Below are 57,203 nucleotides of genomic sequence, written 5' to 3' on the forward strand. Positions count from 1 at the left end.
ATCCAGGTGAAAACCCCTTCCCAACCAATACCATATGCATATCGGTAGAGGAAAGAGGAATGGAACAGTTTTTTGTTGTAGGCCTGGATGGATGTGCTGTATCACACTCTACTTGAATCCAGTTTTTTTGGAATTTTCATAATCGGTTTTTATCTTTTTGCGCTGTCTCCGAAGTCTTGTAGGTATTGGTTTACAACTGAGCTCATGTAGTTTGATAGTGCTTTGGATTCTCTTTTGTTTCTATATTTTTCTAGTAGGAATTCTGTGTCGCAGTGTGGGCATCTTACGAATTCGCATCCATCGATTGCGTGTGGACAGCCTTGGCATGCGAAGGCTCTTGAATAGAATAGGTTGAATACATTAGCGCATTCCGGACATTTTAGGTTTTCGTGTTTGGACTCCATCATACTCCGGGAAATCCCTTTTCTCTGGAGATCGTCATTAAATACGTATTTCCTCATACAATATATCCTTTGTAATTCTCATCATTTAAAATTTCCTTAAAAAAATTATATGGGTCGGGGGGTTGCTCCGACTAAATGGTTTTCTTGGAATTTATTTAGTAGAGTCATAACGATTTTTTTAGTGCTTTTGCTAGCAAGGTCTAGTCCTTGTTCTGTTAGTTTGTAGCCGTTGTTTGTTGGCTGTATCAATTCAAGTGTGTGCAGAAGTTCAATTAGTTCTTTGATGTCTTTTTCCATTGGTTTTCCGAAAGTTTCTTGGTATTTTTCTTCTGTGATTTCTGTGAAATATAGGTTTCTTATGAACCAGAGTTTTCTTTGGTCTTTTCCATCGAACTGGGTTCCGACAGATATCGGTAGGCCTTCTGCAGTTGCTTTGTTGTAGTCTTTTAGGTTTGATGTGTTTAGGTAGAATGAGTTGTTGAGGTAGCTCCAGTTTCCAGGTCCGATTCCTATGAAGTCGTTTGAATGCATGTACTCGCCTCGGTATTCTTCGGGTTGTTTTGAAAAACTCCATATCGTTATCATTTCATAGCCATTGTCGGTTAGTTTGTCTCGTATAGCTTTATAGAGCTCTGTTTCGTTTTCTGGTATTTCTTCTTCACCAGTACTTACTTTGCTGTAGAGCTGTGACCTCGGTAACAACATTAAGGGAAATGTTGTGACGCTCGGTATATCGAGTTCTATTGCTGTCTCCAATGTGTTAACCATGTCATCGACTGTTTGGCTGGGTAATCCGAACATTAAATCAATGTTTACATGGTTGAAATCGTGTTCAAGCGTTTTTTCAACCGCTTCCACAGCAATGTCTCGGTCATGGTCCCGGCCGATATGCTCTAGAACATGGTTTTCGAAAGATTGAACCCCTATCTTAAGTTTATCTATACCGATTTCGTTTAGATATTTAAGTGATTCGTTGTCTAGGTCGTTGGGATGTGCTTCTGTTAAAACCTCTCCAGAAAAACCATATTCTTCTTCTAGATATTTTATTATCTCACCTAGTTTTTCTGGGATTTGGGTTGGCGTTCCAGCTATGAAGTATAATGTATTTATCTCTGGGTTACCCAACCCCTCCATATAGAGATCTATCTCTTTAATAACCGAGTCTATAAAACTGTCTAGTGTTTCTGGATTGACTCTACTGTCTCCATAAAGACAATAATCGCATTGATTGCTGCAGAACGGAATTCTAACATTAAAACTTATCTCTTTTTTTCTGGGCAACTCGAACTCGAACGACCTATCAAACTCTATATTACCAAAATTTTCTTCAATGATGTCGTCTATAAAACCCTTCATACCGAACACAAATCTATAAGTAAAACTACTAATAACTTTCGAAAAAAACTAGTCTAACAACACCTATTTGGTAGTGAATCAACTGGTTATTGTTTTTTATAGCATTTTATATTCTTTTTCCCGATAAATCTATTTAGTTTGGATAGCATCTAGTATATTGAGGGTTGTTTTTGGTGTATCATTATGCTTGAGATAGATAGTTTGACGGTTTCCGTTGATGGTGAGGTTATTTTAGAGAACTTAGATTTGCATATAGGTATGGGAGAGGTTCATGTTCTTTTTGGACCCAATGGTAGTGGTAAATCTACCTTGCTTAAAACTGTGTTGGGGTTACCTGGATATAGGGTGTTGTCTGGCTCGATAAAGTTTAAAGGTAAGGATATAACAGATTTACCTGTTAATGAAAGGGTCGAACTCGGTTTAGCCCTTGAATACCAGAACCCACCACCGATCGCTGGATTGAAACTACAAGATCTAGTAGATTTGATTTCTAAGGAATCTGGAAGTGAAGTCGACGATATGGTTGAGAAACTAAATTTAGAACAACACATGAATCGAGAGGTTAACGTTGGTTTTTCCGGCGGGGAGGTAAAAAGGTCTGAAGTCCTGCAGGTATATTCCCAAAACCCAGATTTAATTCTTTTCGATGAACCCGACAGTGGTGTCGATGTAGAAAACGTTGAGTTGTTAGGTAAAATAATAAATGAAATGCTTGATAAAAAGAAAAAACCAAGTGACCGTAGACGTTCAGGGTTAATAATAACTCACCATGGAAGCATACTAGACCTTGTAGAAGTGGATAGAGCACATGTACTTTACAATGGAGCGATTATGTGTTCCGGTAAACCAAGAGAGATACTTGAAGAAATAATAGAAAATGGATACGAGAACTGTGCAAAATGTTATCGGATAGAACAGAGTTAAGGATTAAGGATAGAGCTGAAGAATACAGAGATGTTCCAGCCAAGTACGGCCCCGATATAGACCTAAGTAAGTTCCAACTACCCAAACATAAACGAAAAAACGAATACAGCATCGAAAACGTTAAAAAAGAGTTTGGAAATGACTTAAGTTCAGTAGGAATCGACCTAGATCAAACATCCGGTTCCTATGTCCAAGTAGATGGAGACATAGTATACCAAAAAATGTACGATGACATCGAAGTACTCTCAATAGACCAAGCACTAAAAAAACACGACCTAACAGATTACTATTGGAATGCAGTCAAAATAAACGACAAATATTCAGCAAGAGTCGAAAAAGAAATGACCGGAGGATACTTCATACGTGTCCCGAAAGGCGTGAAAAAAGAAGTTCCAACACAGACATGCCTACTTCAAGAAGACGAAAAAGCAACCCAAAACGTACACAACATAATAATAGTTGAAGAAGGAGCCGAACTACACGTAATAACCGGATGTAGTAAAACAAAAGGCACCAAAGAAGGACTACACCTAGGAGTCTCAGAGTTCTATCTAGAAAAAGACGCAAAACTAACATTCACAATGATACACAACTGGGGGGAAAACCACCACGTAAGACCAAGAACAGCAGTCAAACTAAAAGACAACGCAACATTCATAAACAACTACGTACTCGTCAGCCCAGTTAAATCAATACAAAGTTATCCAACAGCATACTGCAACGGCAAAAACTCAAAAGCATCATTCCAAACAGTAGTTTACGCCAAAGAAAACTCCAACATGGACCTTGGATCACAAACAGTCTTACGGGGAAAAGGAAGCAAAAGCGACATGATCTCCAGAAGCATATCCAGAGACAAATCCAACGTAACAGTAAGAGGTAGATTAGTAGGTGAAGAAGAAGACATACAAGGCCACCTCGAATGCAAAGGAATAATACTATCAGACCAATCAAACCTACTCACAATCCCAGAACTCGAAGCCAAAAAATCAAACCTAGACCTATCACACGAAGCAGCTGTAGGAAAAATCAAAGAAGAACAACTAAACTACCTAATGTCCCGAGGACTAACAGAAGAAGAAGCAGTATCACTAATAATAAAAGGCTTCATGACAATCGACATAAAAGGACTCCCACCAGACCTAACCAAAAAAGTCGAAAAAATGATCGACATGACAGTCGAAAAAGCAATCTAAAACCCAAAACCCACTCCCATTTTTTAACATTTTTTTCTTTATTCATTTTTTTGAACGACTTTATCCAACCCCGTTTCCCATTAAGTTAAATAAATCAATTAAAAATATTATAAGTAATTAGGTATAGTATATGTAATTTAGTTAAATTTAAATATCATAGTTTTTGATTATAAATTAAGGTGTAAAAAATGAGACATGGCGATATCTCCTGCTCCGAAGACACAGTAGGAGTAGGAGTAGTTAACTACCCCCCTCTCCCAACATACCCAAAACTCGGGGAGGACGGAAAACAAAAAATAATTAAAAACTGCCACAACATCGCCGACTACATCTCTGGAATGAAAACTGGACACCCAGGGATGGACCTAATAATATTCCCAGAATACAGCACACAAGGAATACTATACAACGAAAAAGAAATGATGAACTACTCAACAACAATACCAGGACCAGAAACAGAGATCTTAGCAGATGCTTGTGTAGAAAATGATGTATGGGGAGTTTTCTCAATCACAGGAGAAAGACATGAAGATCATCCCGAAAAAAGACCATACAACACCCTCATTCTAATAGATAACGAGGGAGAAATCGTACAGAAATACCGCAAAATAATGCCATGGTGCCCAATCGAAGGCTGGACAGCAGCGAACAAAACATATGTATCAGAAGGTCCGAAAGGCCTTAAAATAAGCCTGATAATATGTGACGACGGAAACTACCCAGAGATATGGAGAGACTGCGCTTACAAAGGCGCTGAACTAATAGTAAGATGCCAAGGATACATGTATCCATCAAAAGAACAACAAAGAATCAATGCAAGAGCCGCAGCATGGCAAAACACAACCTATGTAGCTGTAGCAAACATGGCGGGACATGATGGTGTCTACTCATTCTTCGGACACTCAGCCCTAATAGGGTTTGACGGCCGAATACTAGGAGAGACCGGAACAAATGAAAACGAAAACCAATACGCAGAACTATCAGTCCAAGCAATAAGAGATGCCCGTAAAAACTGGCAAAGCCAAAACCATCTATACAAACTACTTCACAGAGGATACACAGCAGAACTCGCAGATGGTGAAGAAGAAGGCCTTAAAGAATGTCCATACGACTTCTACAAAGACTGGGCCAAAGACCCAGATAAAACCCGTGAACAAATACAAAAAGTAACAAGAAAAACCCCAGGAACCGATGAATGCCCAATAAAAGGAATAAGAAGAGATTAAAATCTATCCAAGCTCCGAAAAGAAATCCCTAAACATATAAAATAAAAACAGAGAAACCTTATGACAGATCCAAACATACTGGGATTAGGACTACTATACGTAGGAGCAGTCCTATTTGTAAACGCACTATACATCCTAGATTACGCTTCACCACGAGACACAGCAATCCTAAACCTATTCACAGGAAGCTTAACCTTCCTAAACGCCATCTACCTAGCATTCATCCTAGAATCAACATTCCCAGCAGCCCAAACACTACTATTCTCATTCACATACCTATGGCTCTTCATAGTATTCTGGTACGAATGGACAGACATGAGAGCCCTAGGATGGTACTGCCTATTCGTAGCAATAACAGCCATCCCAACCGGGATATACACATACACAATAGACAATCTAGAAATCCTGGGAATAATATGGCAAACATGGGCATACCTATGGTTCATATTCTTCCTATACATGGCGCTCGAACTCAAAATAAAAAAAATAACAGCATGGTCAACCATGGCCATAGCAATAATAACCGGCATATACGCCTACTACACACTAGCAATAACCGGAGCCCCCATCTAAAGGGCTCCAAACCAATTTTTTTATCCCTAATCAGGGCTAAGACCTCTTCCTTCAGGGAGAGGGGGATGTCACACAGAGATACAGCGCGGAAGCCCACGGCTTTAGTCGTGGGTTAGCTTATTAAGACAATAGAAAAACTTAATACACAAAAAATAAAAACTAAACCAAGTTACAAACATATCCATCAGCTAACAAAATGTTTTTAAAAAACCGTGGCATCGCTCCTGTAGTAGGGATAATACTTCTTGTTTTAATCACTGTAATCATAGCAGCCGTTTTCTGGAGTTTTGCCTCAGTGGTGCCCAATGAAGTACAAACAGAACCAAAACAAGTAGTCATGGAAGCCCAACAAACCGACGATAAAATAACAATCGTGCATACCGGTGGAGACACAATAAAATCGGATGAATTAATAATACATGGAGCAGAAGCAATCCAACTACCAACAGAGATAAAGCCCGGAGACAGAATAGAACTAAAACCGAATGAAAATACAGAAGAAATAACGGTTTCAGTTGGAGACCAAGAACACTCTACAACAGTAAAAACAATAGAAACCACGCCAACTCAACAACCAACCGAAACAGAAAAACCAATACACAACATAGAGCAAGACAACAGCTATCAAAAAATACAAGACGCAGTAAACCAAGCCGAAAAAGGCGATACAATAGAGATAGAACCAGGTATTTACAAAGAAAACATAGAAATCACAAAATCCGAAATAACCTTGAAAGGAACAGACCAAAACGATAAACCAGTCATCGAACCAGAAAACGACAACCATGTGTTAAAAATCAACGAAAAACATGATATAACACTTAAAAACCTCGAAATAACCAACTCCCAAGATAGAGGTATACACGCAGAAAAATCCGATGGAATCAAAATAGACAACATAAAAACCAATAACAACGAAAACGACGGAATCAGAGTAACAGAAACAACAAACGCCCAAATAGTAAACTCAAACTCCAGCAACAACGATGGAGATGGGATCACATTCTATGCATACGGTGAGATAAAAAACAATGAAATACACAACAACGAAGAAAGAGGAATTTTCCACGCTGGAAGTTCAGCACCAGGCCAAGGAAACATAACCATCAACGACAACAACCTATCAAACAACAACTTCGATAGTGAACGAGCAGGCGGAATAATCATATACGGCGGTCCAGACGGTAACAACACAATAACAGCAACAGTAAAAAACAACCAAGTATCAGATAATGAAGGAAACGGAATCCTAATCTATAAAGTAAATCACGAACGAGGCAATGACAAACCATTGTACTACGACTATAACTCCAACATATCTCATAACACAGTAACCAACACAACACCAAACGACGAAGAAAATAGAGGATATGGAGATGGGTTAGTTGTATACCTATCCCATAACGTAGATATAAACAACAATGAAATTACAGATAACAAACAACATGGAATACACATAACAAGCAACCTAACCGGCCAACAATATGAAAACACAACAAACATTGACATAATAGAAAATAATATATCAGATAACGATGATTGTGATATCAAAATTGGTCCAGGAATAAACGACTACACCATTGATATAGATTAAAAAAAATATGACAGTTGATATCGATAAAACCTTAAATCTCCTTTTAAACCTTAAATCAGAATTAGATTGTAAGATTTCTATTAATTTAACTTATTTGGGGTGAGAAGTCCCCTTCCTCACGGAACGAAGGTGGTGTTAGGTTGGGGATGAATCACCCGAACCAATAAAAAAAGTTGTTGAAGAAGTTAGACCCGAAAGATACCAGTAAAGAATGTTCTCAGTGCGGAGTCAAAACCGAAAAAAAACTATGGCAGAGAGAACATAGTTGCCCAAGCTGCGGGTACACAACGGATAGAGACTACAACGCAGCACAGAATATTTTAGGTAAGGGACTTACCGAAGTTACGCCTGCGGAGACTGCAACCTCTACAGACAACAAACACCAGATTCAGTTCTGTAATGTATCTGCAAGTTACGTCATCGAAACAGGAAACCCCTTCCACACCAAGGCATAACCGAGGTATGGTAGTGGGTAGTTCACATATCTATTGGTTAAAAAAAATGTGTTAAAAGGAAAGTTGAAATAAAAAAACATAGGTTTTTGCCGTGAAATGTTTTTCACGGCTGTTTTGTGTTTTTAGGTTTGTTTTTGCTTGTTGATGTTTTTTGTTAGATTTTTGATGCTACGTATTCTGCGTATTCTTGTGTTCCAGCGTTTCCTCCAAGGTCGTATGTTAGTTTTTCGCCTTCTTGTATTGCTTTGGCTACTGCGTTGTATATTTTTTCTGCGGCTTCGTTTTCGTTGAGGTGTTTGAGCATCATTGTTCCTGTTAGAATTTGTGCGGTTGGGTTGACTTTGTTTTGTCCTGCGTATTTTGGAGCGCTTCCGTGTATCGGTTCGAAAACTGCTTTGTCATGACCAAAGTTTCCGCCTGGAGCTACGCCTAATCCTCCAACCAGTCCTGCGCATAGGTCTGATAGTATGTCTCCGAATAGGTTTGTTGTGACTATTACGTCGTATAGCTCTGGTTTTTGAACCAGCTGCATGGCCATGTTGTCTACGATTCGGTCTTCGAATTCGATGTTTGGATATTCTTTTGCTACTTCTTCTGCTGTTTTTAGGAAGAGGCCGTTTGTTGTTTTCAGTATGTTTGCTTTGTGTACTGCTGTTACTTTTTGTCTTCCTTCTTTTTCTGCGTATTCGAATGCGAATCTAGCTATTCTTTCGCTTGCTTTTTTCGAGATTATGCAGTGGGATTCGGCTACGGTTTTATCTTCGTCGCAGTAGTGTTCGACACCGCTGTATAGGCCTTCTGTGTTTTCTCGGACGGTTATTATATCAGAGTCTTTTACGCCTATTCCAGGTAGGTTTTTGGTTGGCCGGACGTTTGCGAACAGCTTTAGTTTCTGTCTGATAGCGACGTTCACGCTTCTGAATCCAGATCCAACTGGAGTTGTGATGGGTCCTTTTAAACCTACTTTGTTTTTCTCTATCGATTCGATTACTTCATTTGGTAGTGGAGTTCCTTTTTCCTCCATTACTCCTGCTCCAGCTTCAATGACATCGTATTTTATGTTTACACCGGTCGCGTCTATAACGGTTTTTGTAGCTTCTATAACTTCTGGACCGATTCCGTCTCCAGGTATTAATGTTACTTTGTGGGCCATACAAAGTCACCTCTATTTTTAATGTAGTTTGGAAGCCCACCTTCTCCAAGAACGATTAACATGAAATCAGATATTTCTTCTCCCTCGTAACTCTCGTTTTTGGTGAGGTTTTCTAAAACACCGTTTTCAACGTCTACTTTGAGTTCATCGCCTTCATCGACCTTGCTTGAAATCCCTGGTATCTGTATTATAGGTAGTCCAACGTTTATTGCGTTTCTAAAGAAGATTCTGGCGAACGACTCTGCTACAACACAAGAGATGCCTGCGTGTTTAATCACCAAAGGTGCCTGTTCACGACTGCTTCCACAACCAAAATTCTCACCAGCAACAATTATATCGCCTTCATCTATTCGGTTATAGAAATCAGGGTCAATACCCTCCATAGCATGTCTAGCAAGTTTGTTCATATCCAACGTATCGAACTTGTATTTACCAGGAATAATAGCATCAGTATCTACATCATCCCCATAAGTACGTGCTGTTCCTTCAAAATTCATGTTTAATCATCCTCCGTAGTTATCACACCGTTTAAAGCAGTGTATGCTGCTGTCTCGGGAGAACCAAGATATACTTCCGCTTCAGTACTACCCATCCTACCTTTGAAATTCCTGTTAGTGGTTGCAAGAGCCTTCTCACCAGGAGCAAGAATCCCCATATGAGTACCAGGACAAGGACCACACCCAGGATTACAAACAGTAGCACCAGCATCAACAAGCGTCTGAACAACTCCCTTATCAATAGCATCCATATAAACCGATTTAGAAGCAGGGAAAACAAGGAACCTAACACCATCATCAATCTGACGACCACTAACAATCCTAGTTGCAGCCTCTAAATCTTCAAGACGTCCATTAGTACAAGACCCCAAAACAACCTGATCGATTTTGGTGCCCTCAACCTCTGTTATATCGTGGACGTTGTCGACCTGGTGGGGAACAGCTATCTGCGGCTCCAAAGAAGAAACATCAATATCTATCTCCCTAACATACTCCGCATCATCATCAGCCATAACCCAATCAGGAGCCTTAGCACCAGTAAACTCTTCAGCTTTTTTGTCTGGTTGTATTATTGCTGTTTTTGCTCCCATTTCTATTGCCATGTTGGTTAGTGTTGCTCTTGATGGGATTGTTAGGTTTTTTGTTGTTGGTCCTGTGATTTCTAGGGCTTTGTAGAGTGCTCCGTCTGCTTCTATTTTTTTGCATAGTTTTAGGATTATGTCTTTTGCGCTTACGTTTTGTTTTGTTTGTCCTGTTAGGTTTATTTTGATTGTTTGTGGTACTTTGAACCATAGTTTTCCTGTTGCGAATGCTGCTGCCATGTCTGTTGATCCTACTCCTGTTGCGAACGCTCCTACTGCACCGTAGGTGCAGGTGTGGCTGTCGGCTCCTATAACCAACTGCCCTGGCTCCACATGGTTCTCCAACATTAGTTGGTGGCAAACACCTTCACCAACATCATACAACTTAATCCCATGCTCCCTAGCAAACTCCCTCATCATTATATGAAGCTCTGAAGCGCCTTCGCTTTTACTGGGCGCAATGTGATCTATAATTAATGCAAGCCTCTCCGGATGCGCTATATCCATATCCATCTGTTTAAAAGCATTTATCGCTAGTGGTGCTGTACCATCTTGAGCCATCGCCAAATCAACATCTACAAGCACTACATCTCCAGCTCTAGCTGTTTCACCAAATTTTTCAGAAAAAATGTTTTCTACAATTGTTCCCAAACTTAAACCTCCTTATCGAAATGTTTATCTAAAATCTCTTTGAATTCCTTGTCAAGTATGCAGGAGCTTCTCTTATTTTCTTCATACAACTGTTGAATTTCATTATACATCTCCTTGATTCTTTTATCTTTTTTATCAACAGTCAGATCAATATCGTTTCTCTCCAGTATATCGTTAGTTTTTTTAGCTATTACCTCACGGCCTGATGAATCCCCAATCATAAATTTTCTTCGTGCTCCGACCATTTCTGGTGGATATGGTTCGTATGTGAATGGATTTTTAATAACCCCATCTGTGTGTATACCGCTTTCATGTGCAAACACATTGTCTCCAACAACTGCTTTATTGTATGGTACGTGGTAGTTAGCGTTTTCTTCTAGATAGTTCGCTAGATCTTTGAGTACTGTTAGGTCGTATTTGTCCACTCCAAGCCTATCGGTTAGGAACAGTAATACCTTCTCCAGCTCGGCGACTCCTGCCCTTTCACCAAGCCCCATAACAGTCATATTACCCCAGTTTGCTCCATTCCAAAACCCTGAGAGTACATTTGCTACTCCAAGCCCATAATCGTCGTGAATATGAAGCTCGATGTCCTCAACACCAAGGTCTTTTATATCTCTAACCAACCGGGGAATAGAATAAGGTAAATCTCCTTCAAAAGGAATCCCATAATTAACTGTATCACAGATTCTAATCACAGCATCCGAATCTATCTCAATAATCTCTTCAATAAAAGGATAGACAAAATCCTCAATCTCAGCTCTCGTTACATCCTCAACATGGCATCTAGGAGTTATACCATGATCCACCACTTCCTGCACAACATCAAGATAACTCTCTTTAGCTTCCTCCCGACTCTCAAAACCAATTTTATCGAATAAATGACAATCAGACACAGAGGTAAGAATACCCGTCTCCTCAATACCACCCATACTCGTAACAAGCTCTATATCACTTTTAGAAGCCCTAATCCAACCGGTCACCTCAGGCTTATCATAACCCAAATCAAGCATCTCTCGAGTAACCTCCCGATCCCTATCACTATAAAGGAAGTTCTCAACCTTCTCAACCCCAATCTGATGCAAATACTTATATATCTGAAGCTTATCCTCACTTTTAATGACAACACCGGGCATCTGAGCACCCTCTCTTAAAGTGCCATCACTAATCTTAATCTCTTGATCAACTGGTAACTCAATATTTGGAAGATCTTCATATGACGTAATCATTTTAACCGCCTACTTTATTCAACCCATCAAACAAACTAAAAAAAACTATACTATAATTAAACAACAAGGTTCTCAACCAAACCCAATTGTTTTCCCAAAACACTTATTCTTTTATGAAGATATAACTTCTCCAGCCCAATCGACAACCCCAACAAAAACGCTCCCCAAAACCCAACATCTTCTCAAAAAACCAAAAACAACCAACCAAACTAGAAAAAAATCCAACAAACAACAAAATGCACACTCAAAAAATAACTAAAACCCTGAAATAACTAAAACCCTGAAATAACTAGAAACCTAAAAAAAGAATTTAAATAAACCAAACCTACTAAAACCGAATTAAAATATAGATTGATTTAAAATTGAATGGATGTGTTTTTATGGCCAATGAAAAGATTACCGAAGAAGAGGTTGAAAGTATATCGAGTTTTGCGAGGATTTCTTTAGATGATGATGAGATTGAAGACTTAGTTCCCCAACTAAATGAGATACTTGATTACTTTGACAAGATAGATGAAGCTGATACGGAGGGGGTGGAGCCGTTGTTTGGAGTGCATGGTAAAAAGAATGTGTTTCGTGATGACGATGTAGGTGAAAGCATGTCCCAAGAAACAGCTCTACAAAACGCTGAGAAAACTGAGGACGGATATTTCAAGTCACCGAGGGTGAGAGATTGATTGAAGCTTGGAAAACAACCCAAAGAATCAAAAATGGTGAAGACACCTCTGTAGAGGTTGTCGAGCGTGTGTTTGAAAACATTAAAAAACATGAAAAAAATGTTAATGCGTATATCACACTCGAAAAGGAAAAAGCATTGAACCAAGCTAGAAAGATCGATAAAGCAATAAAAAATGGAGAAGACCCTGGTCCTTTAGCTGGAGTTCCAATAGGGATAAAAGATTCAATATCTACCGCAGGAATGAAAACCACTTGTGGCTCTAAAACACTTCAAAACTACATACCACCCTACGACGCATACACTGTACAACAAATCAAAGAAGCAGGAGGCATTGTAATAGGGAAAACAAACTGTGATGAGTTCTGCATGGGAAGCACCACCGAAACAAGCTATTTTGGAGAAACAAGAAACCCCTTAAACCCTGACTTAGTTCCCGGAGGCTCTTCAGGAGGAAGTGCAGCAGCAGTAAGCTACGGAGGTGCTTCAATAGCTCTTGGATCAGATACAGGCGGATCTGTTAGATGTCCAGCAGCATTCTGCAGCGTAGTAGGTTTGAAACCCACATACGGCAGCGTATCTAGACATGGATTAGTCGCCTACGGAAGCTCCCTAGACCAAATAGGCCCAATAACCCAAGATGTAAAGGATGCAGCCCTCACTTACGACGTTATATCTGGCAATGACCCTCAAGACCCAACATCCAACACTACCAAACAAAACCACCTACAAAACCTAGAGCCTGACCCCGACGTTACACTCGGAATACCCAAACAACTTCAAGAAGGAGTAGACCCCGAGATAAAACAAAAAACAAACGAAAAAATAGACAAATTAAGAGATTTAGGTGCCGAAACAAAAAGAATCGATATACCTTCTCTTGAATACGCATTACCAGCATACTGCATAATAAGCATGAGTGAGGCAAGCAGCAATCTAGCAAGATATGACGGAGTTCGATATGGCCATAGATCAAAATCCAATGAAGATTGGAACACCGAATTCTCAAAAACAAGAGCAGAAAGCTTTGGAGACGAAGTAAAACGAAGAATAATATTAGGAACATACGCATTAAGCGCTGGATATTACGACCGCTACTACAACAAAGCACTCAAAATCCGAAACCTACTAACCAAAGAATTTAAACAAACATTCAAAGAAGTAGACGCATTAATATCCCCAACAATGCCATACAAACCATTCGAAATCGGCGAAAAAATAAACGACCCCCTATCCCTATACATGGGAGACGCATTAAACGTCCCAGTAAACATGGTAGGCAACCCATCAATAACAATCCCAACAAACAAAAACGAACCAATCGGAATACAGATCATTGGAGACCACCACCAAGAACAGAAAATACTGAACATAGCCAAAGCAATGGAGGAAACAAAATGACCGAAGTAGACACAACAATCGGATTAGAAGTACACATACAACTAAACACAGAAACAAAACTATTCTGCAGTTGCAGCACAAACTACCGAGAATCACCACCCAACACACATACCTGCCCAACATGCCTTGGACTACCAGGAACCCTACCAAAACTAAACAAAAAAGTAGTTAAATACGGCGTAATGGCCGGATACGCATTAAACTGCGAAATAGCCAACGAAATGCACTTCCACAGAAAAAACTATTTCTACCCAGACCTCGCAAAAGGATTCCAAATCACACAATACGACAAACCAATCGCCAAAAACGGCGAAATAAAACTAAAAAACGATAAAAAAATCCGAATAAGAAGAATACAGATAGAAGAAGACCCAGGACGACTCGTACACCCAATATCATCCAGATATACATACACAGACTACAACCGATCAGGAATGCCATTACTCGAAATCGTAACCGAACCAGACCTATCAACCCCACAAGAAGCAAGAGAACTACTAAACAAAATACGAGAAATACTCGAATACCTCCAGATATTCGATGGATCACTCGAAGGATCACTCAGATGCGACGCAAACATATCAATAGAAGGTGGAGGCCGAGCCGAAGTAAAAAACATATCCTCCTACAAAGGCGCAGAAAAAGCCCTACAATACGAACTAACCAGACAAAAAAACCTCCTAAGACGAAACAAAGAAGTCAAAAGAGAAACCAGACACTTCAACGAAGAACAAGAAATAACCCGCTCCTCAAGATCGAAAGAAGAAGAACACAACTACCGCTACTTCCCAGAACCAGACATACCAAACATCCACATAACCAAGAAACTAAAACAACAAGCCAAACAAGACCTCCCAGAACTCCCAGACGAAAAAAGAGAAAGATTCATCAAACAATATAAAATAACAACCGACCAAGCCAAATCACTAACACAAACAATAAAATGGGCCAACTACTACGAAGAAACCGCCAAACACACAAAACCAGAAACAGCAGCAACATGGATAGCAGACGTACTAAAAGGAGAACTAAACTATAGAGACAAAACAATACACCAAAACAAAATAACACCCAAACAAATGGCTGAAATAGTAAACAAACTCAACAACGACAAAATAACCGAAAAAGGCGCAACAAAAATAATACGAACCATGCTCGACAACGGGGGAACACCACAAGAAATAATCAAACAAAAAAACCTCGAAACAATAGAGAAAGACCAAGTACAACAAGCAATCAAACAAGCAATCGAAGAAAACCCAGAAGCAGTAAAAGACTACCACAACGGAAAACAAGAAGCAATAAACTACCTAGTAGGCCAAGTAATGAAAATAACAAAAGGAAAAGCAAAACCAGATGAAACAAACAAACTAATAACCAAAACATTGGAGGAAAACGCTTGAACAAACTAATAGTGGCTGAAAAAGACAAAGCAGCCAAAAGAATAGCCGAAATACTATCAGACGGCAACTACAACTCAAAGAAAGTAGGAAAAACAAACGTATACGAATACACCGAAAACGGAGACAAAAACCAAGTAATAGGACTACGCGGACACATAATGAAAATCGACTTCCCAGAAAAATACAAAGACTGGCAAGCCCAAGAACCAAAAGAACTCATCCGCGCAGAAATAGAAAAAAACCCACTACATAAAGGAATAGTAAACTCACTACAAAAACTCGCCAAACAAGCCGAACAAACCATAATAGCAACCGACTACGACAGAGAAGGAGAACTAATAGGAAAAGACGCACTCGAAGTAATAGAAAACACAAACAACAAAATAACAAACAAAAGAGCAAGATTCAGCGCACTAACACAAACCGACGTAAAAACAGCATTCCAAAACACAGGAGAGATGGACTACAAACTATCAAGCAGCGGCGAAGCCAGACAAATACTAGACCTAGTATGGGGAGCCTCACTAACAAGATACATATCACTAACCGCCCACCGATACGGAGACAACTTCCTATCAGTAGGTCGAGTCCAAACACCAACCCTCGCAATAATAGTAGACAAAGAAAAAGAAATCGAAGCATTCGAACCAACACCATACTGGGAAATAAACCTAACACTACAAACAAACAACAAGAAATTCCAAGCACAACACACCGAAGGCAGAATATGGGAAGAACAAAAAGCAGACAAAATACACCAAAACATCCAAAACACAGCCACAGTCACATCAACCAAAACCAAAACCAAAAAAGACACACCACCAACACCCTTCAACACCACCGCCTTCATGCGAGCAGCAGGCTCAGTAGGCCTAAACCCATCAAGAGCAATGAACACAGCCGAAACACTATACACCGCAGGATACATCAGCTACCCCAGAACAGACAACACAGTATACAGCGAAAGCCTAGACATAGAACAAAAACTACACATGATCGGACAACACCCAGAATTCAAAGAAAACGTACAAAAAATACAACAACAAAAAAACATCACACCAACACAAGGCGACAAAACAAGCAAAGACCACCCACCAATACACCCAACCCAACTCGCAAACAAAAAAGACCTCAACAAAACCGAATGGAAAGTATACGAACTAATAGTAAGACGATTCCTAGCAACACTATCACCACCAGCAACCAAAAAACGAATAACAATAAAACTACAAACCGGAGGAGAAACATTCCAAACCAAAGGAACACAATACACAGACCTCGGATGGAGAGAACACTACCCATACTACAAAACAAAAGAAACAATCCTACCAAAACTACAAAAAAACCAAGAAATCAACATCAAACAAAAACACAAAGAATCAAAACAAACAAACCCACCAAACAGATACAGCTCAAACAGACTCATAACAAAAATGGACAAAAAAGGACTCGGAACCAAAGCAACAAGACACAACATAATCTCCAAACTATACAACAGAAACTACATATACGGAAACCCACCAAAACCAACAAAAACAGCCGAAGCAGTAATCGAAACACTAGAAGAATACGCAGAAAGAATCACACAACCAGACATGACCGCAACACTAGAAAAAGAAATGGACCAAATCGTAGACGGAAAACTAGAAAAACAAGACGTAATAGAAGAATCAAGACAAATGCTCGAACAAATATTCCAAGACCTAACACAAAACAAAGAAAAAATAGCCCAATCACTAAGAACAGGACTCCAAAAAGACAAAATACTCGGACCATGCCCAAAATGCGGAGAAAACCTACGAATAATGAGATCAAAAAGAGGAAGCCGATTCGTAGGCTGCAGCGGATACCCAGACTGCAACTACTCACTACCACTACCAAAAAGAGGAAACCTAATAAAAACCAAAAAAACCTGCCCCAACCACAACCTCAACGAACTCAAAGTAACATACAACAAAAACAAAAAACCATGGACACTAGGATGCCCACAATGCAACTACGACGAATGGCAAAAAGACAAAAACAAAGACAAAGATTGAGATTGAAAAACCCCTTTGGGGGTTATTTAATCAATATTTCTATGGTTTAAGTTAGTTTTTTAATGGATGTAGTTTCTTTTTTAGAGGTATGCTTTGAATTTGTTTTCGTTATCGACACTTACAACGGTTGGTTCTATCTGTTTTTTTGTTGAAATAAAACTCATTATGGTAATGTTTTCCCCTACGTTAATTTTGTTGGCTGCTGCTCCATTGATACAGATTTCTCCTGAGCCTGGTTCACCAGGAATTGTATATGTTTCCAGTCTCGCCCCACTTGTGTTGCTAACAACTAAAACACGTTCATTAGGCCATAGATCGGCGTGATCTAATAGTTCGCTATCGATGGTTATGCTTCCGATATACTCGACGTCTGCTTCAGTGACCGTTGCTCGATGTATTTTAGACTTTAAAACAGTTCTCATAGAAATGCCTCAGAAACAAAAAATCTTCTACCCAAAAAACAATAACATTTTCGACACCAAACAAACCGAAAATAAAAATAGAAAAAATTTTTGGTTTTACATTAAATTTATAAGGAAATTATAAGGAAATTTATTTATAACTGTTTTTCAATAATTATTGAATGTTATGTTAATGGAAGGACTAAAATATCCTATTAAGGAAGATAAAGGATTAATTAATATATTAATTGGTGGTTTACTACTTCTATTGTCGTTTTTGTTGATACCTGCATTTATAGTGGTTGGATATTTGATTAAGGTTGGTGCTGAAACCTCTAGAGGAAATGATAGATTAATTGAGTTTGGAGAATGGATTAATTTATTAGTAACTGGTTTTGTTGGATGGATAATCACCATTATCTACTCTATCATACCATTCTTGATTTGGAGTGCAGTAGCGTTTATTTTAATCGGTATATTAGGTATTGGTGGTGCCGGTGATTCCGCATTAGTAGCTGGTGTTGGCTTGTTAGGTTTCGTACTACTATGGCTGTTCGGTTTACTGGTGGGGATACTGATCTATTATACGCTTCCTGCTGCGTTGATAAACTATGGACGAGAAAGTTCATTTAAAGCAGCTTTCCGTTTATCACAACTCAAAGAAATCTGGATGACAAGAGAATACTTTACAGCAGCTTTGATACCAATCGTTTTGATGGTCATACAATACATAGTAATCACGATACTAGGATTCACAATAATCGGACTTATCTTGGTTCCATTTGTGTATTTCTACTTCCACCTAGTGATAATAAGAATCTTCGGAATAGCCTTCAGAAATGTTGTAGGAAGACCAGGGATTTAAAAAAAAAGGGTATTATTTTTTGGGGAGCTTAGTTTCCCCAATAAAACATTCTTTATTCCATTTTTCACTATTTTTTGTTTTTTTGGCTAATTGTTTTTAGGGAAAGTGATAAGTAACATAGTTGATAAAAACTTTGTTATAGGGATGGCGTTTAATGGCTATCTCTAGAGGTGGATTTGATGGTTAAAATACCTGATGAAGTTTTGGATTTGCTTGGTGACCCGGATACTCAGATTGTTTTGGCTACTGCGGATGATAGTTCTATGCCGAATGCAGTACCGATGAGAAATGTTTGGATTGTTGATGATGATAAAATGGCTTTAGGTGATGTTTTTTTCGATAAAACAAGGAGTAATATTGAGGCTAATGGTTTAGTTAGCTTGAGTTTATGGAAGGGAACTGAGGGATATCAACTTAAAGGAACTTGTAGTGAGATTAAGTCTTCTGGGGCTTTGTTCGAGGAGAAGAAGGAGATGCTTGCGGAGAAAATGGATTTGGATTTGCAGGCATTGTGCATGATCGATGTTGAAGAGGTTTTTTCAACTGCTCCAGGTCCGGATGCTGGGTCGAAAATAAGTTAAATATCGATAATTGTTGGTTAGGGATGGAGAAAATAAAAATAGAAAGGGGTTTTTCTCCATCCCTATCTTTTTTTTAGGCTGGTATTTCGTTTTCTTTTTTGGTTTGGATTAGTGATTCTGGTTGTATTGTTATCAATATGTCTTCTGCTTCGTTTACTGATTTATTGAATTCAGCTATTTCTTTTAGTTTGTTTTCTCCGATTTCTATGTCTTGTACTAGGTTTATGTGTTCGTCGTATGGGAGTTTTATTCGTAAGCCATCTAGATGTAGTACTATTGGTGTGTGTCGGGCGTCGTGTTCTTCTAGTGGTAGTTCTTTTTCGAGTTTTTCTTTTATCTCTAGTGGGTGAACTATTAATGGGTCTTCGTTGATTTTTTCTCTTTCTTTTGTTATTAGTTGGCCTAATGCTTCTGCGATTTCGTCTAGTTTTTCTTGTTCTTCTGTTTTTCTCATTCGATCTACTTTTCGGCCTACGCCGGGTATGTATTTGTCTGCGTTTTTTAGTTTGGGTATTTCTGGTGCTCCGACTGCTATGACTGGTTTGTCTATGTTTTTTAGTAGTTTGTATTTGTGGTTTACTAGGCAGTTTCCGAAGTTTCCTAGTATGAATACTGCTGCGTCGTATTCTTCTATCATTTTTTCTTCTTCTTTTGTTATTTGGGAGATTCTTCGGCCTACGCCTCTTGCGATGCTTACTATGTTTGTGAGGGCGCCTGCTCTACGTAGTCTTTCTGCGATGTCGCATACTGGGTGGGGTAGGTGGTGTCGTGATATGCTTGGTGATACGACTGCGATTTCTGTTCCTATTAGTTTTTCTTTGAATATTTTTCCTTTTAGTTCGTCTGCGAGTTTTTCTATGGTGGGTAGGTCTTCTTGTGGGATTGCGGTTAGCATTGTGATTTCTCGGGATTCTTTGTTTTTTTGTATGATGTATCCTCCGAGGTCTTCTATTCTCTCTATCATTAGGTTTGATTTGTATACTCCACCTTCGTATGTTAGGAATTCGTACATTTTTAGGCCTCTACAATTTTGTTGTGGGTTTCTTGGAGACGTTGTATCCATCTGTCTTCCATTGGGTCTTCTGTTGCTATTATTGTGAATACTTTTTTTGATTTGAGGCTTCTGCGTACTCTGAATCCTTCTGGTATTATCTGCCAACTTAGGTTTAGTAGTGTGTCTGTTATTTCTTCGCTTGGCTTTAGAACCATGTTTTCTATTTCTTCTTTTTTTATGTTTTTGCAGGTTATTTCGAGTCTTGTTGGTTGTTCTATGTTTGATTTACCGAATTCTTTCCATAGTTTTGATAGTAGGTTTGATGCGTAGCCTTCGTCTCTTATTTCCATTTTACATCCTTGTTCTTTGTCTCTTATTTGTGCGATTTTTTTTATTTTTGTTGGCTCTCTAACGCCTTTTACTTTGATTGAGATTATGAATATTGGTTCTTTGACTTCTATAACCATGTGTATGTGTTCTACTAGATTTGATATGCGGGAGTTTTTTATTATGTCTCTAGCGATGTTTTTGTATCCTGATCCTTCATTACTTGTTGGGCTTTCAACTGTTATCTTCAATTATAGGCCTCCAGTTTTTGGGAGTTATTTTTTATTCAATGTCTTGTTTTGTGTTTTTGGTTTTTTTTAGTAGGTCGGTCTCGGTTTCTATGTATTTTGCGAGGAGTCTTGATTCGTTTTCTGATAGGTTGTATTCTAATCGGAGTACGTCTCTATCTATATATCTTCCTTCTTTTGTTTTGTAGTTTTTTATGTATTTTTTGTCTTTGATTTCGTTGATTGTTGTTCCGATTTTTTTAACCTTTTCGGTTATTGTGTCTTGTTTTTCTTTCCATCTCCATCCTGTTGATTCGTAGGTATCGAAGGTGTAGTTTGTTCGGGGTATTCCTTTTATCTCTAGTTCTATCTCTTCTGGCTCTCCGTCTTTTCCGATTTCGTTGCAGAAAACTGCGTCTTTTTTTGTTATTTTTTTTATTTTATCGCTTGCTAAACGCCGTATTTCAGGGTGTACGTCTTTTCCTGTGTGTCCTATGATTATTAGGTGTGCTTTGTGTTTTCTGAATTTTTTTAGTAGTTTTGAGAAATATTTTGTTGCGTCGTAGCTGTCGGATCCGTATCCGGATACGTGGCTTGAGGCTTCGTCGAATACGAATATTTTTTCTTTTTTATTGCTTGACAACCATGTTTTTAGGGCTTGGAAGTTGTTGATGTATCTTTCTTTTTCTTTAAAGCTTTTGATGTTGCTACCTATCTCTCGGTTGTATCCACCGGATTTCCATAGTTCTGATAGGAGTAGGGCTAGATCGGTTTTCCCGGTACCCATGTTTCCAAATACATAACAGATCCATACTGGTTTATCCATTTTTCTCTCGATTTTCCGTAGTGTTTTTATTCCTGAGATATCTTTTCCACGGGTTTTACGTCCGCTAACACGCTTCATCACCGATATATTTCCATCGATAACTGCTTTGTTGAGTAGAGCTGTTGCTTCTTTCCTTATGACTGATTTTGCTATCTCGCTATCCATGAAATCGAGTGGTAGTTGTTTGTCTCTGGATGTTGCTTCTTTATGTATTTTAGGCCAGTTGTGTGAGAGGTAGTTGAGTAGTTCAAGTGTTTTTTTGTTTTTAACTAGACCCATATGTCTATGTAGGTACTGGATATCATCGTTGTCGACTTTTTCTTTAAGTTCTGATGTTGATATGGAGAGTGCTGAGGGTTTAACCAAACGTATCAACCTTCCTGAGGTCTATCTGTTTGGTTGTTGGTTTGTTTGTGTGAGTTGTTTTCGTTTTCGATTTCTTTTATTGTTCTCTCTACTATTTGGTTAACGATTTCTCCGTTGTATATGGTTTCTCGTTCTATGTGGGCTGCCATTTCCATCGTTATTTGGTTAACTGCGTCTCTCACCATTGATGGCATTCTTATTCTGGTTTTTATTCCTTTTTGCGCCATTTTTTCTAGGTGTTTTCTGATTTCTTTTATCTGTTCTTTGTTTCTTAATAGCTCTATATTGCTTACTGACCCTCTCCAAGTACCTACTGCCTCCATTGTTTTTGGATCGAATTTTTGGCATATTATTAATTCTGCTTTGGATGTTTTTTCTCGATGTAAACTTCCTTCTATTACTTTGATTTCCTGGTGTTGGTGGTTTTGTAGTTTCCATAAACCGAGGTCTCCTTTTTCCATACCTAACTGGAGTATGTATTTGTTTTGTGGTTCAATTAGCCAATCAATTAGTTTTGTGGCTGGTATAACGGTTATTAAGCTCCCGATTAATAGTGTTAGGTAGAATACTGTTATGTATTGGGGTGGCCCCAATAACTGCGTTATGAGGCCGGTTGTTGTTATTAGAATTAGTGTGGTTTTGACTGGATGTGTTTTGATTATTTTTTTATGTTTACGCCATTTGTGTATCGAACTACCTCCATGGCTATAGGTATCTGTTTATTAGTTCGATCCACCACTCGACTGATTGGTTGAATATTTCTGTTATTGAGTCGACTCCGCCCATTATTAATGGTATGCCGAGGAAGAGTATAGCTAGTAGGAAGATTATCTGCAGTATTAGTTGGTACTTGGATTTGTTTTTTTGTTTTTTGGACATTTTTTCCCACCTGTTTTGTTAGAGGATTCTTTCAGGCTGTTTGGGTGTTTTTCTGTGTTTTTTTAGTGCTATGATTGTTATGACTCCGATTCCAGTTAGGATACCTCCGAGGCCTGCGGCACGAACTTCCATCCATTCTGGGTTTTTTTCGAACAAACCTGTTTTTTCTATTAGTATTAAGGAGTGTGTTGGGGTTTGTATTCCGATTGCTGCTTCGCCTCGATGTTCGGTTACTGTGTGGTTTATTTTTTGTTTACCTGGCTCTAGTACAAATGTTTTTTCTTCGATGTAGATGATGTCGTTACTGCCTGTTCGGATGTTTGTTGCGTCGGTTAGTTTTATTGTTGTTGGGGTTTCGGTTTTTATCTCTATTTGAAAGGTATTGTCTGTAGCATCATAACTGTAGTCGGTTATCGATGTTGTATGTCCGATTTGTATTGGTGTGCAGTGTACCGTTGGGGTGATTGTTATCAATGTCAGTATTGTGAGTGTTAATATGCTTATTGTGGTTATTGGTTTCTTGTGTTTTTGTATATGTTTTTTCACTTGTTCATCTCCGTATTATTAGTATTGCTAGTAGGATGGTTGCGATGTATATCCAGTAGTTTGTTTGTGTGTTTGGTAGGTATATTCCGGAGTGGTTTGTGTCTAGTATTTCGTTGTACATTTCTTGGAGTTGTTGGAGGTCTTTGTTGAGTTTTTCTGGGTTTATTTCTTGTTGGATGTATGGTTGGAGGGTGGTTTTTTCTATTTTGTTTCCTTCGTAATCGGTTATTTTTGTTATATGGAATTTGGTGTTCTGTAGTGTTTGTATTCCTTCATTGTTTATTAGGTATATTGGGTTTGTCCAACTGGTTGTGTTGTATGTATTGTCGTTTTTGATTGTCATTGTTCCATTGAAGTCGTGGTTGGTGAATAGCATTCCTGTTAGTGTTTTGTTGGTTGGGTAGGTTGGGTGGTTTTTTATTGTTATCTCGAATCGCTCGTTTAGTGTTGTGTTTATTCCTAATAATGCTAGTTCTGAAGCGGCGTAGCCGTAATAGCCTGTTTGGTTGTATTGTGTGTTTAGGTGTCCTGCTAGTATGTATGGATCGATTATGTCGGTTTGGTTTATTTCTCCTTCTGTGTAATGGCCGTGTATTTCGGTTATGTAGGTGTTTGCGTTGTCAACCATCATGTTGTGTCTTTCGATTAGTTTTTGTTGAAGTAGGTTCCAGTTGCAGTTGTTGATTACTATTGATTTTTCATCGAAGGGTGATTTTATTTTTATTGTTGATTCTATGCATTCTGCAGCGCCATCCATGGTTGGCTGGTCGCTGTAGGTGATGTAATGGAATATTTTGGTTCCATGGTTGTTCGGGACACTTGGAACTTCTTTTTTAGCCAGGTCTGTGACGTTTATTTCTGTTCCATTTAGTAGTGTAACTGTATTGTTAATTGTTTGGAACTGGCTGTCGGTTTTGGTGTTTGTTTGTGTGCTTCCGTCCTGCCAACTACTGTATTCATATTTGAATTCAGCTGTGAATGGGTCTGTGTAAATTGTTTCTGATTTGTTGTTCAGGTTTTTTAGGTGGATCAGTGTTTTGAGTTGGCTGTTTAACTGCATGTCCATGTTTTTTTGAATTCCAGAGTAGTGGTCTGAGACTATGTTGGTTGCATTGGTTTTTGCTATTGAGAGTGGGACTCCATTCTCCAGGTCTTTGGCTGCTTGGATTTTTATTTTAGACCAAACAATGTTTTCTGTGTCTTTTAGGTGGTTTCCTATTGTTGTGTGGAATGTTTTTTCGTCTCTGTTCATGTAGCATGCATAGTCGTATATAATTGCTGAGTTGTATTCTGGGGTTTCATTAACCTCTCCGATTGAAAGGAAGTTTCTGATCCAATCCCAACCAAAACCGATCTGTAGATCTGTTCCCGGTATGTCTACCGGGTTTGTTAAAACTCTTATGCAGTCGTATACGATCTCTTTACCTATCTCTTGTATTTTTGTTTGTAGGAGGCTGTCATTTTTTTCGGTTGGTGATGCGGATACGGTTCCGGTTGATATGGATAGTAGTAGTGATATTAGGATTACCGCTGTGATTTTGGTGTGGCCGTCAGTTTTTATGGCCTTAGCCTCCCAATGTTTTTTGCGTTTTTGATTTTTATTCCCCCATTGTTGTGAAAACGTATCCTAGTATTGTTGTTAGAAATCCGGCCATTGTGAATAAGGGGTCGCTGAAAATTAGGTTTGAGATCTGTTCTATGTGTTTTATTCCGATTAGCATTATTGGGGTTGCTGCTATTGTGGCGAGTTGGTAGTTTTGTAGTTTCATTATGTCTTGTCCACCACTTTCTACGTATCCGGCCATTAATGTGATTAATGCTATGTAGTGTGCGTGTTCGTCTATTTTTATCTCCATGAACTCGATTGTTCCGAGTTCGAAGGTTATCATGCTTGCTGCGATGAACACTATCAGTAGTATTGGTCCGATGGGGTTTTCTTTAAAATTTTTTAGCCCTATATTGATCAACTCCTTTTTTTAGGCTTTCTGCCTGTTTTTATTGGTGGTGTGGGTTTGTAGATAAACCAAACGGTTTATAGACTAAATTTAACCTAAATTTTGACTAAAAAATAGTTTAGTCCAACAACAAACACAAATACCTATAAACCAACACAAATACCAGAAACAAAAAAAGTGACACCATGTCCAAAAAAATCGCCACAACCTCAGGCCTACTACTAATAATGGCAGCAATCACAAACATACTAGCCAGAATAGACATAATAATAGACCTAACAATCACAATAATATTGATAATAGGCGCAGCTGTAACAATAGAACAACACGAACACAGAAACGAATTCACAATCGGAGCATGCATACTCGGAACAGTATATCCAATAATCAAACTACTAGCATTTTACTATTGGCTACCAGCCATACTCAACATCCCACAACACACATTATTGGAAACCGGAGCCCCCATAATAATAACAACAATGATACTATCAATACTCGCCCTAACACTACAATTCAAACTACCGCCAAAAAAATATCCAAGATACTAAAAAAACTAACTAAACCTCTTTTTTTCCATATCCGCAAGCTTGTCAGCACAACGAATAGGTTCAGGCATTTTATAGCCATCCAAACAACTATTAACTAAATCAACAGCGGTTTCAGGAGAAACACGATGACCAGGACTTATATAAAGTGGATTACAACGCTTTTTAGATAAAAAACAATACCCAACAACCCTATCATCCAACAGAACTGGAGAACGGTCACCAACAACCTCAGGTTCCTCAACTACTTCACCACACAACAAACTCTTAGTAACACCAACGGTTGGTAAATCAAGTTTAACCCCGATATGAGTAGCCATACCAGCACCTCTCGGGTGAATAAGGCCAGAACCGTCAACCAAAACAACATCAGGCAGTTCTTCAAGAGATCTTAAAGCCCTAATAGCCGTTGGAGCTTCTCGAAAAGCAAGTAAACCAGGGATATATGGGAAAGACACATCATCTATACAAACACTCTTACCTATTAAATTAAACTTATAATCCATGACTACAGCAACAGATACAACAACATCTCTTCCTATAAATGCCTGGTCGACACCACCAACAACTGAAAGGTCATCAAAGTCATCAACAAACCTTGCCTTGTCAGCAATCTTCAACTGCTGGTTAACCAACTTATCACGACTAACCAATGATAAAACCCTGTCTACAAACTATATTAGATTTTATCGCTAACGAATCTCTCTATTCTATCTAAAGCTTCCTTTAAGACCTCTTTAGAGTTGGCATAAGAACAACGTATATGTCCCTCGCCAGCGCTGCCGAAAGCAGTTCCTGGAACAACAGCAACTTTTTCTTCTTCAAGCAGTTGTTTAGAGAACTCTTCAGATGAAAGTCCTGTCTTCTTTATCGAGGGAAACACATAGAAAGCACCATCCGGTTCAGAACATCTAAGACCCATCCGGTTGAACCTACCGTAAACCAAACGACGACGTCGATTATACTCTTTAACCATCTCGGTAACCTCATTCTCACAGTTCTCGATCGCTTCAACCGCTGCTTTCTGTGAAACAATAGGAGCGCACAACATCGTGTATTGATGTATTTTATTCATCGCTGAGATAACCTCCTTAGGTCCAGCAGCATAACCGATACGCCATCCAGTCATTGCGTGTGATTTAGAAAAACCATCAAGCAAAATACAGTTATCCTTCATGCCATCAAAATCAAGTGGACTATGCAACTCCCCATTGTAAACAAGTTTACTATAAATTTCATCACACAACAAGGGAACATCATATTCCTTAGAAATCATTGAAATCTCCCTAGCAGTCTCAAAATCCAAACAACTACCAGTTGGATTGTTAGGGTTGTTGATAACCATCAATGCAGTGTCCTCAGTAATATTCTCTCTAATTACATCAGGAGAGGGAACAAAACCAGAGTCAATATCCAACTCAATCCGTCTTGTTTCACCACCACTAAACTTAACACAAGGGTCATATGAAACATAAGAAGGTTCGAAAACAACAACCTCGTCCCCAGGATCAACAACCGAACGAACAGCCAAATCAAAACCCTCACTAACCCCAGTGGTAATCAAAATTTCCTCATCAGGGTCATAACTAATAGAATACCGATCATGCAACTCTCGAGCTATAAGTTCACGAAGCTCTAGCAAACCCTTATTCGAAGTATAAGACGTATAACCTGTCTCTAAAGAATAAATACCTGCCTCCCTAATCCTCCATGGCGTCACAAAATCAGGTTCACCAACCCCAAGAGATAAAACATCATCCATATTCAAAACAAGCTCAAAAAACTCCCTAATCCCAGATGGTGGAACATCCGACAATCTACTAGAAATCTTCATACAATATCCTCCAAATACAAACCAAAAACCACATCAATCAAGGAGAGATAGACAACCTTTTATTATCCTCTTTAACAAAGAAAACCTCCCCATCCTCCTTATAAGTTTTAAGCACAAAATGCGTAACAGTATCCCTAACACTTTCAAGAGTTGAAATCTTCTCAGAAACAAAAGAACTAACCATCTTCATAGATCGCTCTCTAACCAAAATCTGAAGATCATTCTCACCCGAAATCAACCTAATCGTCTCAACCTCCGGAAACCTAGCAATCCTCTCAGCAATATCATCATAACCACTCTCCCTACTCAACTCAACATTAAGCTCAATAACCGCATAAACATACTCCTCACCAACCAAATCCCAATCAACCAAAGTCATATACTTCTTGATAACACCCTCCTCCTCAAGCCTAGAAATACGTGACTCAACATCCTCCAAATCAAGATCAACCATATTAGCAATATCCTCAAAAGAACTACGAGCATCATCCTGCAAAATATTAAGAATCTCAATATCCTTCGAATCCATCAAAAACACCTACCACAACTATATGACCCAAAGCATATTTAAACCACAACAAAACCAAAAACAAAAAACCCAGAACCAAAAAAACCAAAACAAAAAACAAAAAAAAATCAATTAAACCTAAAAATAAGGGATAACAGTGGCTACAGGTATGTTATAGATAATAGTATTCTCCGTTTCTTTTTTGTTTTCTGTCGAGATGGCTGTTTTCTTTGTTTATTCTTGGTCTTTTTGTGTCTTCATCTCGTCTGAATGTTATTCCGAGGTTTTTTAGGAACATGTTCATGCCTTTTCGCATGTTGTAGGGGCCGTGTGCGTGTCCTTCAATGCCTGGTTCTCCGTCGAAAACCATTAGGCGATCGCTTAAAAGGTCGATCATGTATATGTCGTGGTCTACAACTAGAGCACTGCTTTCCATGTTTTTAACGACTCTTTTTATGGTTTTTATAGCCATGGTTCTCTGTTCTACATCTAGGTGTGCTGAGGGTTCGTCAAGTATATATATGTCTGCTTTGCGGCTGAGGCATGCTGCTATTGCAACTCTCTGAAGTTCTCCACCACTTAAGTCGTTTATTTTAGATTCAACCAGTTCATCTAGGGATAAAGGATTCATTATTCGGGTTTTGTAGTAGGAAGATCCATAATCACTGGTTATTGTTGCTAAGAAACTTCCTACATCCATATTTACATCCGCTTTGATATACTGTGGTTTATAAGAAATCTTTAAATCGAGGTTTACATCACTGTTTTTAGGTTCTGTTTTACCGGCTAGCATGCTTACGACAGTTGTTTTACCAATGGCGTTTGGACCAACGATCCCTACGGTCTCACCTTGGTACAACTGGCCTCCGTCCAACTCGACCTTAAAATCTTCATACTCTTTAACGAGGTTTGGTAGTTCAATCAGTTCTTTTCCACCGGTACGGCCTGAAGCACTTGCTTGTTTAAAATCGATAGATTCACTTCTAATTCTAATGTTTTCGTCTGGTAGAAATCCATCTAGATATTGGTTTATTCCTTTACGTACGCCTTTAGGTTTGGTTATAATACCATATGCTCCAGGGTCACCATACCCTAGATGGAGTCGATCCGTTAATAGGTCTAGTATCGCGATATCGTGTTCAATGATAAGAACGGTACTTTCTTCTGGCATGTCTCGAATAAAACTAGCAACCCTTTTACGTTGATATATATCCAGGTATGGAGTGACTTCGTCCATAAAGTATAGGTCTGCTTTGCGGCTGAGGCATGCTGCTATTGCAACTCTCTGAAGTTCTCCACCACTTAAAACATCAAGCTTTCTATCCCAAACATGTTTTAACTGGAGTCTTTCAGCCATCTCATCGAGAACACCGCGTTCATCAACTCCTTCCAGCAACTCACCAACCTGACCCGAACTTGCTTTAGGAATAGACCGGATATGCTGGGGCTTTATAGAGATCTTGATATCTTGGTCCTTTATCTTTTCAAAATGTGTTTGAAGTATGGAGCCATTGAAATGCTCTATAATATCACTCCAATCACTAGCTTCACCACCAAGGTTAGGGAGCATATCACCGGAGAGAATTTTTAAAGCAGTGGTCTTACCGATACCGTTAGGGCCTAAAATACCTGTGACATCACCTTCTGAAACAAATGGAAGACGATACAAAACAAAACCATTCTCCCCAAATCTATGAATAGCCTGTTCTTCAAGCTCTTCAGGTAAATTCACAATTGTTATAGCTTTGAATGGACATTTTCGTACACAGATATTGCAGCCAATGCAAATAGATTCATTAATCTCAGGTTTCCCATCTTCATCATTTACAACAACAGCCTCCTCTCCACTACGAACCTTAGGACAGAAATTAATACATTCCTTTGAACATTTCTTAGGTTGACAAAGCTCTCTATCAAGCACAGCTATTCTCACAGAAACCACCAAAAATTAGAGATTCAGAATCAATGACCAAGTAATATAGGCAAAAGTGATTGTCATAAAACCAACAAAAGCCCAATCCTTACCTCCAAAATCGTCTGTATCTATATCAATCAAAGGAAAAACACTCTGCTGTATCCACATGAAAAACAAAATAGCCACTAACCCAAAAACCTCTCTCTGTAATGGACCAGCTGGACCAGCCGCTATATAATAAGCAACAACTCCAGCAACTATCCCCATAACGCTCGGTAACGCCGTTTTCTTAAGAGCTTTCTTGTGATCTGCATCAAACAAAAAATTACACCTACATTAAACATAATTATTGTAATCCCTGAACATTACAAGCCAAGTACTTTACAACCCCATATACAAAAAAACTTTCTAACAATAAACCACACAACCAACAAACCAAAACAATTCAAACCAAGTTAAATCGAATCTAACTGAATATATAAACAGGGATTAGATATAGAGAAGTATAGAGAAATTAGCTTAAAAAACAGATAAATCTTTTGTGCAATGATTTTATCTATGGTTTTTACTATTGGTTTTTTGACAGGCCTAATTTTATTGTTTTATAAGTTAATTGTTATCTGTGGTTTTGGCCAAAATTTGTTGGTCATAACTCACTCATGAGAGTGATACATTTGAAGGGTCTTTTAGATGTTGTGAAGGATAATACCTTCTCAATAGCGGTTGACGATAGTAGTTCTAAGGTAAGTATGTTGAACACTAGGTGTGGGTTGAGTAAGATATCTTATGTGCTCAATGAACTTGGTGTGGATGGAAAGCCTTTTTCTTTTTTTGGTCCAGATGCAGGGATTACCAGGAATTATGAACGTTGGGCTAGTGGTTTTGGATATGGCTGTGTCATCTCTTGGCCTGATAGAGAGCTGGCTTTTCCTGAGATGAAACCCAACGGCTGTGGGATGATTGTCAGCAAGATCGGTGATGTTCCGGATATCGATGAACTTTCAAACCGGATTTTACGGTTAAGTGAAAACCCACCCACGCTTATGGGTATGGAGGTTGAGTGGGATGCTGGAGACAGTAATCACTTTATTGAGGTATTGAGGGTTGAGGACTCTAGTTACAGTGGTTTGCAGAAAGGAGATATCTGTGCATTACTACATACCTCGGCTTCAGAGATGAAGGATTTGATGTACGACTTCGATAGGTGGGTTGATTCTGGAGGTCGGTGGATAGAAACACCGGTTGGGGAAATTCTTGTTTTAATGGATAGTTTGTCGAAAGAGTATTATAAAGAATATAAAAAACTGGAAGAGTTTTCTAAAAAGAAAAGAGAGATAATATTTGACAACATCTTCGATCAACACGAGGTTATATGCAATCCGACACATCAAGGATTGTTCAAAGAAAATGAAATAAGACTGGGCCTATATGACTCGACCGATGGAATATTCCCAATATCGTTGAGACCAGACCTACCAGTATACCTGGTTGAAGGTAACAAAAACATAAAACCTGAACTAATCCCACCAAACATACCTGAATGGAAAAGAGAACAGATTGAAGGGATCAACGTACTACCACATGGTGGAGGATACCAACTCAAAATAGACACAAAAAATCTCCAGATGTCGCAGAAAAACGGTACAAGATTGTTCAAAACAAAAACAAAAGGCCGGGAATACCTATTCACAAATCCATCACAGATTCCATACAACTATCGGGGGAAAGAAGTTTTAGACAAAATTTTTGAATGGGATCTTGGACAACCAGTTGTAAAAATGGAGCAAAAATACACAGTGAAAATCTAAAACAACCGGTAATAAAAAACAATAAAATATAAATAATTTGGATATTTTGTTTTTTGATAGGTATGTTTAGAAACAAAGCTAAATCAATTTTGAGGTGTCAGGTTGCCTCCAAGCCATAGTGAACTCGAGCGTTTCGTGAAATACTCGAAATATTTTGGAAAAGAACAGATATCAACAAAAGAGATATACGGTAAACAAGACCCAAAACTCAATGATAAACTAATTAGAGAAACCGTTAGAGAACAATCTAGAGATGGCTACAACCAAATTACAAATACTGATTTTTATTTAGGATGCGTCGATTTCATGATGGAAGAGGTTGACGGTGAAAAAACCTTAAGAATAATTGAAACAAACGGCGGTAGCAGTAGAGGAATATCGTCTCTACCTGAAAAACAATGGAATGTTTGTAACAAATCATTTCTAGAGACCCTTAAACAAAAAAACGATGGAATAGTTTTGATAGGATATCCACCTGGAGACAAAATGCTATACGAAAAAGCATTTTTGGTCGAAGATTTCATCACCAAAGGATACACCCACTCGAAAATAAATGAACTAACCAAAGAAACAGACATCGTTTTAGCACCATACAACAAACTAATACCTAAAATAGAGTTAAAAGGCAATAAACCAGTTATAGATGGACATAAAGTGGACATCATAATCGGAGACGGAGTAGTAAGAAGACATCCCCAACTAACAGAAAAAACAATAAACAACAAACTAGACGCAGTCTGTGCAAACAAAATATTCCCAATAACAGACGACAAATCAGCAACCTACAAAGCCCAAGAACTCTCCAAACAAAAACTATTAGAAACAAATGTAAAACCAATCGATTTCACCAGAGCATACAACAAAAAAGAAATAATCCGAGAAGTCAGAAAAAGAATCGAAACCCATGGATCCGCTATAATAAAACCATCACGCGGTAGTGGCGGCCGAGGAATCGAGATAATACAAAACATAAACGAAATCCATGAAAAAATCAATGAAAGCCTAAATGAATATGGAGAAAACTTCAAGTTCCATGAAAACCCCTACCCCTACACAGTAAGCGAAGTAATCGACTCAAAACCAATAAAATACCAAAACAGCAATAGAAATTTCGATATGCGAGTATACGTCGCAAGACACAAAAACAAACTAAAACCAACCGGAGGACTTGTCAGAGTAGCACTAGAACCCAAAACACAAAAATTCAGAAAACCAAGCATGGTCGTAAACCTCTCAGGATACAAAGGAATCGATATGCATAGAGGCCTAGCAATAAACAAAAAAACCCTCAAAAAACTCAACACAACAAAAAAAGAATTCAAAAACATCTACAAAGCTGCAGTAATAATGTTCAAAGAAATACTAAAAAACCAAGAAAAACTAACCAAATACGCAACAACATAAAAAAACAAAAAAAGAGGAATTATACTTGAAAAGAACAAAAATCCAGAAATTCAATCCAGATACAATAAAAGGTAAAAAAAGACTCAAAATAGATACATTCAAACTCGCAGATGACTCAGTAATCTCCCTACCCTGTGGAGTAATATCAAAAGGAAACAAACCAAAAATAGCCATAACAGGAGGACAACACGGAAACGAATGGAACGGAACCTACATAACACAAAGACTATACAAAGAAATACCTCTCGAAAAAACAAACGGAACAATAATACTCCTCCCAGTACTCAACCCCCCAGCCTTCAACCAAAAAACCAGAGTATCATCAATAGACAACATAGACCTAAACAGAACATACCTCGGAAACGACCGCAAACCCACAGAAAGACTAGGAAAACTCCTATTCGAAAACATATTCTCAAAAATGGACTACATAATAGATATACACACAGGAGGGCCAGGAGAATACCTCCCTCACACAGCAATAATAGACCGAGAAAGAGTAAAAGAAGCCTCATTAATGCTACCATACCTATACATCGCAAAATCAACAGGAGGCAGCCTAATAAGCTCTGCAGAAAGAGAAACAATCAAATCATACCTAATCGAAGTCGGAAGAGGAAGAAACATAAACTACAAATTCGTAAAACAAGTAATAAACGGAATCAAAAACTTCCTCAAAGGAACAAACATCACAAAAGGCCAAGTCACAAAAAAAGAAACCGAAACATTCCTAAACAAACAAAAAATACCCTCACCACAATCCGGATTCTTCAAAGCAAACACAAAACTAGGAGAATTCATAGAAAAAGGACAAACAATCGGAAAAATAGAAAAAATGATGGGCCAAACAAAAACAATAAAATCACCAATCTCAGGCCGAATAATATACATAAGAAGAGAAAGAGTAGTAGCAGAAGGCGAAAACGTACTACACCTCCTATACTAAACCAAAACCAAGTTCCCGCAAATAAAAAAATAAAGCCATAAAACCCACCACTAAAAATGATATGCCTTCTGACCACAACCTTTAATTATTTTTTATTCAACACCTTCCATTTCAAAACAATACCTTCTCCTAGCTGATAAAAATCACTTAGCTCTAGTTTTACTGCATCATCCAAACCACTAGCTCCACCTCCATCAGCTAAAGTAGGAGATTTAGCTCCACCAAATACCATGTTGCCGACATACGTAATCAACTCATCAGCCAAACCGTTCACCAGAAACGACCAGTTGACGGTTCCACCACCTTCCACCAAAAGTCGTTCTATACCTTTTTCTCCAAGCAAATCCAATAATCTTCTAAGATCTACACGCTCCTCCCCAACCCTAACAACCTCGCAAACTTCCTTTAGTTTCTCAACCCTTTCCTCTAAAGCAGTTTCAGAAACAGCAATTAAAGTAGGACTGTCCCCAATAAACACCTCACTATCGATTGGAGTTCGCGCCTTACTGTCCAAAACAACTCTGTATGTATCTCTTTCCAAAAGTTTAGGGTCATCAGCTAAAACTGTACCGATACCTACTAAAATCCCATCCACATCCCTCCTCAACCTACCTACTCTCTCAAAATCCTGGCTGGAAGAGATAGGTATTTGGCGACGTTCAATTGTAGATAGTTTACCATCACAACTCATAGCACTATTGATAATAACATACGGCCGTGACATAACAACACCATATCAAACCGACTTGACTTCAGATGACCTTACCTCGCTAAGGTAATCCTCAAGAAACTCGATACTCATCTGCACCAAAGTTTCCTTTCGCTCCCATTTAGGAAGCCATCCTTCAAGAGTGATCTGGCCATCAAAACCCATATCCAATAAACCGTTTAGAATCGGTTTAAAATCGATGTTACCAACGCCAATCGGATAATGCATACCATCTCCACGGTTATCACTTATATGAACATGGAAAACACTGTCTCTAACCCTCTCAAGATATTGTTCAGGCTTCATGTTAGGAATACTATTAGCATGAGCTATATCGAACGTTATGCCAACATTATCCATATCGATTAAATCAACTGCTTCAACAAGTTCATCAGGTTCAACACACAAAGCCTTCGGAGAGTGCTTCAAATTCTCAAGACCAACCGAAACACCCTTATCCTGACTATACCTACCAACCTCCTTCATGCTCTCAACCATCTTCCTAAAAGTCTTCTCTCTAGAGAACTTCTTAGAAGGCAGATAACCAGGATGCACCACAACTAAATCTGAACCCAATAGAGATGCAGCATCAACAGATTTTTTCACCTGACCAACCGCAACACTCCGAACCTCATCGTTCCAAGTAGAGATATTAACATCGTAGTGAGTAGCATGAGTAACAACATCCAACCCACATTCATCTATCTTATTACCGATATCCTCAATCTCATCCTTGAAATCACCATCGTTCCAATTCTCCAAAAAAGGATACTCACAATACAGTTCAATAGCCTTAAAACCCATATCACTTAATCTCTCAATAATCCGAACAAGATTATAATCCTCCTGCCAGAAAATAGCCATTCCTACACCAAACTTCATAATAACACCATACCTAAAACTACAACCATATACATAAATAAAAAGCCAAATACCAAACCTACCAAACTAATCAACATCTACACTCAATCCACAAAAACCAATACCCCCTCTAACAACACAAATAAACTAAATTAAACTAAACCAAATCAAATTTCCATAGGATTTTATTGGTTTGTTTGTTTAAAGTATTGGGTTTTTTATCTTTTTCATGTCAAGAAGACCCTTTCTTCAAATCTTTGATTTTAGGTAGGAGGATGAATTGACTCGAACTGCAGCCCTTGTCCATATTTCACAATTTCAACCTCTTTTACTTTCCAATAATCTTCTTCTCCGTTTTTGATACGAACATATCTTCCATAACTAAAAACACCTTTTAATAACTAGACATAACCTAATAATACCAGATAAACCTACCCACCAAAAAAATTAATAAAATATAATAAAATCTGAGATTTGAATAAAGAAATATATAGCTCCAAATCCGGAGCTTTTTTCAGAGGTCTGCGTCTTCAATTAGCTTATACGTATTCTCTTTAGATACCAACTCACTTTGATTAAATGCTTCTCCAACGGCCTTAAAAGTCTTCGAAGTAATTGCTTTTCCATCCGGATCCACACCAACATGTCCTTTCCCATGGTCTTCATCGGGCATCTCACACCCACAGTTATAACACATTTCAAATCACTAAAACAGAATATCTAACCGGACAAAATAACATTTATGGAAGAATCAAAAAAAATTGAATAACTTCAATCTTAAATCTCGAATAAAAAACGAAAATACCGTGATATAAAAAAATCCATATAATAGGTTTAAAAAAACCAAAACAATAAATATAAAGATTGGTATAAACGAAACGGTGACCTAAAATGAGTTTTAGTGCCACACTACCCATAGTTTTTCAACACCATCCAATGGAAGGTTGGGGTGTATGGGGGTTTGGATGGATACCCTTACTGCTGTGGTTATTGATATTCATAGTTATTGCGGTATTAATTTATCAGGATGCTGAAAAAAGAGGGATGAACGGCCTACTTTGGTTCATCTTAATCTTGATTCCATATTTAGGTCTTCTCTTCCTAGTGATATACCTGATAACTCGTGAAGAAAAACCTACCGAAAAACAGATGGATAGAGATCCCAAAAAAATACTCGATGAAAGGCTAGCTAGAGGTGAGATCACCTCAGAAGAACATGAAGAACTCAAGGAAAAATTAGAGTAAAACCCCTTTTTTTATTTTTTTATTCTTTTTTTTGGTATGTAACAAGTTTTAGTAACCTTGTTTTTTTGTGGGTTTTTTTGTTGTGTTTAAAATATTAGGGGTGTGGTGGTTTTGGACGGCGGGTTTTGAATCCGCGTTTTGCAGTTGTTCCTTTGTTTTAGAAGGTTTGCTGCGTTTGTCCTGTTGGTCCACTTCACACGCCTGTTTTATTCTTGGTTTTCTTTGAGCCAAGGCATCATTTCTCTGAGTTCTTGCCCTACTTCTTCGATTTGGTGGTTTTTTTCTTGTTCTCTTGCTCTTTTTAGTACTGGTTGGCCTGATTTGTTTTCTAGTATCCATTCTTTTGCGAATTCTCCGTTTTGGATTTCTTTTAGAACTTCTTTCATGTTTTGTTTTGTGTTGTTGTCGATTACTCTTTTTCCTCTTGTTAGTCCGCCGTATTCTGCTGTGTTGCTTACTGAGTGCCACATTCCTTGTAGGCCTTGTTCGTGTATTAGGTCGATGATTAGTTTCATTTCGTGTAGGGATTCGAAGTATGCTACTTCTGGTTGGTATCCTGCTTCTACGAGGGTTTCGAATGTGTCTTTTATTAGTTTGGTTACTCCTCCGCAGAGGTCGACTTGTTCTCCGAATAGGTCGGTTTCTGTTTCTTCTTTGAATGTTGTTTCTAGTAGGCCTGCTCTTGTGCAGCCTATTCCTTTTGCGTAGGCTAGTGCTATTTCTTCTGCGTCTCCTGTAACGTCTTGGTTTACTGCGAATAGTCCTGGTGTGCCAGCTCCTTCTTTGTATACTCTTCTGACTAGGTGTCCTGGGCCTTTTGGTGCTACCATTACTACGTTTACGTTTTTTGGTGGTCTTATTTGGTTGTAGTGGATGTTGAATCCGTGTGCGAATAGTATTGTGTCTTGTGGGTTTAGGTTTGGTTTTATTTGTTCTTTGTATACTTTTGTTTGTACTTCGTCGGGTATTAGGATTGAGGTTAGTGTTGCGGTTTCTACTGCTTTTGGTATTTCTTTTACTTCTAATCCGTCTTCTTTGGCTTTTTTCCATGATTTTCCGTTTTTTCTTGCACCTACTACTACGTCTACTCCGCTTTCGTGTAGGTTTAGTGCGTGTGCGTGTCCTTGGCTTCCGTATCCGATTATTGCTACTTTATCTAGTTTGTTTAGTTCTATATTTTCTCCGTAATGCATTTCTGCCATTTCTTTATCCTCCTATTGATTTTCTACCTCTGCTCATTGCGACCGTTCCTGTTTGTGCGATTTCTTTTATTCCGTGTTCTTTCAGCATGTCGGTTATTGCTTCTATTTTGGTTCGGTCGCCGGTTACTTCTATTGTTAGGGCTTTTTTACCTACGTCTACTACGTTGGCTCTGAATATATCTGCGATCTGTATTATTTCAGACCTACTGTTGGGGTCGTCTGCGTTTACTTTTATTAGTGCTAGTCCTCTTTCGACGTAGTTTTCTTTTAGTTCTGTTACTTTGATTATGTCCATCTGTTTGTTTAGTTGTTTTATGACTTGTTCGAGGACGTCTTCATCGCCTTTTAGGGTTATTGTCATTCGGGAGATTTCTGGGTTTTCTGTTACGCCTACCGATATTGTTTCTATGTTGTATCCTCTTCGGCTGAATAGGTTTGCGACTCGGTTTAGTACTCCGGGTTTGTTTTCTACTAACAACCCTATTACGTGTAAATCCATTATTTAATCCCCCATTGGAGTTGGTTTTGTTTTTTTCTGTGTTTTTTCGACGTCTTTGCGGTCTATGATTTCGCTTAGTGTTGCGCCTGCTGGGACCATTGGGTATACGTTTTCTTCTCTGTCTACATGGAAATCTATCAGGACTGGTCTGTCTGTGTTGTTTGCTCTTTCTATTGCGTCTGGTACTTCTGTTTTTTTGGTTACGGTTATTCCAAGTGCACCAAATCCTTCTGCTATTCTCTGGAAATCTGGGTTGTCTCCGAGGTCTGTTTCGGAGTATCTTTCGTCATAGAAGAGTTCTTGCCATTGTCTGACCATTCCGAGGTATTTGTTGTTTAGTATTGCTATGTTGACTGGTAGTTGGTATTTGACTGCTGTTGCTAGTTCTTGTATGTTCATTTGTATGCTTCCGTCTCCGGCTATGTTCCAGACTTTTCGTTTTGGGTAGGCTACTTGAGCTCCTATTGCGGCTGGTAGGCCGTATCCCATTGTTCCGAGTCCTCCGCTTGTTATGAATGTTCTTGGTTGTTTGTATTGGTAGTATTGTGCTGCCCACATTTGGCATTGTCCGACTTCTGTTGCGATTATTGTGTTGTCGGGAGTTTGTCGGTCTATTTCTTTCACAATGTATTGGGGTTTTATTGTGTCTGTTGTTTCGTCGTATTCGAGTGGGTGTTCTTTTTTCCATCTTTTTGTTTTTTTATGCCACTCTGTTTGTTGTTTTCTTTGTTTTATTTTGTCGATTTTTTTGTTCAGGTCTTTTAGGATGTTTTTTGCGTCACCTACTATCGGTATGTGTGTTTTTATGTTTTTGCTTATCTCTGCTGCGTCTATGTCGATGTGTATGACGGTTGCGTTTGGTGCGAATCCTTCTAGTTTTCCGGTGACTCTGTCGTCGAATCTCGCTCCTACAGCTATTATTAGGTCTGATTCTGTTACTGCATAGTTTGCTGGTTTTGTTCCGTGCATTCCAACCATTCCCAGTGATAGGGGGTGGTTCTCGTTGAAGGCTCCTTTACCTGTTAGTGTTGTTACGACCGGTATCATGCATTTTTCTGCGAGTTTGGTGAGTTGTTTTGTGGCATCACTTGCTATAACTCCTCCTCCTACGTATAAGACGGGTCTTTCTGCTTCCATTATCGCTTTGCTTGCTTTCTTGATTTGTAGTGGATGTCCTTTGTATGTGGGTTTGTATCCTCTTAGGTCGATGTTTTCTGGGTAATGGAAATCGGTTTCACCCTGTTGTACGTCTTTAGGTAGGTCTAGTAATACTGGGCCGTTCCTACCTGTACTTGCTATGTAGAAGGCTTTTTTCATGACTTTTGGAAGTTCTTTTGGGTCTTTAACGAGTGAGTTGTATTTTGTGATTGGGATTGTTATTCCAGTTATGTCAGCTTCTTGGAAGGCGTCGTTTCCGATCATGTGAGTGGGTACTTGGCCGGTTAGGGCGATTAGGGGTGCTGAATCCATGTGTGCTGTTGCTATACCGGTCACCAGGTTTGTTGCGCCTGGACCGCTGGTAGCTATGCACACACCGGGCTCTCCAGTCACCCTTGCGTATCCATCTGCCGCGTGTGCTGCGGCTTGTTCATGTCTTGTCAATATGTGCTGTATTTCGTCTTCCTGATGAATTGTGTCGTATAGGTCGATTACAGCTCCACCAGGATATCCAAATACTTTATCTACGCCTTCTTTCTTCAAGCTCTCGATAATCGCCTCACAACCTTTCATCTTATTCCTCCGTGATCAATCTATTCACACCTTCTAGCATGGCTTCAACTGAAGCCATTATTATGTCGGTTCTCGCGCCTCTAGCTGACACGATTTTTCCATCTTTCTTCAACTTTACGATAACTTCTACGAGGGCGTCGGTTCCACCTGTTATTGACTCTACTTTGTAGTCTTCTAGGTGTATCTCTCCTAGTTCTGAGAATGCTTTACCTACTGCTTCTATTGAAGCGTCTACTGGCCCTGTTCCGGTTCCGGATTGTATAACTTCTTTTCCATCTATCAATAGTTCTATTGATGCGGTTGGGGTTACTTTGTTTCCGGATACTACGGTTAGTTCTTCAAGTGTAACCCTTGGTTCGTCATATACGTTCAATACCGTTTCGATGATTGTTTTTAGGTCTGCAGTGGTTACTTTTTTGCCTCTGTCTCCGATGTCTTTTATTCTTTTAACAACCTGGGTTAGTTGTTCTTGGTCTGCTTCTACACCCATTTCTTTGAGTATTGCTTTGACTGAGGCTTTACCTGTGTGTTTACCTAGGATGAATCTTCTTTGTCTTCCAACCTCGCTTGGTGAGATTGGCTCGTATGTTGATGAATCGCTTAATACTCCATGGGCGTGGATTCCTGATTCATGGGTGAATGCGTTGTCTCCGACTATTGCTTTGTTGTCGGATAGTGCCACTCCTGATAGCCTTGAGACCAGTCGTGATGTTTCGTACAGTAGTTTTGGATTAACGTTGAAATCCATGTCGTATAGTTTATGACCGGACATTACAACTTCTTCAAGAGCTGCGTTTCCAGCCCGCTCACCTAAACCGTTTATTGTGACGTGTACTTCGTTGCATCCGGCTTTTATGCCTTCGATTGTGTTTGCAACAGCAAATCCAAGGTCGTCGTGGCAATGTAGGCCTACCGTTACGTCAAATTTGTTCACCAGCTGTGTCAAGTCGTTTCTTACTTGTTCTGGTGTTAGAACGCCTACGGTGTCACAGTAACATAAACGGTCTGCTCCAACATCGATTCCGTTTTTGAAGACTTTTTCTATAAAGCTTATATCTGCTCGGCTTGCATCTTCTCCACTTAGTTCAACTGTCAAACCATGGTCTTTGGCGTACTGTACGACATCGCTTGTCATATTGATTATTTCAGACCTATTTTTCTCTAGTTTTTTCTGTATATGTAGGTCTGATACAGGTACTACAAGATGGATTGAATCTACACCACAATCCACTGCTTCATCGATGTCCTTTTTCATCACTCTTGTGTAACTGCATATCTCTGCATCGAGTCCTTCACCTGCTATTTTACGTATGCCCTCTTTTTCCCCTTCAGATGTGACAGCACTTCCAGCCTCTATTATGTCAACCCCTAACTCATCAAGTTTCTTCGCTATCCAGAGTTTCTCATCTGGGGTTAATGAAACGCCAGGAGTCTGTTCACCATCTCTCAGGGTAGTGTCCAACAATTTAACCAATAAAACGATCCCTCATATTAAACACCTGATAGACGAGTATTAACTCTAGAAATCTAAATATCTTTAGATATTCTAAAGCCAAAAACACATCTTTAATTATAAATCATTATGTTTTTACATAGTTATTTATTCTTCGGAAAAAAACCCAAAAAAACACAAAAAAAACACAAAGAAACAAAAAAAAAGAATAGTGGTGGAGCCCGACCTTGTGGTGGGACCCCTAAAACTAGATTTGACTTTTTTTTATTTTTTGAAACAGAGCCACCAATCGTAGCACTCAATCTCTCCATCAGCCTCTTGTTGTCTTCGTTTTTTAATTGTTTCTACATCACTGGCAGGAGGTATTATAACTTTATCTCCTTCAATTTCGTTTTCCGGCCAGTTGGCAGGTATAGCAACTTCTTCCTTACTTGATTTCTGGAATCCTTTTATCATCCTTAATATCTCGCTTATATTCCTACCTAATTCGGCTGGATAGTACAGTATAGCTCTTATTGTTGAGTCAGGGTCAACTATGAAAACTGCCCTCACTGTCATTGTTGCTTTAGAATGTATCAAACCAAGTTCTTTTGCAACAAAACCAACAGGATCTGCTATTATCGGAAACTCTATCTCAGTATCCATGTTCTCTTCGATCCACTCAGCCCATTTAAGATGGCTGTGCACTTGGTCTATACTTAATCCAATAAGTTCCGTATCTAGCTCCCTAAATTCATCATATTTTTTTTGAAATGCCACAAACTCTGTTGTACATACAGGTGTAAAATCACCTGGATGTGAAAACAACACTAGCCACTTTCCCTTATAGTCGTTTGGTAACTTTATTTTACCATGAGTTGTCTCAACTTCCATGTCTGGAAACTTATCCCCGATCAAGGGCATAGATTTTTGTTTTTCCATAAAACTCACTATATAAATGTATGTAGGTGTAAAACATATATAGGTTTAGGTATTTAGAAGAACCAATAAAAAACTAGGTAGTGCAAATCGATAGGGTAAAAATAAATGTTGAATAAACTGAAAAACTTAAGCCTAATCAAAACATAAAAAGTTTTTATTAGACTTTTCGAATGAAAAAATGGGGTTTAAAAGTTATTTTTGTATTTTATCAGCCATTTTAAGTATTTTTTCTGTTTCTTCAGGATGTTTTAGTTTGCATTCAAGCCTTTTTCCATTTCTACGTGTTTTGATTAGCCCTGCTTCTTCAAGTTTCTTGAAATGCCTGTAAACTACAGAACGGTCTCTATCTATAAGGTCTTCAAGGTCACAGATACATACATACTCTTTTTCCTTAAGCAAAGCTTGTAACAGTGTTATTCTGTGTTCTGAACTTAAAGCTTTGAACAGTTTTTGCATTATAAACCCCTTATCCTTAAGCTGAGGAAACTATTTTGATTACGTCTCCATTTTCAAGCTCTTCGTTATCCGATATCCTCATTCCAGTTCTCGCATTAACTGCGTATAGATAGTTGTCTCCGATATCGGAATGTATTTTATAAGCAAGGTCTTTAGGCGTACTTCCCCTCTCTAATAGAATTGCATCTGGAAGGACGTTATCATTGTTATCAGTATAGTTATTTTCATCTTCAACAGGGTAAACCACTATCTGGTTCAAAAGTTCTTTCACAGATTTCTCGATAGTTTGTTGAACACCTGTACCACCATACTTGTCTAGAACATTTTCTTTAATGAACATAAGGCCTTTTTTTTGTTTTTCATTTAATTTATCAGGCTCTAAAATCTCAAAATCAATATCTCCTGGTTTATAGTCAATTATGTTTCCCTGGCTAGCTTTTTTTAATGCAAGCTCTGCGTTTGCGCTTGTTGGAACTGCATCGTCACTAACTATAGATATTCTTTTAAGGTTATCTTCAGGAGCTATATCGGCTTTGTTTGCAGCTATCAATATAGGTTTACTTTCTCTTCTCATATTCTCTATAAGATCTTCTCTATCCTCACTGCCCCAGTTACTAGGTTTTTCACTGTCTAAATCTAATTTAGATATCGACATCTTGATATCGTTCAAAGTTAATCCAAGACCTGTATAAACATCATGAATCTCATGCGCCAGATCTTTTTTCTGAACCTCAACCCTTCGAACCAAAGAACTCCATTTATCCTCTATAATCCCCAACATCCACATCTTAATTTCATTGGTTAAAAAACCTATATCCTCAGTCGGATCATGTTGAGATATGTCAACAGGATTTCCTTTTGCATCCGTAGAACCACTACTATCTATCACATGAATTAAAGCATCAGCCTGCCTCAATTGATCAAGAAATTCATTCCCTAACCCCTTCCCTTTATATGCATCGGGAACAAGCCCTGCAACATCGAGTAGTTCAATAGGGACATGTCTAACACCATCAACACACCTGGAATTCTGAGGGTTACACTCAACATCCAATTCTTTACATGGACATTCCTCACGTATATACGCATAACCACGGTTAGAATCTATCGTAGTAAATGGATAGTTAGCTGTCTCAACATCTATACCAGTCGACGCCATAAAAAAAGTTGACTTTCCAGCATTAGGTTTACCTACAATTCCTAGAATTTTATTACCTCCAAAAACCTCTAACACCGAAACCAAAACAATACAAAAAACACATAGAAACCGGACGAAACATCATTAAACCAATATTAAACCAAGTTCGATCGTAATACAATGTAAGTTAACCTGTTCTTGGTTTTTTGTTTATTTTAGTTTGGTTTGTGTTTATTTAGTTTAGTTTAGTTTAGTTTTATTCGGTTTTATTGGTTTGGTTTATATGTGTTTGTTTTGTTGTTTTGTTAGATGGATCTGGTTTTTTTGTTTTATCTCTACTCAGGGATAAGACCTCTCATTTTTTAGGGAGAGGATTTCAAAGGGGTTTATAGGCCGTTTTTTTCTATTTCGCCTTTTTTTCTTTTTTCTCCAAATGATCTTAGGCCTTTTGTTTTTAGTTGTTTTTTTAGTTGTTTGGTTTTTTCTTTTGTTATCTCTCCTTGTTTATTGAAGTAGTCTATGATTTCTATTGCTTGTTTGTCTGTGTTGCATCTGGTAAGGTGGTCTTTTATTGTTGGGATTTTTGTTTCAGTTTTTGTTTCAGTTTGTTTTTGCTGTGTGTTTTTGTTGGTTGGGCAGGTTTTTTCTGTATTTTTTTTGATTTGGTCTATTTCGATTGTGGGTGAGTTCTGTATGTCTTCGTATATTTTTGGGAATTTGTTTTTTAGGTGTTCAATGTCCATTTTTTTCACCATTATTTTTTTTGTTTTTTTCTGTACTTGAATCGTCCTCTTTGGGTGTTAGTAGTGATAGGTTGGGGATTTCTTGTGTTTTTATTCCTGAGCCGTCGTTGGGTTTGGTTTTTGGTATCTTTTTTTTGTCGGGTATTATTTGGACGCCTTTTTTTGCGTGTATTGTTCCGTTTGTGTGTGCTTCGTCGTGTATGAGTACTATGTCGGCGTTTATGTTTCCCATTACTGTTGAGTCTTTTTTTAGCTCTACTTTGCGTTGGCTTTTTATGTCGCCGTGTACGATGGTGCCTTTTTCTAGTTTTACATTTCCTTTAGATTTTATGCTTCCGAAGAAGGTTGTGTTTCTATCGATTTTTACGTCTTTGGCTCTAAGGTTGCCTATGAATCGGCATTGTTTTCCGATTACTGCGTTTCCGGGTGCGTCTATCTCTGAACCGAAGTTGATTCCTCTTGGTATGATTAAGGCGTTTTCTGGTATTTCTTCTTCAAACATGTCTTCTAGTATTTCTTCTATCTCTTCTGTTTCACTTCGTCTTAATATGTTTGAGAATAGGAGTAGGAAGTACATGAACAGTGGTATTGGGTTTCTTATTGTTATCCAGCCGTTTGCTTCGAATCCTTCTTCTATATCTACGTCGTTACCTATGTCGAGGTTTTGTTCTACTAGGAGTTTACCGTTTATTTTACATCTTTCTCCTATGTATGCGTCTTCACCGACGATTAGGTTTCCATCTATTATTGACCATAAACCTATCTCGACGTCCCCATCTGCATGGACGTCTTCGGCTATGTCTACGCGTTCCCCGGTCTGTAGCGATCCAGGTGTTTTTATTCCGTATTGGAGGTCGGTGTTGCTTCCAATAACTATGTCGCTTTCTGTGACGATTAGACGTTCTTCAATCCGGGTTTTGTCCGGTATTACCAATAACTCATCGTCTTCCATTTGTTTCATGCTCCATATTTATTGCATTTATTAGTTAGGTCAAGACAGATGGGCATAAGGTCTTTTCCTTTTATTCTTAATAAACCGCCTTTATAGGTGTTTTCATTGAAAAAGTTGACGTCATCCACTCGAACTCCGTCTCCAACTATGGTTATCGGTACAGGGTCGCCTGAATGGTCTTTGACATCTAAAGGTGTTGAGTGGTCGGCGGTTAAAACCAATAGTGTGTCTTCGATTTCTTTAAGTAGATAATCAATTACTGGTTCTATTTTTTCTTCGATGTACTGGATTTTTGCAGCACCATCTCCATCGTGACCTGCCTCGTCACCGCCTTTTAAGTGTAGTAATACAAAATCTTTTTCGTTTTCTTTAAGCTGTCTAATTGTTTCTCTGGCTTTGTTCATTGTGTTTGAATCTTTACTTCCGGTGGCACCTTCAACCTCGATTACATCCATTCCAATTAATTTACCGATTCCTTTCATTAAACCGGTGCCTGAAATAATCGCTGAATCTAAACCATGTTTATCTTGAATTGGAACAACCGATGGTACCTCTCCTACACCACGTAAAAGAACAGTGTTGGCGGGTGGTAACCCATCCTCGATTCGTTTTTTGTTATGTGGATGGTTTTCTAAAACGGATTCAGCTTTTTCAATAAATTTATTTGCAATTTCAGCGGTTTTATCACCTACAGGGTCTATGGCCTTAATTTTTTTAGTTGGTAAACCAGGTTTTTTAGGGTCGGAGCCGGTTATCCTGCTTGAAAGCCCCTCTCCACGTAGTACTAAAGCACCTCTGTGCCCGGTTGATTCACGAAAAATAACTTTGATTCCATCTATTTCTTTTGTTTCTCTCTGTATAGCTTTGGATAGTTCACTTGTTTCGTTGATTCTACCTGCTCTTCTATCCACTATCTTACCGTCTTTTTTGGTAGCGAAGTTACATCTAAAAGCTATGTCCCCCTCTTTCACATCGATTCCGACTCCAGCTGCTTCAAACGGCCCCCTACCTGTATAAGTTGAGTAAGGGTTGTAACCTACTAACGATAGGTGTGATGTGTCTGAACCGGGCCGTACACCAGGTGATATTGGATCCATTATTCCAGAAACACCTTTATCAGCTGCTCTATCTAGGTTTGGAGTATCGGCTGCCTGTAGGGAAGTGAGTCCATTAAGGCTTGAAGTGGGACGACCACTAATTCCATCCATAATAACGATTAATATATCCATTTTCTAACCCTGTTCAAACATAAATACAAAATACCCGAACAAATAAATAAACTACTGAATTGTACACGTTAAGTTGAGAGTTGGTTTAGATTTAGAAAGAGATAGTGAACTACCTACTACGATACCTTGGTTATGCTTTGGTGTGGAGGGGGTTTCCTGTTTTGATGACGCTACTTGCAGGTACATTACAGAACTGAATCTGGTGTTTGTTGTCTGTAGAGGTTGCAGTCTCCGCAGGCGTAACTTCGGTAAGTCCCTTCCCTAAAATATTTTCTTCTGGGTTGAGTTCTTCAGGGAAGTGGTTGTAGATTTGTCGGCACAGTTCAAGATGCTTTTCCAGTTCATGCTTATCCTGTTCTGAAGGATAGAGACAATACTTGTAACCCCTATTCATAATCATACCCCATAAGGCAACTTCCTCAACAACTTTTTTTATAGGTTCAAGTGATCCATCCCCAACCTAACTCCACATTCGTTCCATGAGGAAGAGAACTTCTCACCCCAAATAAGTTAAATTTTTTCTGTTTATGATGAGGTCTGTTTTTTTTAGATTAACATTAGTAATGCACCGATTATTGCTCCTGATAACGTTGCTACTAGATTTACATGTTCGTTGTTCAATATGCCTTTTTTTTCTAGTGTTGCGCCGAGCAAACTATCGATGTTGCAGCCTAAAAAACCGGCAATCGGTCCTACTATTAAGGCAAATTCTATTCCAAACGCTAAGTATGCTATTAATCCTATTGTTAGTCCACCGATTATGCTGGCTAGTTCTCCGGCCAGGGATACTCCGCCGTTTGCCCCGGTCTTCACCTCTTTTTTAAGGTTGGTTATCAATCTTGTTTCACTGTCCAGAGTACCTATCTCGCTAGCGATGGTATCCGATGTTGCTGTTGCTATCGCACCTATATAAGCTCCCATGAAAACGAGTTCATATCCAGTATATGGTGTGTACATCGTTTCCACAGCCATGGTTTGTATCTGAACTGGATTCTGTATGTATGTGGTGTATATCCAGGCCAATAAGACTATGGCTACTGGAACCATCCCGTTGGCTATCACATTTTTGACACATCTTTCACCGTTCTCTCCCTCGTTAATATCCTTATGTGCTTTATACTCATACTCGAATTTGGTTGCAACCCAAGCTATGATTACAAAGGATATTAATAGCACTAGCCATTCAAGTCCACCGAAAACGCTTACAACACTGCCCATCAGAAATGCTGCTAAACTGCCTCCACGATCCAGTATTTCCTTATGATAAGATAGTACTGCTAGAACTGTAGCTATCCCAACCCCTATTATGGCGTCCATACACACCACTATAGAGTAATTAAATTACTGTATATCATATTTACGGTTCGTTTTTTCACCATTAAGGAGACTTTTTAAAGCCTCCTTTTTTCATCCCTTGATTCAGGGTTCATTATAATTTTTTTATAATTTTAGCCAATATTTTATTTAATTTATTTTAGGCTATTTTTCGGGTTCTGTTTCTTCGGGTTCTGTTTCTTCGGGTTCTGTTTCTTCGGGTTCTGTTTTTTCTATGTCTATTCCGGCTTCTTCTGCTGTTTCTTCGAAGCCTTCTGGTATTTCTTCTATTTCGTCTGGTTGTGCTGTTACTTCGCTTTTTCTTATTTCGACTCTTCTTAATGGGTATATTGATTTTACTGTTTGGTATATTTCGCTTGCGATTTGTCCTGTTACTAGTTCTTGGGTGAATTGTTGGTATTCCATTGTTTTTGCTTTTGTTTTTATGACTTCGGTTGCTTTTTTGCGTAGTCCTTTTTTCTGTGAGGATTTTCCTCTTTTTACTGTGAATAGTATTGGTTTGACTCTTATTTTGTATCCGTCTTGTGTGAGTACGTCTACTGTTAGGTCTATTTTGTCGGTTCTTCTTCGTATTAGGCTGCCTATGTAGTCGCTTGTTAGTTCGTGTCCGATGAATTGTGTGTATGCTTCGTTTCCTGATACTTTGTTGATTTTGAAGTATAGTTTGACGTTGTTTTTTGAGAAGTCTCCTGTTAGGTCGCCGACGGTTGTTTCTATTACTCTGCCTGTTACTTTAGATGGTTCGTCTGCTGGTGTTTCTCCTATTTTGTCTTCTCCAAATATTTCGGGAGCCATTACTGTGTACCAGTCTTTGGCTTCCCATCCAAATTTTCTTGATTTTCTTTTTGACATGTATGATCCTCCAATTTGATGTTTAAAAATAAAGTTTTGGTTTTTTAGAACAGTTTGTTTTGTTTCTTTTTTGTTTTGTTTTTTATGGCCATTCTAGTGTGTATGGTGTTTCGGGTAGTGGTTGTGTTTTGTTTTTTATTTCTTTTGGCCAGTTTTCTGGGTTGAATCCGTTGTATGCTAGGAATGCTATTACCCATCTGCTTAGACCTAGGCCTGCGCAACCGGTCCAGAGCGGTTCTTTGTATGGTGATCTTATTGAGAAACCTTTGACAAAATGTGTTCCATGTAAATTTACGCTGCCGATGCTTAAACCTTCTTCGTTTCCGGGCATTTTGACTCGGATTTCTCTTTTTGGTATGTCTGGATATTCGATGTCGTCTAACTCGCCGTGTCTTCCTTCTAGGTAGAATGGGTCGTCTCCGACTTCGATGTGCCATTCTGGTTGTATGTATTTGTCTATGAAGTCTATGTATGCGTCTAGTACTTGGTTTGCTACTTTTTCGGTTTGTTTTGGCTTTCCGATCCAGACTAACTCGTTTCTTTGGAATTCGTTTACTCTGTCGAGGCCTTTTGAACCTCCTCCTTCCCATCGATATGTGAATCCTGAGTTGTCGTATAGTTTTATTGGGAGGTTTTCTTTACTTAGCATTTCATGGGTGAACATTTGGTAGAATGGTTCGCATTGTGCTGGGGCGAGTACGTATCCTGGTTTTTTCAGTCCTTTTTCTAGTATGTCTACTGGTGGTTCTCCAAGTATTTTTAGTTCTTTTTTGAATAGGCTGTATAGTTCGTCGTCTCTTTTTGGGTTTGATGTGTAGTACATGCCTTCTGGCAATCCCTCTAAGTATTTCATTTTGTTCATTATTGATAGTGGGATGAGTTTTGGGAACATTGCTTCGTTGAAACCGGTTTTTTCCGGTATGTGTTTTTTTGCTAGTTCTGATAGTGCATTGAATAGTTTTGTGTATGGTGGCATGTAGATCCACTGGCCTTTTCCTGGGAATTTTTTTATCCATCCTTTTTCACTTGCTTTTGTTGTTGGATCTGTTTTCAGTTTTAGTTCTCTTTTTTCGCTTTGTTTTATTGTGGTTCCTGGCTCTATCTCTGAGACCTTGTATGTTATTTCTTCGTCGTCGGTTATGACTTCGTTTGTTAGTTTTAATAACCGGTCTATTACTCCGTTTCTTATGTCGCTTTCACTTAGGTTTGTTAGGTGGAGTTTTATGCCTTCTTTTGTTTCGATTTTTGATATCCACCTTAGGTTTTTCATTTCTTTTTTGAATCTCTTTTTTTCTTGTTCTGTTAGTTCTTGTTTTATGTGTGCTTGGTATTCTTTGATTTCTATGCCTCGAACTCCGATATGGTGTTTTGGACCTAATTTATTTGAAAGTGGATTTATGAGTCGTATTAGGGCTTCGTGTGCTCTTACGTACCTATTGCTTTTTATTGAGATCTCGATTTGGTCTTCAATTACGTTCCAGTTTTTTATTGTTGCACCCATTTTTTCGGGTGCTCCTTTTTTTAGTATGTCTTGGTCTGCTGTTTTTAGTAGTTTGTTTATGTCTTTGGTTACTTCTTGGTTAGCAGTATCGCTAAGTAGGATTTTTCCTTTGAGTTTTAATTCGAGCATTATCTCCATAATTTATCGACCTCTCTAGCTACATCTACACACTTGTATATATCATCTAATGAGGCTATTGACTGTCTGATGTTTTCAAAACTGAATTGGATGTTTACTTTACCTTCTTTGTGTTTATTATTTGTTTTCGTTGTTTCAATACTGGTTTTTATGTTTTGGGGGTTGTCAGGCTGAATTGCTTTTGCTATTGTGTTGGGAGAATCTGTCTTTAACTCTAGTTCTCCAATAACCATTGGCTTGTCATTCATTGGTATCACCTAACTGGTCGCATAGGATTTCGTTGATTTTATCTAAAAATATATTTAGGGAATCTATTGGGATTGAGGCTCCACTAGCTATGTTGTGGCCTCCACCACGTCCACCAACTATGTCTGCTGAAACCGACATTGCTTTAGATAGGTTTAGTCCTTTTTTTATTAGGTCTTCATTACCTCTAGCACTTATTTTGATTTCATCTGTTCCTTTATAAAGTGATAGTAGTGGTTTTTCAGGTATCAAACAGTTAACAGCTATCGATGCAACCGCTCCTTTTATAGATTTGGTCTCTACGTCTATAGTGTTGACACAACGGTATTCATTGATTTTCTCTTCTACTGAATATAGTTCGTCTAGTATTTTTTGGTTGAACTCTTTTTCGTATTCCTGTGCGTCAGTTACGTGTTTTTTGTCGTTCAAAGCTATTGATAATGCCATTCCATATTTTTCTTTCCGGGTGCAGGCATTTATCAATGAAGTTAGTTCGGTTGCGTATTTAACCGGCCCTCTATTGATACGGTATATTTCTCCAACCATTGAAGTTATCGTTTTAGCTGTAGCGCCTTGTTTTAATAGCATTAAAGAAAGTGTTTTTATTAATTTTGTTTTGTGTTTTTTGGTTAGTTCGTTGATATCTTTTTCAATTGGTATATCTAGTCTGTTTAACAGTTGTTCGATGTTTTCGATGTTTCTAAGGTTTTTGAAGTATGGGTCTGTTGATGTCTGAAGCGCTTTAGTTGTTTCTCCATAAAGCCTTAAACCTTCTTCTATCTCTATAGCTCCAACCTCTACTCCATCATTCACCAACTCACTGTTCACTCCTATTAATGGGAGGTGTTGACGGTCTCCTATAGCTCCTGCAAGAGCTATGCAAGAGAGGTCTTTGTTTTTATTGTTTATTTCACGAGCTATTAGGTATGAAAGTCCTGCAGCACTTACTTCGGATGCCCCATCAACTCCATGGTGATGGGGATTTAGATGGAGATGGCTGACTCCATCTTTGTATTCTGGTGGGTGGTGGTCAACAACCAAAACTTTTTTATCTATTTCCTTGATTACGTCGGGCTGGCCACTTCCCATATCGAAGAAGATTATTGTTTCATTTTCCTCTTCGTTCAGCTTACCAGCAAGTTCGGTTGAAGGACGGCTAACGATAGTTGCGTGAAAAGGTATCTTTTCTCTCTTTAAAGCTGTGCATAAAGTGGCTGCAGAGGTGATTCCATCTGCATCTTTATGAGAGATAACTCTAACAAAATCAGTTGAAACTAACGCATTAGCTACTTCATTAGCTTTTTTAACCAGTTCCTTCAATGTTCTCACTAAAAATTTTTTTAGATCTAGTCTAGTAAAGAATAAGTCTAGATTTTTGGTTAGGAGGGCTTTAGGCCCTCGATAGAAGTATTTTTATTCTGAGATTAAGAGATCGGCTTCTTCTGGTTTGTATTTCCATTCACTTGGGATCTTGCCTTTGTTTTTATAATATTTGGCAAGTTGATGTATCTTTGACTCGGTTATTTGAAGTCCTCTCTTACTGCTCTTGTCGTTTGGATTTTTATCTTGGTGTTCACGTAGTTTCTTTGCTTTGATAACAAGGTTCCTTAGGTCTTCAGGAATTTTTGGTTCAGCATCGTTTTCTTCCAATATACTTGAAATCTTTTTACCTGTAACCTCTCTAACATCTGGAACCGCATATTTATCTCGCAACAGATTTCCAATCTCACTAGTTGAATAACCTTCATCCTTTAACTCAACAACCAAGTCCTCGATTTCCTCTACTTCCATATTTATCCATTCATATTTATCTTCTGAAGTTGACATAATTAATCCTCCATAACTGGAACTTAAAAGACCTTAGAATTACTTTTATCTTTTGGAACCATACCGATTAAAAAAAATCATTTTGATAGTTATAACAGACATAAATACCTATTTTTTGATTTTCATTTTTTTAGTATAAAAGGCGTTTTGTTTATTGTGTTTTGGTTTTCAGCCATTTTTTTAGTTTTTTTAGTGCTTGACGTCGGTGTGATAGTTTGTTTTTTTCTTTCATTTCTATCTCTCCGAATGTTTTTTTGTGGTTGTTCGGTATGAATATGGGGTCGTATCCGAAACCGTGGGGTCCTTTTTGTTTTTTTGATATCTGGCCTTTGATTTTTCCTGTGTGTTTTTTTGTTGTGTGTTGGTCTATATATACCACTATTGATTTGAAGTAGCATTTGCGGTTTGTTTTGTTTTTCATTAGTTTTAGGATGCCTTTGTTTCCGATTGTTTCGTGTGTGTAGGCTGAGTAGGGTCCTGGAAAACCGTTGTATGTGTTTATGTAAAGTCCTGAGTCTTCGACGATCAATGGTTTTTTTATTTTTTTGTATGCGTATTTTGCTCCTTCGATTGCGACGTTTTCAATTGTGTCTTGTATTTCGGGATATCCGATGTCTCGGCCTTCGATTTTTATTGGTGATAGTATGTCTTTGGCTTCCATTATTTTATGTTGGTTGCTGGTTACGAATGTGATTTCTTTCAGATGGTTCATTTATATACCTTTATGTTGTTTTTCTGTGTGTTTTTTTGTTTGTAGGGGTTGATGTGTTTTTGTTTATTGTGTGTATCTGCCTCTTTTCTGGATTTCGTTTAGTCTTTTGAATGTTTTTTTGTGTTTTGGGAATGTATTTTTGTATCCGTTTTTTATTTGTTTTATTGAGTTGTTTGGTTTGTGTGTTGCTTTTATTGATTGGAGCAGTATATGTAGGTCTACGCCTCTTGACTCTATGTGTTTATCGTATTCGGCTAACCCGAAGTCTATTAGGTATATTGTGTTTTTGTGTTTTATCATGTTGCTTGTTGTGAGGTCTCCGTGTACGAGGCCTGCTTTATGTAGTTTTCCTATGTTTTCTCCGATTTGTCTGTATTGACTGGGGGTTAGATTGTTGTATATGTTTTTTAGTTTTTCTCCGTTTATGTATTCGAATGTTATTGTGTATTTTTTTATGTCGAGTATTATTGGGGTTGGTATTCCTGCTTTACGTGCTTCTGATGTTATTTTTGCTTCTTTTTTTGTTCTTGTTTTTCTGATTTTATGGTCTAGTTCGGGATGTCTGTATGTTTTGGGTACTCTTTTTTTTAGGATTTTGTTTCCTTGTTGGTAGATTTGTGCTTCGGCGCCTTGGTCGATATATGTTTTTTTCATCTCCACCGTACCTCCACGGTGTCTGGCCTGTAGTTTGGTTTTATGTTTATGTTTGTTGTGTGTTTTATTCCTGATTTATACATTTTCAGTCCTGTGTGTGCTATCATTGCGCCGTTGTCGCTGAGAAATTCTGGTTTTGGTTTATATAATCTTGCGTCTCGGTTTTCAGCCATTGTTTCTAGCATGTTGGTGAGTCTTTTGTTGTTTGCTACTCCTCCGCATAATAGGATTTCGTTTTTGGAGAGGTGTGCTAGAGCTCTTTCTGTTACTTCGGTTAGCATTGCGAAAGCTGTTTCTTGTATGCTGTATGATATGTCTTGTTTTGGTTTTTTGTTTATTTGGTTTTCTGCTGATGTAATCAATCCTGAAAAAGAGAAATCCATTCCTTTCACTATGTATGGAAGTTCTATGAGTTTATTGCCTTTTTCAGCGAGTTTCTCTATTTTGGGTCCGCCTGGATGGTTTAAATCGATTTTTCTAGCGAATTTGTCAAGTGCATTTCCTATGCCTATATCTAGTGTTTCTCCGAAAACCCTGTATCTATTTGATCGGTATCCAAGGACTTGTGAGTTTGCACCGCTTACGTAAAGCACTACAGGGTCTTCACAACCTGTTTTCCACCTACCAACCTCTATGTGAGCGATACAGTGGTTTACTCCTACAATCGGTATATCTAGGGATAGTGATAGTGTTCGGGCTGCAGTAGCTACTACACGTAGGCATTGTCCCATTCCTGGGCCTTGAGAAAAAGATATTAGGTCTATTTCGGTTGGCTTAATCTCTGCTTTTTTTATCGCTTTGTCGATCACCGAGGCGATGTTGTCTGCGTGGTGTTGAGAGGCTTCTCTAGGGTGGATGCCTCCTGAGTTTGGTTGGTATGGCTTGGAGATGTGGGATAAAACTTTGTTTTCATTTACAACCCCTACAGATAGGTTCCAAGCGGTTCCCTCTATACCCAGGGCTTTCATTTGTTGTACCATGCCTTAAAAATAGGTTTTTGTGGGATATGGGTTGTTTTATTTAAACTCTGTGTACCCACATTTACCACAAGCGAGTCTGTCTCCGTGGTCAGCCATAAAAACGCCTTTTCCACATCGAGGACAGTTTTCTCTCTTTTTCTCTATTTCACCATCTTTAACTTCGTAGATGTCTTTTTTGTTCAAGTTTATTCCTCCGACTCTTCTTCAACGTCTTTTTTTTCATTTACATTACGTTCAACAATGTGGTCTTGTTCAATTTCTTTCAAGTCGTCCATACGGGTGTATACTTTTGCATATCCTTCTGTAATACCTAAACCAGTCTTCGTTTTTAGACTGTCTATAACTAGCAGTGACTTGGTTAGGTCTTCTTCCGCTGCAATCTTCGCTTTCACTTCGGATCTGGTTGGCGTTGCATTCCCCATGTGATCAACTTTAAACTTTAGCTCTTCTCTCTTTACTGCTGGATTTTCCTTTCTTTCAACGATATCTATCTCCATCATATCTCCTCCATCATATCTAAAAAAACCTTAACTTTATCCTTACAATCTCTATCAACAGTGACAGAAACCAATCCTTCCTTAGGTTGTCCATATAGGATTATATAACCTTCCGGTGCATAAAGCGCGACAGGCAACACAGCAAGGTCTTCTTCACCAATAACTGAAACAAGATATGGTTCACCTAAATCAAGACCTTCTTTAATAGCGTTTATCAAATCGGTAGTTATGTGGCCAGCCGGATTACGAACCGTCTTTTTTTTATAACTCCAATCCTCAACCGCGTCCTTTATCTCCTGACTTGCTTCTTCACGCATGACACGTCCATCCACAACCGCTAAAGCAGGAACAACATCTTCTCTAAGCAGTTTGTATGTAGTTACATCACCTACAGTAACAATACCACTATAGCTGGATTCCTCTAAAACCTCTTGAAACGAACTTTCATCCCTATGAAGCTCCCCAAGCGGTTTCTTCAACTTAGAACGTAAATCCGCCTGTAACCTAAATGTCAAATTACCTTACCTTCAATGCATATTTTCCAGGATGTTCCACATTCAGTTTACCAGCAATCTTAGACCTTTTAGGGTCTAAAATAACAACATATCCAGTCCATGACTCCGTCAACGAACTAGACCTACATATAGGACACGTATCACTTTCCTTAACTATTCTATAACAATTCCGACAAGCAGCGTCCACCATAATCAATCACCCGGCCTGATAGGTGCATCAGGATATTCCTCCCTATACTCATCCATATCTAAATCATGAGTTGCCAAATGACTACCAGTTATAGCCTTATATTCCTTGCCACAAACCCGACACTCAACAAACTCATTTTCTTCATCAACTTCTTCACTTTCTTCTTCAACTTCTTCACTTTCTTTTTTCTCTGGTTTATCTTCGTCGGTTTCTATTGGTTTGTCTTCTAGGTCGAGAACAACCTCTTCAACTTCTTCTTGGGGTTCTTCTTTGGGTTTTTCTTTTGGTGTTTCTTTGGTTTTTGTTTCGGGTTCTTGTTCTTCTGTTTC

At 38.5% G+C, this 57,203-nt stretch carries 65 protein-coding genes (1 of these 65 running past the window's edge); 17 read left to right on the forward strand and 48 right to left on the reverse strand.

What is annotated here, in order from left to right; genetic code table 11:
* Positions 1–149: 149 nt before the first annotated feature.
* Both AMET1_RS01110 and AMET1_RS01115 read right to left on the reverse strand, forming a co-directional pair.
* Complete coding sequence (locus tag AMET1_RS01110; RefSeq protein WP_143406793.1) at positions 150–461, reverse strand: hypothetical protein; 312 nt, start codon at positions 459–461, stop codon at positions 150–152.
* Positions 462–509: 48 nt separating this feature from the next.
* Complete coding sequence (locus AMET1_RS01115) at positions 510–1,760, reverse strand: coproporphyrinogen-III oxidase family protein (protein WP_086636656.1); 1,251 nt, start codon at positions 1,758–1,760, stop codon at positions 510–512.
* A 183-nt stretch (positions 1,761–1,943) separates the two neighbouring features.
* Here AMET1_RS01115 and AMET1_RS01120 point away from each other — a divergent pair, with 183 nt between their 5' ends.
* From AMET1_RS01120 to AMET1_RS07965, 6 genes are all read left to right on the forward strand, one after another.
* Complete coding sequence (locus AMET1_RS01120) at positions 1,944–2,684, forward strand: ABC transporter ATP-binding protein (protein ID WP_086636657.1); 741 nt, start codon at positions 1,944–1,946, stop codon at positions 2,682–2,684.
* Positions 2,660–3,880, forward strand: coding sequence for a SufB/SufD family protein (locus AMET1_RS01125; protein ID WP_086636658.1), 1,221 nt, complete (start codon positions 2,660–2,662; stop codon positions 3,878–3,880). The genes AMET1_RS01120 and AMET1_RS01125 overlap by 25 nt, the downstream gene beginning before the upstream one ends.
* A 188-nt stretch (positions 3,881–4,068) precedes the next feature.
* Positions 4,069–5,106 carry an aliphatic amidase gene (locus AMET1_RS01130; RefSeq protein WP_086636659.1) on the forward strand — a complete coding sequence of 346 codons (1,038 nt, stop codon included), beginning with the start codon at positions 4,069–4,071 and terminating at the stop codon, positions 5,104–5,106.
* Positions 5,107–5,166: 60 nt separating this feature from the next.
* The gene (locus AMET1_RS01135) at positions 5,167–5,679 is read left to right on the forward strand and encodes an AmiS/UreI family transporter (RefSeq protein WP_201721226.1); all 513 of its coding nucleotides are present in this window, start codon (positions 5,167–5,169) and stop codon (positions 5,677–5,679) included.
* A gap of 196 nt (positions 5,680–5,875) precedes the next feature.
* Positions 5,876–7,273 (forward strand): right-handed parallel beta-helix repeat-containing protein, encoded by a 1,398-nt coding sequence (locus AMET1_RS01140; protein ID WP_086636660.1) that lies wholly within the window; start codon positions 5,876–5,878, stop codon positions 7,271–7,273.
* A 176-nt stretch (positions 7,274–7,449) separates the two neighbouring features.
* Complete coding sequence (locus tag AMET1_RS07965) at positions 7,450–7,728, forward strand: zinc ribbon domain-containing protein (protein WP_201721227.1); 279 nt, start codon at positions 7,450–7,452, stop codon at positions 7,726–7,728.
* A 154-nt stretch (positions 7,729–7,882) separates the two neighbouring features.
* Here AMET1_RS07965 and AMET1_RS01150 read toward each other — a convergent pair whose 3' ends face one another.
* Genes AMET1_RS01150 through AMET1_RS01165 form a run of 4 tightly spaced genes read right to left on the reverse strand, consistent with a single transcriptional unit; the run spans position 7,883 to position 11,839 of the window.
* Positions 7,883–8,881, reverse strand: a complete 999-nt coding sequence (locus tag AMET1_RS01150) for an isocitrate/isopropylmalate dehydrogenase family protein (protein ID WP_086636661.1) — start codon at positions 8,879–8,881, stop codon at positions 7,883–7,885.
* Positions 8,866–9,378, reverse strand: coding sequence for a 3-isopropylmalate dehydratase small subunit (locus AMET1_RS01155; protein WP_086636662.1), 513 nt, complete (start codon positions 9,376–9,378; stop codon positions 8,866–8,868). The genes AMET1_RS01150 and AMET1_RS01155 overlap by 16 nt, the downstream gene beginning before the upstream one ends.
* Positions 9,379–9,380: 2 nt before the next feature.
* On the reverse strand, positions 9,381–10,610 hold the full coding sequence (locus tag AMET1_RS01160) for a 3-isopropylmalate dehydratase large subunit (RefSeq protein ID WP_086636663.1): 1,230 nt from the start codon (positions 10,608–10,610) through the stop codon (positions 9,381–9,383).
* 2 nt (positions 10,611–10,612) lie between these two features.
* Positions 10,613–11,839, reverse strand: coding sequence for a LeuA family protein (locus AMET1_RS01165; protein WP_086636664.1), 1,227 nt, complete (start codon positions 11,837–11,839; stop codon positions 10,613–10,615).
* Between the two features lie 380 nt (positions 11,840–12,219).
* Here AMET1_RS01165 and gatC point away from each other — a divergent pair, with 380 nt between their 5' ends.
* From gatC to AMET1_RS01185, 4 genes are read left to right on the forward strand one after another with little or no spacing between them, the layout of a single operon-like run.
* Complete coding sequence (gatC, locus tag AMET1_RS01170) at positions 12,220–12,516, forward strand: Asp-tRNA(Asn)/Glu-tRNA(Gln) amidotransferase subunit GatC (RefSeq protein WP_086636665.1); 297 nt, start codon at positions 12,220–12,222, stop codon at positions 12,514–12,516.
* Positions 12,516–13,916 (forward strand): Asp-tRNA(Asn)/Glu-tRNA(Gln) amidotransferase subunit GatA, encoded by a 1,401-nt coding sequence (gatA, locus tag AMET1_RS01175; RefSeq protein ID WP_394334872.1) that lies wholly within the window; start codon positions 12,516–12,518, stop codon positions 13,914–13,916. Before gatC ends, gatA begins: the two co-directional genes overlap by 1 nt.
* The gene (gatB, locus tag AMET1_RS01180; protein ID WP_086636667.1) at positions 13,913–15,319 is read left to right on the forward strand and encodes an Asp-tRNA(Asn)/Glu-tRNA(Gln) amidotransferase subunit GatB; all 1,407 of its coding nucleotides are present in this window, start codon (positions 13,913–13,915) and stop codon (positions 15,317–15,319) included. Before gatA ends, gatB begins: the two co-directional genes overlap by 4 nt.
* A complete protein-coding gene (locus AMET1_RS01185; protein ID WP_161490700.1) occupies positions 15,316–17,358 on the forward strand; it encodes a DNA topoisomerase I in 2,043 nt (680 codons plus the stop codon). Before gatB ends, AMET1_RS01185 begins: the two co-directional genes overlap by 4 nt.
* An 80-nt stretch (positions 17,359–17,438) precedes the next feature.
* Here AMET1_RS01185 and panD read toward each other — a convergent pair whose 3' ends face one another.
* Entirely contained in the window at positions 17,439–17,780 is a 342-nt protein-coding gene (panD, locus tag AMET1_RS01190; RefSeq protein WP_086636669.1) for an aspartate 1-decarboxylase, read from the reverse strand.
* A gap of 172 nt (positions 17,781–17,952) precedes the next feature.
* Between panD and AMET1_RS01195 the strand changes: the two genes are divergently transcribed.
* Both AMET1_RS01195 and AMET1_RS01200 read left to right on the forward strand, forming a co-directional pair.
* Complete coding sequence (locus AMET1_RS01195; protein WP_161490701.1) at positions 17,953–18,624, forward strand: DUF4013 domain-containing protein; 672 nt, start codon at positions 17,953–17,955, stop codon at positions 18,622–18,624.
* Positions 18,625–18,803: 179 nt separating this feature from the next.
* Entirely contained in the window at positions 18,804–19,205 is a 402-nt protein-coding gene (locus AMET1_RS01200; RefSeq protein WP_086636671.1) for a pyridoxamine 5'-phosphate oxidase family protein, read from the forward strand.
* Between the two features lie 73 nt (positions 19,206–19,278).
* Here AMET1_RS01200 and AMET1_RS01205 read toward each other — a convergent pair whose 3' ends face one another.
* The 8 genes from AMET1_RS01205 to AMET1_RS01235 all read right to left on the reverse strand — a co-directional run bounded on the left by AMET1_RS01205 (position 19,279) and on the right by AMET1_RS01235 (position 25,337).
* Positions 19,279–20,268, reverse strand: coding sequence for a methyl-coenzyme M reductase family protein (locus tag AMET1_RS01205; RefSeq protein WP_086636672.1), 990 nt, complete (start codon positions 20,266–20,268; stop codon positions 19,279–19,281).
* Positions 20,220–20,777 (reverse strand): methanogenesis marker 17 protein, encoded by a 558-nt coding sequence (locus tag AMET1_RS01210; protein WP_086636673.1) that lies wholly within the window; start codon positions 20,775–20,777, stop codon positions 20,220–20,222. Before AMET1_RS01210 ends, AMET1_RS01205 begins: the two co-directional genes overlap by 49 nt.
* Positions 20,778–20,808: 31 nt before the next feature.
* Positions 20,809–21,954, reverse strand: coding sequence for an AAA family ATPase (locus AMET1_RS01215; RefSeq protein ID WP_161490702.1), 1,146 nt, complete (start codon positions 21,952–21,954; stop codon positions 20,809–20,811).
* Positions 21,951–22,538 carry a hypothetical protein gene (locus AMET1_RS01220; protein WP_086636675.1) on the reverse strand — a complete coding sequence of 196 codons (588 nt, stop codon included), beginning with the start codon at positions 22,536–22,538 and terminating at the stop codon, positions 21,951–21,953. Before AMET1_RS01220 ends, AMET1_RS01215 begins: the two co-directional genes overlap by 4 nt.
* A 112-nt stretch (positions 22,539–22,650) precedes the next feature.
* The gene (locus tag AMET1_RS07850) at positions 22,651–22,824 is read right to left on the reverse strand and encodes a hypothetical protein (protein ID WP_161490703.1); all 174 of its coding nucleotides are present in this window, start codon (positions 22,822–22,824) and stop codon (positions 22,651–22,653) included.
* An 18-nt stretch (positions 22,825–22,842) separates the two neighbouring features.
* Entirely contained in the window at positions 22,843–23,370 is a 528-nt protein-coding gene (locus tag AMET1_RS01225) for a hypothetical protein (RefSeq protein ID WP_086636676.1), read from the reverse strand.
* 4 nt (positions 23,371–23,374) lie between these two features.
* On the reverse strand, positions 23,375–24,622 hold the full coding sequence (locus AMET1_RS01230) for a hypothetical protein (protein WP_086636677.1): 1,248 nt from the start codon (positions 24,620–24,622) through the stop codon (positions 23,375–23,377).
* Positions 24,623–24,968: 346 nt separating this feature from the next.
* The gene (locus AMET1_RS01235) at positions 24,969–25,337 is read right to left on the reverse strand and encodes a hypothetical protein (RefSeq protein WP_086636678.1); all 369 of its coding nucleotides are present in this window, start codon (positions 25,335–25,337) and stop codon (positions 24,969–24,971) included.
* A gap of 173 nt (positions 25,338–25,510) precedes the next feature.
* On the opposite strand from AMET1_RS01235, the gene AMET1_RS01240 reads away from it, so the two are divergent.
* Positions 25,511–25,876, forward strand: a complete 366-nt coding sequence (locus AMET1_RS01240) for a hypothetical protein (RefSeq protein ID WP_086636679.1) — start codon at positions 25,511–25,513, stop codon at positions 25,874–25,876.
* Positions 25,877–25,881: 5 nt separating this feature from the next.
* Here the strand turns inward: AMET1_RS01240 and AMET1_RS01245 are convergent, their stop codons facing one another.
* The 5 genes from AMET1_RS01245 to AMET1_RS01265 form a co-directional block, all read right to left on the reverse strand.
* Positions 25,882–26,493, reverse strand: a complete 612-nt coding sequence (locus tag AMET1_RS01245) for an endonuclease V (protein ID WP_161490704.1) — start codon at positions 26,491–26,493, stop codon at positions 25,882–25,884.
* Positions 26,494–26,552: 59 nt separating this feature from the next.
* On the reverse strand, positions 26,553–27,707 hold the full coding sequence (locus AMET1_RS01250; protein ID WP_086636681.1) for a pyridoxal phosphate-dependent aminotransferase: 1,155 nt from the start codon (positions 27,705–27,707) through the stop codon (positions 26,553–26,555).
* A 37-nt stretch (positions 27,708–27,744) separates the two neighbouring features.
* Positions 27,745–28,236 carry an Lrp/AsnC family transcriptional regulator gene (locus AMET1_RS01255; protein ID WP_086636682.1) on the reverse strand — a complete coding sequence of 164 codons (492 nt, stop codon included), beginning with the start codon at positions 28,234–28,236 and terminating at the stop codon, positions 27,745–27,747.
* A 151-nt stretch (positions 28,237–28,387) separates the two neighbouring features.
* Positions 28,388–30,148: a ribosome biogenesis/translation initiation ATPase RLI gene (locus AMET1_RS01260; RefSeq protein WP_086636683.1), complete on the reverse strand. Its 1,761-nt coding sequence runs from the start codon at positions 30,146–30,148 to the stop codon at positions 28,388–28,390.
* A gap of 15 nt (positions 30,149–30,163) precedes the next feature.
* The gene (locus AMET1_RS01265; protein WP_086636684.1) at positions 30,164–30,451 is read right to left on the reverse strand and encodes an EMC6-like membrane protein; all 288 of its coding nucleotides are present in this window, start codon (positions 30,449–30,451) and stop codon (positions 30,164–30,166) included.
* 338 nt (positions 30,452–30,789) lie between these two features.
* Here AMET1_RS01265 and AMET1_RS01270 point away from each other — a divergent pair, with 338 nt between their 5' ends.
* The 3 genes from AMET1_RS01270 to AMET1_RS01280 all read left to right on the forward strand — a co-directional run bounded on the left by AMET1_RS01270 (position 30,790) and on the right by AMET1_RS01280 (position 34,288).
* Entirely contained in the window at positions 30,790–31,938 is a 1,149-nt protein-coding gene (locus AMET1_RS01270; RefSeq protein ID WP_143406795.1) for a hypothetical protein, read from the forward strand.
* Positions 31,939–32,040: 102 nt separating this feature from the next.
* The gene (locus AMET1_RS01275) at positions 32,041–33,342 is read left to right on the forward strand and encodes a hypothetical protein (protein ID WP_086636686.1); all 1,302 of its coding nucleotides are present in this window, start codon (positions 32,041–32,043) and stop codon (positions 33,340–33,342) included.
* A gap of 25 nt (positions 33,343–33,367) precedes the next feature.
* Positions 33,368–34,288, forward strand: a complete 921-nt coding sequence (locus tag AMET1_RS01280) for a succinylglutamate desuccinylase/aspartoacylase family protein (RefSeq protein WP_086636687.1) — start codon at positions 33,368–33,370, stop codon at positions 34,286–34,288.
* An 85-nt stretch (positions 34,289–34,373) separates the two neighbouring features.
* Here the strand turns inward: AMET1_RS01280 and AMET1_RS01285 are convergent, their stop codons facing one another.
* The 3 genes from AMET1_RS01285 to AMET1_RS07750 all read right to left on the reverse strand — a co-directional run bounded on the left by AMET1_RS01285 (position 34,374) and on the right by AMET1_RS07750 (position 36,555).
* Positions 34,374–35,012, reverse strand: a complete 639-nt coding sequence (locus AMET1_RS01285) for a 2,5-diamino-6-(ribosylamino)-4(3H)-pyrimidinone 5'-phosphate reductase (RefSeq protein WP_086636688.1) — start codon at positions 35,010–35,012, stop codon at positions 34,374–34,376.
* A 12-nt stretch (positions 35,013–35,024) separates the two neighbouring features.
* Positions 35,025–35,879, reverse strand: a complete 855-nt coding sequence (locus AMET1_RS01290; protein ID WP_086636689.1) for a sugar phosphate isomerase/epimerase family protein — start codon at positions 35,877–35,879, stop codon at positions 35,025–35,027.
* 493 nt (positions 35,880–36,372) lie between these two features.
* The gene (locus tag AMET1_RS07750) at positions 36,373–36,555 is read right to left on the reverse strand and encodes a hypothetical protein (protein WP_143406796.1); all 183 of its coding nucleotides are present in this window, start codon (positions 36,553–36,555) and stop codon (positions 36,373–36,375) included.
* Positions 36,556–36,749: 194 nt separating this feature from the next.
* On the opposite strand from AMET1_RS07750, the gene AMET1_RS01295 reads away from it, so the two are divergent.
* Positions 36,750–37,103, forward strand: coding sequence for an SHOCT domain-containing protein (locus tag AMET1_RS01295; RefSeq protein WP_201721228.1), 354 nt, complete (start codon positions 36,750–36,752; stop codon positions 37,101–37,103).
* A gap of 206 nt (positions 37,104–37,309) precedes the next feature.
* Here AMET1_RS01295 and ilvC read toward each other — a convergent pair whose 3' ends face one another.
* The 25 genes from ilvC to AMET1_RS07970 all read right to left on the reverse strand — a co-directional run.
* Positions 37,310–38,305, reverse strand: coding sequence for a ketol-acid reductoisomerase (gene ilvC, locus AMET1_RS01305; RefSeq protein WP_086636691.1), 996 nt, complete (start codon positions 38,303–38,305; stop codon positions 37,310–37,312).
* A gap of 4 nt (positions 38,306–38,309) precedes the next feature.
* Complete coding sequence (gene ilvN, locus AMET1_RS01310) at positions 38,310–38,804, reverse strand: acetolactate synthase small subunit (protein ID WP_086636692.1); 495 nt, start codon at positions 38,802–38,804, stop codon at positions 38,310–38,312.
* 3 nt (positions 38,805–38,807) lie between these two features.
* Positions 38,808–40,535, reverse strand: coding sequence for a biosynthetic-type acetolactate synthase large subunit (ilvB, locus tag AMET1_RS01315; RefSeq protein ID WP_086636693.1), 1,728 nt, complete (start codon positions 40,533–40,535; stop codon positions 38,808–38,810).
* A gap of 1 nt (position 40,536) precedes the next feature.
* Positions 40,537–41,997, reverse strand: coding sequence for a (R)-citramalate synthase (locus AMET1_RS01320; RefSeq protein ID WP_086636694.1), 1,461 nt, complete (start codon positions 41,995–41,997; stop codon positions 40,537–40,539).
* 255 nt (positions 41,998–42,252) lie between these two features.
* Positions 42,253–42,909 (reverse strand): peroxiredoxin, encoded by a 657-nt coding sequence (locus tag AMET1_RS01325; protein WP_086636695.1) that lies wholly within the window; start codon positions 42,907–42,909, stop codon positions 42,253–42,255.
* Positions 42,910–43,101: 192 nt separating this feature from the next.
* Positions 43,102–43,365: an ArsR/SmtB family transcription factor gene (locus AMET1_RS01330; protein WP_086636696.1), complete on the reverse strand. Its 264-nt coding sequence runs from the start codon at positions 43,363–43,365 to the stop codon at positions 43,102–43,104.
* A 16-nt stretch (positions 43,366–43,381) separates the two neighbouring features.
* Positions 43,382–44,572: a redox-regulated ATPase YchF gene (locus AMET1_RS01335; protein WP_394334873.1), complete on the reverse strand. Its 1,191-nt coding sequence runs from the start codon at positions 44,570–44,572 to the stop codon at positions 43,382–43,384.
* A gap of 317 nt (positions 44,573–44,889) precedes the next feature.
* Positions 44,890–45,246, reverse strand: a complete 357-nt coding sequence (locus AMET1_RS01340) for a DUF2095 family protein (RefSeq protein ID WP_161490705.1) — start codon at positions 45,244–45,246, stop codon at positions 44,890–44,892.
* Positions 45,236–46,198, reverse strand: coding sequence for a polymer-forming cytoskeletal protein (locus AMET1_RS01345; protein ID WP_161490706.1), 963 nt, complete (start codon positions 46,196–46,198; stop codon positions 45,236–45,238). The genes AMET1_RS01340 and AMET1_RS01345 overlap by 11 nt, the downstream gene beginning before the upstream one ends.
* Before the next feature lie 5 nt (positions 46,199–46,203).
* A complete protein-coding gene (locus AMET1_RS01350; protein ID WP_086636699.1) occupies positions 46,204–47,427 on the reverse strand; it encodes a 2,3-bisphosphoglycerate-independent phosphoglycerate mutase in 1,224 nt (407 codons plus the stop codon).
* A gap of 130 nt (positions 47,428–47,557) precedes the next feature.
* The gene (locus tag AMET1_RS01355; protein ID WP_161490707.1) at positions 47,558–47,821 is read right to left on the reverse strand and encodes a helix-turn-helix domain-containing protein; all 264 of its coding nucleotides are present in this window, start codon (positions 47,819–47,821) and stop codon (positions 47,558–47,560) included.
* A gap of 152 nt (positions 47,822–47,973) precedes the next feature.
* Positions 47,974–48,744, reverse strand: coding sequence for a DUF92 domain-containing protein (locus tag AMET1_RS01360; RefSeq protein ID WP_086636701.1), 771 nt, complete (start codon positions 48,742–48,744; stop codon positions 47,974–47,976).
* 162 nt (positions 48,745–48,906) lie between these two features.
* Positions 48,907–49,614 (reverse strand): 30S ribosomal protein S3ae, encoded by a 708-nt coding sequence (locus AMET1_RS01365; protein WP_086636702.1) that lies wholly within the window; start codon positions 49,612–49,614, stop codon positions 48,907–48,909.
* Positions 49,615–49,696: 82 nt separating this feature from the next.
* Positions 49,697–51,253 carry a serine--tRNA ligase gene (locus AMET1_RS01370; protein WP_086636703.1) on the reverse strand — a complete coding sequence of 519 codons (1,557 nt, stop codon included), beginning with the start codon at positions 51,251–51,253 and terminating at the stop codon, positions 49,697–49,699.
* Positions 51,244–51,501: a KEOPS complex subunit Pcc1 gene (locus tag AMET1_RS01375; protein WP_086636704.1), complete on the reverse strand. Its 258-nt coding sequence runs from the start codon at positions 51,499–51,501 to the stop codon at positions 51,244–51,246. Before AMET1_RS01375 ends, AMET1_RS01370 begins: the two co-directional genes overlap by 10 nt.
* Complete coding sequence (locus AMET1_RS01380) at positions 51,494–52,819, reverse strand: DHH family phosphoesterase (protein ID WP_086636705.1); 1,326 nt, start codon at positions 52,817–52,819, stop codon at positions 51,494–51,496. The genes AMET1_RS01375 and AMET1_RS01380 overlap by 8 nt, the downstream gene beginning before the upstream one ends.
* 93 nt (positions 52,820–52,912) lie before the next feature.
* Positions 52,913–53,326: a 30S ribosomal protein S15 gene (locus AMET1_RS01385; RefSeq protein ID WP_086636706.1), complete on the reverse strand. Its 414-nt coding sequence runs from the start codon at positions 53,324–53,326 to the stop codon at positions 52,913–52,915.
* A gap of 151 nt (positions 53,327–53,477) precedes the next feature.
* The gene (locus AMET1_RS01390; RefSeq protein ID WP_086636707.1) at positions 53,478–54,038 is read right to left on the reverse strand and encodes an XTP/dITP diphosphatase; all 561 of its coding nucleotides are present in this window, start codon (positions 54,036–54,038) and stop codon (positions 53,478–53,480) included.
* 63 nt (positions 54,039–54,101) lie between these two features.
* Positions 54,102–54,692, reverse strand: a complete 591-nt coding sequence (locus AMET1_RS01395) for a Kae1-associated kinase Bud32 (RefSeq protein WP_086636708.1) — start codon at positions 54,690–54,692, stop codon at positions 54,102–54,104.
* Complete coding sequence (locus tag AMET1_RS01400; protein WP_086637354.1) at positions 54,689–55,660, reverse strand: bifunctional N(6)-L-threonylcarbamoyladenine synthase/serine/threonine protein kinase; 972 nt, start codon at positions 55,658–55,660, stop codon at positions 54,689–54,691. The genes AMET1_RS01395 and AMET1_RS01400 overlap by 4 nt, the downstream gene beginning before the upstream one ends.
* A gap of 48 nt (positions 55,661–55,708) precedes the next feature.
* Positions 55,709–55,855 (reverse strand): 30S ribosomal protein S27ae, encoded by a 147-nt coding sequence (locus AMET1_RS01405; protein ID WP_086636709.1) that lies wholly within the window; start codon positions 55,853–55,855, stop codon positions 55,709–55,711.
* Between the two features lie 2 nt (positions 55,856–55,857).
* A complete protein-coding gene (locus tag AMET1_RS01410) occupies positions 55,858–56,172 on the reverse strand; it encodes a hypothetical protein (protein WP_086636710.1) in 315 nt (104 codons plus the stop codon).
* Positions 56,169–56,648 (reverse strand): GTP-dependent dephospho-CoA kinase family protein, encoded by a 480-nt coding sequence (locus tag AMET1_RS01415; protein ID WP_201721231.1) that lies wholly within the window; start codon positions 56,646–56,648, stop codon positions 56,169–56,171. The genes AMET1_RS01410 and AMET1_RS01415 overlap by 4 nt, the downstream gene beginning before the upstream one ends.
* Positions 56,649–56,685: 37 nt before the next feature.
* Positions 56,686–56,874, reverse strand: a complete 189-nt coding sequence (spt4, locus tag AMET1_RS01420; RefSeq protein WP_086637355.1) for a transcription elongation factor subunit Spt4 — start codon at positions 56,872–56,874, stop codon at positions 56,686–56,688.
* A 2-nt stretch (positions 56,875–56,876) separates the two neighbouring features.
* Positions 56,877–57,203 carry the 3' end of a DNA-directed RNA polymerase gene (locus AMET1_RS07970; RefSeq protein ID WP_086636712.1) on the reverse strand. 591 nt of this gene lie beyond the right edge of the window, so only the last 327 of its 918 coding nucleotides appear in the window; the start codon falls outside the window, past its right edge; its stop codon occupies positions 56,877–56,879.

It is taken from the genome of Methanonatronarchaeum thermophilum, from assembly GCF_002153915.1.
Taxonomy (GTDB): domain Archaea; phylum Halobacteriota; class Methanonatronarchaeia; order Methanonatronarchaeales; family Methanonatronarchaeaceae; genus Methanonatronarchaeum; species Methanonatronarchaeum thermophilum.

What these genes read in the sequence shown, in the direction of transcription:
- AMET1_RS01330 (WP_086636696.1), bottom strand. Translation starts at nt 43,365, where the DNA reads ATGCAAAAACTGTTCAAAGCTTTAAGTTCAGAACACAGAATAACACTG.
- AMET1_RS01360 (WP_086636701.1), bottom strand. Translation starts at nt 48,744, where the DNA reads ATGGACGCCATAATAGGGGTTGGGATAGCTACAGTTCTAGCAGTACTA.
- AMET1_RS01115 (WP_086636656.1), bottom strand. Translation starts at nt 1,760, where the DNA reads ATGAAGGGTTTTATAGACGACATCATTGAAGAAAATTTTGGTAATATA.
- AMET1_RS01410 (WP_086636710.1), bottom strand. Translation starts at nt 56,172, where the DNA reads ATGATGGAGATAGATATCGTTGAAAGAAAGGAAAATCCAGCAGTAAAG.
- AMET1_RS01325 (WP_086636695.1), bottom strand. Translation starts at nt 42,909, where the DNA reads ATGGAAAAACAAAAATCTATGCCCTTGATCGGGGATAAGTTTCCAGAC.
- AMET1_RS01390 (WP_086636707.1), bottom strand. Translation starts at nt 54,038, where the DNA reads ATGAACCATCTGAAAGAAATCACATTCGTAACCAGCAACCAACATAAA.
- AMET1_RS01255 (WP_086636682.1), bottom strand. Translation starts at nt 28,236, where the DNA reads ATGGATTCGAAGGATATTGAGATTCTTAATATTTTGCAGGATGATGCT.
- gatB (WP_086636667.1), top strand. Translation starts at nt 13,913, where the DNA reads ATGACCGAAGTAGACACAACAATCGGATTAGAAGTACACATACAACTA.
- AMET1_RS01290 (WP_086636689.1), bottom strand. Translation starts at nt 35,879, where the DNA reads ATGAAGTTTGGTGTAGGAATGGCTATTTTCTGGCAGGAGGATTATAAT.
- gatC (WP_086636665.1), top strand. Translation starts at nt 12,220, where the DNA reads ATGGCCAATGAAAAGATTACCGAAGAAGAGGTTGAAAGTATATCGAGT.
- AMET1_RS01125 (WP_086636658.1), top strand. Translation starts at nt 2,660, where the DNA reads ATGTTATCGGATAGAACAGAGTTAAGGATTAAGGATAGAGCTGAAGAA.
- AMET1_RS01285 (WP_086636688.1), bottom strand. Translation starts at nt 35,012, where the DNA reads ATGTCACGGCCGTATGTTATTATCAATAGTGCTATGAGTTGTGATGGT.
- AMET1_RS01355 (WP_161490707.1), bottom strand. Translation starts at nt 47,821, where the DNA reads ATGAATAGGGGTTACAAGTATTGTCTCTATCCTTCAGAACAGGATAAG.
- AMET1_RS01150 (WP_086636661.1), bottom strand. Translation starts at nt 8,881, where the DNA reads ATGGCCCACAAAGTAACATTAATACCTGGAGACGGAATCGGTCCAGAA.
- AMET1_RS01400 (WP_086637354.1), bottom strand. Translation starts at nt 55,660, where the DNA reads ATGAAAGCCCTGGGTATAGAGGGAACCGCTTGGAACCTATCTGTAGGG.
- AMET1_RS01345 (WP_161490706.1), bottom strand. Translation starts at nt 46,198, where the DNA reads ATGGAAGACGATGAGTTATTGGTAATACCGGACAAAACCCGGATTGAA.
- ilvB (WP_086636693.1), bottom strand. Translation starts at nt 40,535, where the DNA reads ATGAAAGGTTGTGAGGCGATTATCGAGAGCTTGAAGAAAGAAGGCGTA.
- AMET1_RS01375 (WP_086636704.1), bottom strand. Translation starts at nt 51,501, where the DNA reads ATGAATGACAAGCCAATGGTTATTGGAGAACTAGAGTTAAAGACAGAT.
- AMET1_RS01295 (WP_201721228.1), top strand. Translation starts at nt 36,750, where the DNA reads ATGAGTTTTAGTGCCACACTACCCATAGTTTTTCAACACCATCCAATG.
- panD (WP_086636669.1), bottom strand. Translation starts at nt 17,780, where the DNA reads ATGAGAACTGTTTTAAAGTCTAAAATACATCGAGCAACGGTCACTGAA.
- ilvN (WP_086636692.1), bottom strand. Translation starts at nt 38,804, where the DNA reads ATGGATTTACACGTAATAGGGTTGTTAGTAGAAAACAAACCCGGAGTA.
- AMET1_RS01165 (WP_086636664.1), bottom strand. Translation starts at nt 11,839, where the DNA reads ATGATTACGTCATATGAAGATCTTCCAAATATTGAGTTACCAGTTGAT.
- AMET1_RS01155 (WP_086636662.1), bottom strand. Translation starts at nt 9,378, where the DNA reads ATGAATTTTGAAGGAACAGCACGTACTTATGGGGATGATGTAGATACT.
- AMET1_RS01370 (WP_086636703.1), bottom strand. Translation starts at nt 51,253, where the DNA reads ATGGAGATAATGCTCGAATTAAAACTCAAAGGAAAAATCCTACTTAGC.
- AMET1_RS07750 (WP_143406796.1), bottom strand. Translation starts at nt 36,555, where the DNA reads ATGTGTTATAACTGTGGGTGTGAGATGCCCGATGAAGACCATGGGAAA.
- AMET1_RS01340 (WP_161490705.1), bottom strand. Translation starts at nt 45,246, where the DNA reads ATGGACATTGAACACCTAAAAAACAAATTCCCAAAAATATACGAAGAC.
- spt4 (WP_086637355.1), bottom strand. Translation starts at nt 56,874, where the DNA reads ATGGTGGACGCTGCTTGTCGGAATTGTTATAGAATAGTTAAGGAAAGT.
- AMET1_RS01205 (WP_086636672.1), bottom strand. Translation starts at nt 20,268, where the DNA reads ATGGATACAACGTCTCCAAGAAACCCACAACAAAATTGTAGAGGCCTA.
- AMET1_RS01110 (WP_143406793.1), bottom strand. Translation starts at nt 461, where the DNA reads ATGAGGAAATACGTATTTAATGACGATCTCCAGAGAAAAGGGATTTCC.
- AMET1_RS01250 (WP_086636681.1), bottom strand. Translation starts at nt 27,707, where the DNA reads ATGAAGATTTCTAGTAGATTGTCGGATGTTCCACCATCTGGGATTAGG.
- AMET1_RS01385 (WP_086636706.1), bottom strand. Translation starts at nt 53,326, where the DNA reads ATGTCAACTTCAGAAGATAAATATGAATGGATAAATATGGAAGTAGAG.
- AMET1_RS01120 (WP_086636657.1), top strand. Translation starts at nt 1,944, where the DNA reads ATGCTTGAGATAGATAGTTTGACGGTTTCCGTTGATGGTGAGGTTATT.
- AMET1_RS01195 (WP_161490701.1), top strand. Translation starts at nt 17,953, where the DNA reads ATGGAAGGACTAAAATATCCTATTAAGGAAGATAAAGGATTAATTAAT.
- AMET1_RS01200 (WP_086636671.1), top strand. Translation starts at nt 18,804, where the DNA reads ATGGTTAAAATACCTGATGAAGTTTTGGATTTGCTTGGTGACCCGGAT.
- AMET1_RS01240 (WP_086636679.1), top strand. Translation starts at nt 25,511, where the DNA reads ATGTCCAAAAAAATCGCCACAACCTCAGGCCTACTACTAATAATGGCA.
- AMET1_RS01135 (WP_201721226.1), top strand. Translation starts at nt 5,167, where the DNA reads ATGACAGATCCAAACATACTGGGATTAGGACTACTATACGTAGGAGCA.
- AMET1_RS07850 (WP_161490703.1), bottom strand. Translation starts at nt 22,824, where the DNA reads ATGTCCAAAAAACAAAAAAACAAATCCAAGTACCAACTAATACTGCAG.
- AMET1_RS01270 (WP_143406795.1), top strand. Translation starts at nt 30,790, where the DNA reads ATGAGAGTGATACATTTGAAGGGTCTTTTAGATGTTGTGAAGGATAAT.
- ilvC (WP_086636691.1), bottom strand. Translation starts at nt 38,305, where the DNA reads ATGGCAGAAATGCATTACGGAGAAAATATAGAACTAAACAAACTAGAT.
- AMET1_RS01395 (WP_086636708.1), bottom strand. Translation starts at nt 54,692, where the DNA reads ATGAAAAAAACATATATCGACCAAGGCGCCGAAGCACAAATCTACCAA.
- AMET1_RS01365 (WP_086636702.1), bottom strand. Translation starts at nt 49,614, where the DNA reads ATGTCAAAAAGAAAATCAAGAAAATTTGGATGGGAAGCCAAAGACTGG.
- AMET1_RS01130 (WP_086636659.1), top strand. Translation starts at nt 4,069, where the DNA reads ATGAGACATGGCGATATCTCCTGCTCCGAAGACACAGTAGGAGTAGGA.
- AMET1_RS01350 (WP_086636699.1), bottom strand. Translation starts at nt 47,427, where the DNA reads ATGGATATATTAATCGTTATTATGGATGGAATTAGTGGTCGTCCCACT.
- AMET1_RS01230 (WP_086636677.1), bottom strand. Translation starts at nt 24,622, where the DNA reads ATGAACAGAGACGAAAAAACATTCCACACAACAATAGGAAACCACCTA.
- AMET1_RS01140 (WP_086636660.1), top strand. Translation starts at nt 5,876, where the DNA reads ATGTTTTTAAAAAACCGTGGCATCGCTCCTGTAGTAGGGATAATACTT.